Source organism: Capnocytophaga sp. oral taxon 332 str. F0381 (genome assembly GCF_000318275.2).
Classification (GTDB): Bacteria; Bacteroidota; Bacteroidia; order Flavobacteriales; family Flavobacteriaceae; genus Capnocytophaga; species Capnocytophaga bilenii.
In genome coordinates, this window is record NZ_KB291344.1 from 71173 (window position 1) to 113334 (window position 42162).

Consider the following 42162-nt stretch of genomic DNA (forward strand, 5'->3'; position numbering starts at 1 on the left):
AAAGGATTTATAAGAGAGACTAACAACCCTTATGAGTATAGGATGCATTTGTTTATAGCACCTTTGTCTTATTAATAAACACATCTAAAGATGAATTAAAGATGAATCAAGATAGAATAAGAGACCGCATATTAAGACGTGCTTCACGTATGTGGGGCTATAATGAGAGCGAAACAGAGAACACAAGCTCGCGCCAGCGGGGGTTAGGGAAATTAGCAAATTTGTGAATTAGTAAATGAGAGAATTAGGCGTTAGCGAGGGTGTAAGCTAACGCCTAAAGACTTTTTACTAAGGGTTAAAAATATAGCTTTTTAGTGCTTCTACGTATTGTTCAAAGGCTGAAAGCCCTTGTGGGGTGAGTTGTACTTGGGTGTTGGGATAGTTGTCTTTGAACGTTTTTTTGACACTCACATAGCCTGCGGCTTCTAATTTCTGAATTTGTACCGAAATATTGCCCGATGTGGCTTTGGTAACTTCTTTGATACGGGCAAAATCGGCTTTTTCTTCTGAAACTAATAGCGAAATGATAGCTAAACGCAATTGCGAATGCAAAATGGGATTTAAATCAGCAAACATTACTTCTCTTTTTATATTCGTTATGAAATTGAATACCGGGTACTAAGAACAATAGGGCTGCTAATACTACACATACCAAAGGCAAATAGATTTCATAACTAAATGGTACAAATATAGCTGCATAAATTAACAACAAAGCTACTAAGGATGTGGCTATCCAGAGTTTCATTTTCATTTGCAATGCCATTGCTAAAGCTACAAAAGCAAATGGCAAATAAATGACCAAAATCGCTATTTGAAATTTGCCAAAAGGACTGAAAGGTACTAGAAAAGCAAAAATTGCATTAATGCCTGCTACTGCCCATATCCAATCTAACCAATCGGCGTAATTTTTTTGTGTAGCAACTTTCTTTTCTTTGTACTTGATGATGAGGTTGAGCACAAAACCAAGTGGCATCACTACTCCCCATACCCAACCTGATTGTTTGGGATAATAGTTGGCAATAAGCATTGCAAACTGCACTGTACCTGCAAGCATAATGAGCACACTCCAAAAAATGAGGAAGAAACCATTTTCTTCGTACTTTTGTTTTCGTTGATTGATGACAGATTGAATGATTTTCAAGCTGTCGGCTACTTGTAATTCCATAGTTTTAAAATATTTAATGTTATAAATTCGCTGCAAAGATAAGGTAGTTTATATTATAAACCAAATTTTTAGGGAACTTTTTTTCGTAAAAATTTTAATAGGTTTGGTAATTATCAGATTTTTAGTATCTTTGCAGTGGTAATTGATATGTTCTTTACATTGCAAAAAGGGTATTTAATGAAACTTTAGCAAAGTTATTAATAACTAAAGACTGAGATATGGCAGACGATAAAAAGATTATTTTTTCGATGAATAAGGTAAGTAAAACCTATTCATCTACTAACAAACAAGTTCTTAAAGATATTTACCTGAGTTTCTTTTATGGGGCTAAGATTGGTATATTGGGGCTTAACGGCTCTGGGAAATCTTCATTGCTAAAAATTATAGCGGGGATTGATAAGAACTACCAAGGGGAAGTGGTTTTTGCTCCCAACTACACGGTTGGCTATTTGGAGCAGGAGCCGCAATTGGACGATAATAAGACTGTAATAGAGGTAGTGCGCGAAGGGGCTGCTGAAACGGTAAAACTATTGGAAGAGTTTAACCATATCAACGACCTTTTTGGCTTGGAAGAAAACTATTCTGACCCTGACAAGATGCAAAAGCTGATGGACAAGCAAGCTGAGCTACAGGACAAGATTGACGCTTTGAACGCTTGGGACTTAGACAATCAGCTGGAAGTGGCTATGGATGCCCTCCGCACCCCCGACCCTGATACACCTATCAAAGTGCTTTCGGGAGGGGAACGCCGCCGTGTAGCATTATGTCGCTTGCTCTTGCAACAGCCCGATGTACTGCTCTTGGACGAGCCTACGAACCACCTTGATGCCGAATCGGTATTGTGGTTGGAACAGCACCTACAGCAGTATGCCGGCACGGTGATAGCTGTAACCCACGACCGTTATTTCTTGGATAATGTAGCGGGCTGGATATTGGAGCTTGACCGTGGTGAGGGTATCCCTTGGAAGGGTAACTACTCTTCTTGGCTAGACCAAAAAGCTAAACGCCTTGCCCAAGAACAGAAAACTGAAAGCAAACGCCAAAAGGTATTGGAGCGCGAGCTGGAATGGGTGCGCCAAGGCGCCAAAGGGCGACAAGCGAAGCAAAAAGCACGTTTGCAAAACTACGACCGCTTGCTTAATGAAGACCAAAAGCAATTGGAAGAAAAACTTGAAATATACATTCCTAACGGGCCTCGCTTGGGTACTAATGTAATAGAGGCGCGCCACGTAGCCAAAGCCTTTGGCGATAAGCTATTGTATGACGACCTTAACTTTGTATTGCCACAGGCGGGCATTGTGGGAGTGATAGGTCCTAATGGGGCAGGTAAATCTACCATTTTCCGTATGATTATGGGAGAAGAGCAGCCTGATAGTGGTGAGTTTTTAGTAGGCGAGACGGTAAAAATAGCTTATGTAGACCAATCTCACAAGCAAATAGACCCTGAAAAATCTATTTGGGAGAACTTCTCGGGCGGACAAGACCTTATAATGATGGGGGGCAGGCAGGTGAACTCACGCGCTTACCTAAGTCGTTTTAACTTTGGCGGTAGTGAACAGAACAAAAAAGTGGCGACCCTCTCTGGAGGTGAACGCAACCGCTTGCACCTTGCAATGACCCTAAAAGAAGAAGGCAATGTATTGCTATTGGACGAGCCTACCAACGATTTGGACGTGAATACGCTCCGCGCCTTGGAAGAAGGTTTGGAAAACTTCGCTGGCTGTGCGGTAGTCATCTCGCACGACCGCTGGTTCTTAGACCGTATTTGTACTCACATTTTAGCTTTTGAGGGCGACTCGCAAGTGTATTTCTTTGAAGGTAGCTTCTCGGAATACGAAGAGAACAAGAAAAAACGCCTTGGCAAAGAGGTTACCCCTACAAGAATTAAATATAAGAAATTAGTGAGGTAGTGGGAAGGTAGTGAAATGGCAAAAAAGTATTATGTAGTGTGGGAAGGACACGAAACGGGTGTTTTTAGCTCGTGGGATAAGTGCAAAAAGGCGGTTCACGGTTATCATCAGGCTAAATTTAAGAGTTTTGAGAGCTTGGCGATGGCAGAAAAAGCTTTTGGCGAGAGTTTTGAGCTATACAAAGGCAAGAAAAGTGCCACCTCCCCTACTCTATCAGCTTTGGAATTACAACGTATTGGCAAACCGATACTGCCTTCGATAGCTGTGGATGCTGCTTGTAGTGGTAACCCTGGTGTAATGGAATACAGAGGGGTGGATACGGAAACTAAAGCTGAAATTTTCAGACTCAAACCTCTGAAAGATGGTACTAATAACATAGGTGAGTTTTTGGCTATTGTACACGCCTTAGCTTTTATGGAACAACGGAACTTGAACCTACCGATTTATTCGGATAGCCAAATAGCGATAAACTGGGTGCGGCAAAAAGTGTGTAAAACTAAAGTGCCACAAACCGCCCATAATGAAAAAATCTTTGAGCTGATAGCTCGTGCTGAAAACTGGTTGCACAGCCATAGCTATACGAACCTTATCTTGAAATGGGAAACCCAAGCGTGGGGAGAAAACCCCGCTGACTTTGGACGTAAAGACAAATAATAATGACGGATATTACCCTGAAAGTACAAGCTACCACAAGTACTGATATTATAAAACTTGAAGCTAACAAAGCGTTGGTGAAAGGGAGTTATGAGTTTAAAAACGTGGATGAGGCTAAAAATGCGCCTTTGGCAAAGGAGCTTTTTTACTTGCCTTTTGTAAAGACGGTTTATATATCGAGTAATTTTATTGCATTGAAACGCTTTCCGATAGTGGAATGGAAGGATGTGCAGGAAGAGGTAGCGCAACAGGTACTATTGTATTTACAATCGGGAAGAGAAATACTATTGGGTGAGGCGGGAAAACCAGCTAATGAGGGGGTAACTATCTATACCGAAACTACTCCTAACCCTGCGGTAATGAAATTTGTAGCTAATAAGCGTTTAGTACCTACTATTATAGAGTACAAATCGGCAGAGGAGGCGGAAAAAGCGCCTTTGGCGAAGCTACTTTTTGACAACTATAGCTTTGTAGAAGAGGTATTTTTTGACAATAATTATATTTCGGTTACTAAAAGCGAATCAGCTGATTGGGAAGAGGTTACGGGCAAGCTGCGGGAGTTTATCAGGCAGTATTTGAGTGAGGGAAGGACGCTTATAGACAGTGAAGAGGTGCGCAGGCACCAAGAGGCTGCACAAGCTAAATTACTATCAATGGTAACAACAGATAGCGTATCGCAACAAATAGTGGCTATACTTGATGAATATGTGCGCCCCGCAGTAGCAAGTGATGGAGGGAATATACAATTTATTTCGTATTGTGCCGAAACACATCACGTAGCGGTATTATTGCAAGGAGCGTGTAGTGGCTGTCCGTCATCGGTACAGACGCTCAAAAAGGGTATTGAGGTGATTTTGAAAGATAAATTGGGAAATCCATCTATAAATGTAGAAGCTATTTGATAAAATATTTTTTTATTAAAATATTTTTATTATCTTTGCAGCGTTTTTTTATGAAAAATGGCAATATCACTTATTCAGAAGTATAATGTAGCGGGACCTCGCTATACGAGTTATCCTACAGTTCCTTATTGGGATAACGAGACATTCTCGGTAGCGAAATGGTTGGATAGCTTGGCAAAGTCGTACGGGGAAAGCAATGAAAATGAAGGTATTAGCTTGTATATACACTTGCCTTTCTGTGAAAGTTTATGTACCTTTTGCGGTTGCCACAAACGCATTACCAAGCGGCACGAAATGGAAGCACCTTATATAGATGCGGTACTAAAAGAGTGGCAGTTATATACGGATTTTTTGGCAATACGCCCCATAATAAAAGAAATACACTTGGGCGGTGGAACTCCTACCTTTTTTAAGCCTAGTGAGCTTAAACGACTCATAGAAGGTATTTTGGAGCGTGCTGACAGAGCTACTCATTATGAATTTAGCTTTGAAGGACACCCTAATAATACTTCGGAAGCGCACTTGCAACAGCTTTACGACTTAGGCTTTAGGAGAGTGAGCTATGGTGTACAAGATTATTCGGAAAAGGTACAAAAAGCAATACACCGCTTGCAACCTTTTGAGAATGTAAAACGCGTAACGGAGCAAGCACGTGCAATAGGATACGAATCGGTGAGCCACGACTTGGTATTTGGATTGCCTTTTCAGACATTGGAGGATGTGCTTTTTACAATTGATAAAAGCAATAGTTTGCGTCCTGATCGTATTGCTTTTTACAGCTATGCGCACGTGCCTTGGATAAAGGGTAATGGGCAGCGCGGTTTTAAAGATGAAGATGTGCCTACGGGTGATATAAAGCGACAGCTATACGAGGTGGGCAAACAGCACTTGCTGAAAGTGGGTTATGAGGAAATAGGAATGGATCACTTTGCTTTGCCTACTGATAGTATGTATAAAGCCTTTGAACAGCACCTGTTACACCGCAATTTTATGGGCTATACGGCTTCTAAAACGCAGGTGATGATAGGATTGGGGATGTCGGCAATTAGTGATAGCTGGTATGGTTTTGCTCAAAACGAAAAGGAATTGGATGATTACTATGCGCGAATAGCTGCGAATGAGATACCTGTATGCAAAGGGCATATTTTGAACGAAGAGGATTTAATCATCAGACGGCATATACTGAACTTGATGTGCAACTTTAGCACTTCGTGGAAGGATACTAAACTTGCCTTTGAAGGGGTAGATGAAATAGTAGCGAACTTGAAAGAAATGGAAAATGACGGATTGCTGCATATAACACCACAGCAAATAAATGTTACGGATGCAGGGAAGCCATTTATTAGAAATATTTGTATGGCATTTGATATGCGATTACAGCGCAAAATGCCCGACACAAAAATATTCAGTATGACGGTGTAGTAATACTAAAAAAAATAGTGATTGAGTTTTTTAGTTAGTGATTGAAAAGGGACAGTTGAGAAATTCGTCCCTTTTCTTTTTGTGTATATCAGAAAAAAGTATTATTTTTGCGCCCTGATTAAAATAAGTAAACTAAAAATTAAAATCTATGGGATTTTTGAAAGAATTTAAAGAGTTTGCCGTAAAGGGCAACGTAGTTGATTTGGCAATAGGTGTTATCATTGGTGCGGCTTTTGGAGCTATTGTATCATCATTGGTAGCCGATGTAATTACGCCTTTGTTATTAACTCCTGCACTAAAAGCAGCACAGGTAGACAAATTGGACGCTCTTATTTGGAACGGGGTGGCTTATGGTAAGTTTCTTGCGGCTGTAATCAACTTTGTGTTTGTAGCTTTTGTATTGTTTATGCTTGTAAAAGGTATCAATAAGCTAAAGAAAAAACAAGAGGAAGCACCAGCAGCTCCTGCAGGTCCTACACAAGAAGAGCTATTGGCTGAAATCAGAGATTTATTGAAGAATAAATAAGAAAGACTCGTGTAACCGCTATGCTACACATTTCAAGTTTAACTAAACCACGCTTAACAGCGTGGTATTTTTTTTGTTAAAATGTAATGTTTTCTTTGAAATTAAGGATGCTTTTTTTACTTTTGCCCCAATAATAATTTTTAGCTTATGGAAAAAAATGTAGATTTGAAAAGTATCGTACTGAAATATGGTCTTTTCTTAGGGTTGGCGTCAATAGCGTTTCACGTATTGCAATACGTTACTGATTTGCTATACACTGATGAGTTTGCTGTATCAGCCTTGCTATTGGTTGTATGGGTTGTGATTTCGGCAGCAATTTTGGTAGCGGCACTTGAACAGTACAAAAAAGACAATGGAGGCTTACTTACAGTGGGCGATGGGGCTAAAGTAGGTGTTTTGGCTGGGCTTATAGCTGGGGTGCTATATGGAGGTTATATGCTGTTATATACCAACGTGTTAGACCCTAACTATTACGATAAAGTAGTGGATTTGGCAATGAAACAAATGAATGCTTTTGCGGGGAGTATGTCGGAAGAGCAATTTGAAACAGTTCGTGAGGCTTTGTATCTTAGAAAACCTTCTGATGTAGCTAATTTTATTTCAGCTTTCATAACTTCTATTGTTTGTGGTGTTATTTTAGGGGTTATTATAGGGGCTATTAAAAAGAGTAAACCGATTAGATAATTTCATTGATTATCAGCGTAATAAACTTTTTCAAACTTTGAAATTAACATCCCCCCTTAACACATACTCCACTGCGCCAGCTCGCGGACTTCCTTCAAAAGGGGGGATGTTGAAAAAAACTTTTTAGACAGCCTCTTTTTTATTTATTGGTGTGCCATTGCTTCTTTGATGTGGGGTACTTCGGCTCCTATATCGCCTGCTCCTACTGCTAATAGTAATTTAGGGCGTTTTTGCTGTAATAGAGGTATTAGATCCTCTTTTGTTGTTAAACATTTCTTTGGGGAAGTAATTTTATTTAATAACACCTCGGAGGTAATGCCCTCTATAGGCAGCTCGCGCGCTGGATAAATATCTAATAGGATAACTTCATCAAATTGTGATAAGCTTTTTGCAAAATCATCCATAAAATCGCGAGTGCGAGTGAAAAGATGTGGCTGGAAGATAATTGTTTTGGGGGTGTGGGGATACATTTCGGCTACGGCTTGGTATAAAGCGTTTATCTCGGAAGGATGATGTGCATAATCATCAATAAATACAAAGTCTTTTTCTTTTACAATATACGAAAAGCGCCTTTTCACTCCTTTAAAAGTAGCTAAATGAGGTAGCAACTTCTCGGCATCAAAACCTCCTTTTACTGCCATTGAAACAGCTACAAGCGCATTGAGCAGGTTGTGCCTGCCTGGTTTGGCAAAAGTATAATCGCGATAGATTTTGTCTTGATAATGAAAATCGAAGTGGTAAATGCCGTCTATAACACGGATATTTCTAAAAGTATAATCGGCATCGTCATCTAAGCCGTAAGTTTCGTACTCAAGCCCTTCAATTGTAAGTCCGTTGCGCAATATAAGGCTCCCTCCTTTCTTTATTTTTTTAGCAAATTCGCCAAAACCTTCTATTAAATGAGCCGCATCACCGTAAATATCCAGATGGTCTGCATCCATTGAGGTAATACAAGCAATATTGGGCGATAAGCGCAAGAATGAGCGGTCGAACTCATCGGCTTCTACTACAGTGTAATCACTTCCTTTGATAATGATATTACTATTGAAATTTTCGGCTATTCCTCCTAAAAAGGCACTTACTGAAGTTCCACTTTCTACTAATATATGGGCAAGAATACTACTTGTAGTGGTTTTGCCGTGTGTGCCTGCTACCGCAAAGCAAAAGCTATCATTGGTAACGTGTCCTAATACTTCGGAACGTTTCAGTACTTGGTAACCATTTTGCTGGAAGTAGCATAATTCGCTGTGGTTTTTAGGAATAGCGGGGGTATAGACTACCAATGTATTTTCGGGGTTCTTAAAGGCTATGGGGATAGCATTTACATCGTCTGTAAAATGTACTGCAATACCTTCTTGTATTAAGCTGTCTGTAATTTCGGTAGGGGTACGGTCGTAGCCTGCTACTATTTTTCCTTTCAGCTTAAAATATCGGGCTAATGCAGACATTCCTATACCACCTATACCTACAAAATAAATATTTTCTATCATTGTTATGATTAATTTATGGGATTGTTATTAGAATCGTATTTTTGAGTTTTATTGGTTTTACCATCGGTAATTGTGTAATACTCTAACTGACCATTTTTGTAATAATAATTGCTTATTTTTATTCCTTGTAGTCCTCTACTTTCGCAGTTTTTGAGTGTAATAACTCCTTTTTCGTATATTTCTTTGCAATTACCTTTATCGTTAATGTACCATTTTTCAATAATATTACCCTCGGGGTCGTATTTTACGGCACTTTTGCTTTCAATTAGCTCCATTTTGGGTTTGCCATTTTGATAATATTCTTTGGTTGTTTTTTTGATATGGTCTTCAATCTTACTTATGTTTCCGTTTTTGTGGTAAGTAGTTACCACTTGGTCTGAACCTTCTTTTAAATTTGTATGTATTTCTATTTTTTGGGCTATATTTCCCTCGTGGTTATACACCACTCCCTCTATGAGGTTTCCTTTGAAGATATTTTTTTTGCGCAAGCGTCCTTCGGGGGTAAAGAGGTGAATTTCGGCAAGGCGACCATTATTGAATATGTAGGTAGAGGCTATATTACGTTTTTTATTGAGGTATTTACCTTCGCCTATCAGCAATCCGCCGTTACCTACTTCAAATTCAAATTGATGTTCGTCATTATCAATGATGTATTTACCTTTTTGTAATGAAGCGCGCTTGCTTACGTAGGCTTGTTGCATCATTTCGTTGCTAATATTACCTACATTTCCTTTCTTCATTAGCAATTGCAACTGCTGATATTGCTCATAATTTACATATTCTTTTATTTCGACTATGCCGTGCTTGAATGCATCGCTTTTAGTATCAACATAATAAGAAGGCTTGAGAGTGGTTTGTGCTATTCCTCCCCACGATATTATTGTTGTTATTAAAAATATGAACTTTTTCATAGGCAATTGTTTTTAGGGTTATAAATTTCTAATGCTGGTATGCCAATATGGTATCTACGATTTCTTTGGTAGCATTGGGTTGTGCGAGCAGGCGTATATGGGCTGCTAAGCTGGCTTGTTGTTGCTCGCTGTTGATAAGGTTTGTAAATGTATCGGCAAATAGTGTGCCCAACTCGTTTTCTCGGAGTAAAATTGCGGCTTGTTTATTGGCTATGGCTTGTGCGTTTTTGGTTTGGTGATCTTCAGCCACATTGGGTGAGGGTATGAATATCACGGGTTTACCTACCACACATAGCTCACTAACGGAGCTTGCTCCTGCACGCGAAATAATCACATCGGCTAAGGCGTATGCCCATTCCATATGGTCTATAAAAGCGTGTACTTTCACTTGCTGACTATCGTATTTTTTATATTCATCATAATAAAGCTTGCCGCACTGCCAAAGCACTTGTACGCCTAATTCAGCAAATAGAGGCAGGTGTTCTTCTACAAGCTGGTTGATGCGTCTTGCTCCTAAACTTCCACCAAGTACTAAGATTGTTTTTTTATCGGGGTTTAGAGCGAAGGCTTCTAATGCTTGTGGCAAGTGTTGTTGTACGTGCAAAAGTCCTTCGCGTATAGGGTTGCCTGTTTTTACTATTTTTTCTTTAGGGAAAAACTTCTCCATATCATCATAGGCTACGCATATTTTTTTGGCTTGCTTGGCGAGCATTTTGTTGGTAATTCCTGCGTATGAATTTTGTTCTTGTATGAAAGTAGGAATGCCCATTTGTGCAGCTACTTTTACGACTGCTCCGCTGGCGAATCCTCCTGTGCCTATTACGGCATCTGGACGAAAACGTTTTATAATTTGGCGTGATTTGAGCATACTGCAAATGAACTTGAGGGGGAATAGGAGATTTTGGAAGGTGAGCTTACGCTGAATACCTGCAATCCAAAGACCTTCTATAGGATACCCTGCTTGGGGTACTTTTTGCATTTCCATTCGGTCTTTAGCACCTACGAATAATATTTCGGCTTCTGGGATTCGTTGTTTGAGTTCGTTGGCAATGGCAATGGCAGGGAATATATGTCCGCCAGTACCTCCTCCTGATATAATAAATTTTTTCATATTTAAATTGTTTTTTATAAGTGCGAGCTGCATTTTACTTAAAGTTTTGTAGACGGGGGAAGAATTTTGAATTTTGAATTCTGAATTTTGAATTGGGTTATTATTCTTTTGTTTTTAATTCTATGACGGTAATTTCTGGCCATACGCCTAATCGTCCAGGGAAGGCGTGGTATCCAAAACCTCTATTGACATTGAGGTATTGTCCGTTTTCTTGGTACATACCACCCCAGTGTTTGTAAATGTACTGAGAGGGACTCCAACGCCAGCCTGGTACTTCAATACCGCACTGCATACCGTGCGTATGTCCGCTAAGGGTAAGGGCGATATCTTTGTGCTGTGGCTGCACGATGTCTTCCCAATGAGTAGGGTCGTGGGTCATCAGTATTTTGAAATCATCGGCGGCGATGCCTTGCATTGCTTTGGTGAGGTCGCCGTATTTGGAGAACCTGCCGTGTCCCCAATTTTCAACCCCTATAAGGGCTATACGCTCGCCATTGCGGTGCAAATAGGTGTGGGTATTGAGGAGGAGTTTCCAACCCATTTCTTCTTCTAATTTATGTAATTGTTCTATGTTGGCTTGTTTGGCTTCGGGGGATTCCCAAGATGAATAGTCGCCGTAGTCGTGATTGCCCATAATGGCATAGATGCCGCTGGGTGCGTGTAACTGACTGAAAAGGGATTGCCAAGGCAAGAGTTCTTCGGAGAGGTTGTTCACCAAGTCGCCTGTGAAGAGTATTACATCGCTTTGTTGTGCATTGATGAGCTCTACCCCGTAGCGTATCTTGTCATAATTATCAAAACTACCACAATGAATATCGGATATTTGGGTGATGCGATAGCCATCAAAAGCTTTTGGAAGATTGGGAAAATAGAGTGTATATTTCAGTACTTTGTAGTTGTATTTCCCTTGAAAGATTGCATACAATAGGCTTGCAAAGGGTATGGCTGCTAATCCCCAGCCTAAGGCACTGACGAATTTGCGGCGTGAGGGCATATGGGAAGTATTGCCTCGTTTTTTTGTAAATAGCCACCTCAGCAGTCGGGTTATATCTTCGGCAAAGAGGACTATGCTGGTTACTAAATTGACAATAAACCAAATGAGAAAGGCTGCTACGGCATATTGCTGTGGAGCACTCCAGACGGTCTTGCCTTTGCCAAACCAATGATATGCCATTAGTACAATGATGGCTATGGTGATTGTTGCATAAGTATAGCGCAGCCAGCGGGGTGCTTTGAGCGTTTTGAGGCTCTTGCTGGCGTAGTAAGCTAATAGGAAGTAGAGAACGAAAATGCTTACTAAGAATGTGATGATTTGATAACGTGTCAAAATATAAAAAATAAATTAATCTGCTGCAAAAGTACGAATTATTTTTATTTTTTGTTACCTTTGCGGCAGATTATTAGTGAAAATGAATAAACAAGACTTACAACAGAAGTGGGATACTTTGCCTGAAAACAACCTGATGCGGCTGTGGCAAATGGAGATTGCGGAAGTGGGCGAAGACTACCTTGTGATGACGATGCCTGTAACGGATAAGGTTACGCAAATAGATGGGGTGCTACACGGGGGTGCTACCCTTGCTCTTGCCGAAACAGCAGGGAGTGTGGCTGCTTTCTTATTACACCGAAAACCCAATGAGCAAATACGGGGTATTGAGCTAAGTGCAAACCATTTGCGTTCTGGAAAAATAGGCGACACTCTTTTCGCTACTGCAAAATGCATCAATGCGGGGCGCACGCTACAATTGTGGGAAATCAATATTACAAACCAAGATAACAAACTTATCTCTTATTGTAAATTTACAACTATTAAAATATGACTCAATTCATAAAACTTTACAACGAAAATCCTAACGAAAAGGAGATTGCTAAAATCGTAGAAGTATTGCGCGATGGAGGGCTTATTATCTACCCTACAGATACGGTTTACGGATTAGGTTGCGACATTACAAATACTAAGGCTCTGGAAAAGATTGCTCGCATCAAAGGGGTGAAATTGGAAAAGGCTAATTTTTCATTCGTGTGCTCTAGCTTGAAGAATCTTTCGGATTATGTGAAGCAAATAGACAGTAGTACTTTTAAGCTGCTAAAGCGTGCGCTGCCTGGTCCTTATACTTTTATTATGCAGGGCAATAACAATTTGCCTAAGGATTTTAAGAAGAAAAAAACAGTGGGTATTCGCGTGCCTGATAATGCTATTGCGCAGCTGATTGTGGAGCGGCTGGGCAATCCTATCGTATCTACTTCTATTTACGATGAAGATGATGTTATAGAATACACTACCGACCCTGAACTTATCTATGAGAAGTGGCAAAATAAGGTGGATATTGTTATTGATGGGGGGTATGGTGATAATGTGGCTTCTACGGTTATAGACCTTTCGGGCGATGTGCCTGTGGTGGTGCGTGAGGGCAAAGGGGATATTTCGGTAGTTGGTTAGGAGCAAGATAAAAAAACTTTGGCAAACTTTGAAAGTTTGCCAAAGTGTGTGGTGTAATTGTAATAAAAATTTTATAAGGCTTAATCACTACACAATATAAATATAACGGGGGTGCCGTCATTTTCATAGCCTTGTAGCTCGAAACCATTAAAGAAGATGCGTTTGCCTAAATATTTATTGTGTAGTGTGTTGTGCATAAAGAATAGCAGTTCTAATGCTCCTATGGTAACGCCATCGCCGCTTTCGTGCTGTGCTACGATGTGTACATCGTAAAAGCCTTCGGCATCGGGAGTGCCTTCGGTAAGGGCGTTTTCATTGGTGAGGAACTCAAAACTGTTTAGTACGCCTACATCTTTTATCTGTGCCTGATAAAGTACCTTTACACGTGGTGAAAGGAATAGAGTGCCAAAGGGATTGAAATCTTCTAAATCATTTCCTACATCGTCATTATAACGCTTAAAAGCTTCGTAAAAATCCGCCATATTATAATAAGGCTCTTGGGTGAATGCCCACTGCACCTTGTCTAAACGAGTGGTATCTATCATAGGCTCATAGTTGGCACATAGATTGGCACGTGAAGGAGTGCCTATGATAAAATCGTTTAGCTGTTTGTCATTTTCTAATAATGACAATAGTTCTTCTTCATCATTATCCCAGCGGTATAACATTTCTTCGGTATAAATAGGCACAAAGGTATTGAACAATACAAACTTGTGCTTACTTATATTACAACAAAGTTCTTCGCCGTCATTATCTAAAGTAGGTACTGCCAAGAGGAAAGCAAATTTATCGGATTTTAGTGTTCCGTTTTCTACTAATACAGTATGTCCTCTGCTAATGAAGAGCCCTTGTTCTAAAGATATTTGTACTACTTTTTTTATCCATTCTATAGGTTTGCGGTGTTCTTCGGCTGTGCTTTCGCTGTTCCAAGTGGGAGGCAAGTGCATTACCATTTCACAGATTACGGTTTCATCGTCTCCTGCAAGTATGTTCATAGGGTAATCGCCCATATCTTTGGTTACGAGAGTGTAATAATTGTGTTGGGCAGTAGGAGCTACTACTAAAATGTCGCACCACACATCGGGGGCTAACTCTTCGTGTAGTACTTTGCTTACCTTGCCGAACTTTTTCTTTATGAAATGTTCTACCGTTATCTTTTCTTCTTTGGAATAAACGGGTATCTCTTCTAAATGATCGGCGGGGATGATAAGGTCATCGGTTTCTTCGTCATATTGGAAGAGTCCGTTTTTGATATTTCTTATAAAGTAATCAAACCAGTCTTGAAGATCATCGGCTAATATGGTAATGCTACATTTGGTGAGGTCTTTGGCTATCACTATTGCCATTATTTGTCCATAGGTGCCTTCTGAGTCATTATCAAGGTCGGTACAAATGTAGCTTAGTATTTCATCTTTATCTTCATCGCCGATGCGCACGCTGATGATAGGCAGCCATTTGGGGTTGTATAATTGGTTTTTCACAACGCCTTTGGGTACTGAGGGCATTGTTACTTGCTGCCAATTTTTGCCGTAGTGGGTAAGCACAAAGTTAAGCCACTCTTGTTGTAAGGGTTCTATTTCGTTTATAGCAACGAAGGTATGTCTGCCAAAGAAGAATGTAGTACCAGGTTCTTGTCCGTCAAAAGTACGGTGTAGCTGTTTAAAGTTTTCGGGGAAGGAGAATTGTAAGCGTTTTTCGAGGGTGTCTATTGATTTTTTGGTAGCTTTGGTACGTAGCTTTTTCAGCATTTGGGGTGCGTATTCTTGTAGGGTATTGATGAAGCGTTCTAATACGAACTCTATTCCGCCCTGTCCTCCTTCCATTACTTCGCTTAGAGAAAGGTTTTTCTCTTCGGCTATGGCAATAAAGTTGAGGAGTTCTTGGGTAGTACCACCCCATTGTGAAATATCTTTTTGCAAGTAATATTTTGCATTGGGCAAATCACCTAAGAAAAAGTAGGAATAGCCGATGCGGTAGTTCCAAGAGTCGGTATTGCCTAATTCGGGTTCTATATATTTAAATACTTCTATAGCGCGGCGCAAATAGTGTTTGTTTTCTTCGGTAGGGTTTAGCCAATAAAGGTTGTTATAGGCACGCCCGAGCTCGTTGAGCACTTCGGGGGTTTTATCTTCTACTGATAGGCTTTCTATAAAATCTACTACGGCTTGTATGTCGTCTTCATCACTCCATACTTCTATTTTTTTTAAAATTTGTTGTTCGGTCATAACACTATTTTTATCAAGCCACAAAGGTAAGTATTATTTTTTAATAATTTGTGTTTTTTTGTAAGAATAAAAAAAAGATGTATTTTTGCATCAGAATATAGTGCCCCGCCTGTTGTAACACAGTGCCCTGCACTTAAAAATAATATTAATAATGCTCAGGTTCTCCCTGAGCATTTTTTTATAAAATATAATCTTTTAGCATAATAAAGAGGCTGTCCAAAAAGTTTTGTTTTGTGAGGGCGATTTGCCAATCGCCCCTACAATGTGAATCAAAAGTGATTGATTATCAGGGAAATTAACTTTGTCAAACTTTGAAAGTTTGAGAAAGTGTGTGGCGCAATCATACTTTTAAAACTTTTCGGACAGCCTCTGTGGGGTACAAAAAAGAGGGTTGATAGGGTTACTATTTGCTTATGGCTTTTATTGTACTAAAATTTGCGCTCCATTGTTCGTTCTCTTGGTAGGCTTTCAAAGCACTTTCAGGTACGTACAATTCGCGTTTTTTCTTGATAGTTACATTGCCTGCAAAAGTATTTCCGTAAATAACAGGAGGAGTTGGGTTTAGCACTGTTATTTTCTTCAGTTCATTATTGTTCATAAACGCCATACGCCCAATGCGTTCTACTGTTGCAGGAAGCGTTAGCTCTTTCAGTCCGCAGCTGATGAAAGCTTGTTCTTCTATTTGTTGCACTTCTTTTAGTACGATTTTTTTGAGGTTGGCAGCAGCGCGAAAAGCTCGTTTTCCTATGCGTTTTACATTGGGCATTTCCACTGAGGTAATTTCTATGTTACTCATAAATACCTCATCGTCTATTGCCGTAGCTTTAGCAGGAATTTTTATAGCTCCTGAAGGTATTTCGGCACCTTCTTTTAGTGTTAAAATCACCTCACCCCCACTCTCTTGTAGTTCAAAAGGTGAAGCTTCTACAATAAGTCCTATCTCAAAGGTTTTACTCTGGCTATCGCTTACTACTATAGTAGCTGTTCCTTCTGCTATAGCTGTAATTTGTACCGAAACACTTGTAGTACCTGTTACTACAGCGGTAGCGATGTTGCTATTGGTAACTGTTACTGTATAGGCAGGATTTCCGCTTTCTATTACCACCCAGTCTTCTTCGCCTTCGGTTATGGTGAGGGTTGTTGTGCTCAGCTTAAGGTCATATACTTGTTTGGCAGGTGGTGGGGTAGGTTGCGGTTGCTCGGTTGGTTTGTCTTTTTGGCAAGAGAACAAGCTCAAGCCAACAAAGAGTATTACGTATAGCAAATTATCCTTTTTCATTGTTTATTACATTTCTTTGATTTCACTAAAGCTACTGCTGAAAGCCTCTACTGCTTCGTAAGCTCCTTTTTTACCACGAGGCACCCAAAGTACTGCATCTTCGGCAATACCATCAAAAGCATCACTTTCTACTGTAGGTGGTACATTCATATAGCAACGTACTTCTTTTAGCTTGTCACATTCGGCAAAAGCCATACTTTTAATTTTGGTAACCTTTCTCAAAAGTACTTTGGTAAGGTTACGGCTACTATGCAAAGCACCTTCGCCTATGATTTTCACATTGTTAAAATCTACTGAGCTAACACTGCTGTATTCTAAAGTGTTATCGGCTAAGACTGTACCACGTGCTGGCAGTACTATATCACCACTAATAGCTGAAGCTGAACCTTTTACTTCTATCACACGCTCATTTTTGTAGTCCTCTTCTTCGATATCCTCACCTTCTACTATATCAAAAAGGTCATCGGTGCTTGCGGCTTTTACAGTTACCATTATGAAGGCTTGTTTAGCCTGATCATCGCCTACGGTTACTTTGGTAGTACCTGCGGCTTTGCCTTCAATACGCACTTTATTGCCTCCTATTATTTGGGCAGTGGCTACGCTTGAGTTTATGACTGATACTGTATAAGGAGCGGTTCCTTTTACAATAGCTACTTCAGCAGTAGCGCCTACATTTACTTCTACATTAGCTTTGGCAAGCTCTAAATCGGCACCTTTTACAGTAACTGTAATTTCGGCAGTTTTGTTTTGGCTGTCTTTTACAGTTACTTTGGTAGTACCTGCGGCTTTTGCTTCAATACGCACTTTGTTATTTACTACTGAAGCGGTAACTTTGCTATTATCGGCTACCTGAACGGTATAGCCACCATTACCACTAAAAATTGCTACTTCGGCAGTAGTGCCTGCATTGATAGTAAGGGCGGTTCTTTCAAGCGATAAACCACGTGGTTTTACAGTAACTGTGATTTCGGCGGTTTTGTTTTGACTGTCTTTTACGGTTACTTTGGTAGTACCTGCGGCTTTACCTTCAATACGCACTTTATCGCCTACAATAGTAGCTGTTGCTTTGCTATTATCGGCTACTTGTAGCGTATAATTACCATTACCTGCTGTAATTGCTACTTCCACAGCGGCATCGGCATTTACTTCTACTGCATTTCTTTCAAGTGTTAAAGAGAAGGCATTTACTATAACCGAAAGTTCAGCGGTTTTGTCATCGGCATCTTTTACTGTAATTTTGGTAGTACCTACCCCTACTCCTGTAACCGTAACTGTAGTACCACTGACTGTTGCTGCAGCTACAGCAGTATCGGCAACACTGACGGTGTAAGAACTATTACCGCTGACGATAGCTACTGCTACTTTTTCGCCTTTGGTGAGTGCTACTGTAGCTACTGAAAGCGCAAGTGGCTGGCTCTCTACCGTTACACTAAAGGTTTGTACTTTTTCGCTCACGAGGTCTTTTACAGTAACTAGAACGTTACCTTTGCTGATAGCCTCGATAGTAAGCAAGTTGTTGGCTATTGTGGCTGTAGCTATGGCAGCATCGGTAGTAGCCACTTTATAGTCATTACCAAAGGAGATCGTTCGCGTAGCTGTATTGCCTTTTAGCAGGGTGATATGTTCGCCAGGTACTACTAGGTCGAGTACCTTTACGCTAATATCGGCAGTGCGGTTTTTGGCATCGCTTACGGTTACTGTAGCAAGTCCTTCGGCAAGGGCAGTAATGGTAAGTTCGTTATTTACTAAGGTGACTGTAGCCTTAGTAATATCGCTGGAAGTAGCTGTATAAGTACCATTACCTGTTTTGATAGCTACTTTTTCATATTCACCTACTTTGAGAGTAAGTGAGGTTTTAGCCAAAGTGAGATTGGCAGTTTCATCTTGCGTTTCTTCTTCTTTTTTGCAAGATGTGAATAGCAGGGTAATAATAGCAAGTCCTGCTGTTAACAATTTGAAGGTTTTCATAAAGACGTATAAAATTAATTTAAAATCGGTGCAAAGATAATCCTTATTTATAAATAGGCAAAATAAATAGTAGCTTTTTTTGTTTATTATTGTTGGGGGGCTATCCTTCGCTCATCCTTCGCTCATCCTTCGCTCAACCTTCGCTCAACCTTCGCTCAACCTTCGCTCAGAAGAATTTTGAATTTTGAATTTTGAATTGTGGGACAGGTAGGACTTGTAAGACGGGTGGGACTTGTGCGAGAGAAGAATTTTGAATTTTGAATTTGTGGGACTTGTAAGACGGGTGGGACTTGTGGGTGGAATTGGCGGACTTATGGAATGGGAAGTGAAATTTGCTAATTCAAAAATAAAGTTGTACTTTTGTAGCATCAAAACTTTTACTAAAAAAACTAAGGATTAAATAAATGATATATGAAATTTGTGCCAACTCATATGAGTCGGCGAAGAATGCTGAAGCTGCGGGTGCTACTCGCATAGAATTGTGTAGCGAATTGGGGGTGGGTGGTATTACCCCCAGCTACGGATTGATAAAAAAAGTAATGGACGAACTGAGCATTGGTAATTGTGTGCTGATACGTCCGCGTAGTGGTGATTTTACCTATAGCGAAGAGGAATTTGACGTGATGCTGCGGGATATTGTTCTTTGTCGTGAATTGGGCTGCCAAGGGGTGGTAACAGGGGTATTATTACACGACAATACCATAGATGTGGAGCGTACGGCTAAGCTGAAAGAAGCGGCAGGCACTATGGAATTTATCTATCACCGTGCTTTTGACTGTACTCCTGACCCTATAGTGGCAATAAAAACGCTTAAAAAATTGGGGGTAGACCGGATTCTGAGCTCTGGAGGTAAAAAATCGGCGATTGAGGGGCTTCCTTTGCTGAAAGAACTACAGCGCATAGGCAATGGGAAACCTATGATTATGCCCGGTGGGGGTATTAATGCTGAAAGTATTGTGCAAATAAAAGCGGCAGGCTTTAGCGAAGTACACTTTTCGGGTATGGTATTGGGGTCTACTGGGATTAAGCTACCTTTTTCGTTTATGACAGAACGCTTTCTGGACGAAGAAAAGCGTGGGGTTTCTGACAGGGAAATCATACGAAAAATAATGGGTAATGGTTGATTATTAGAAAATCGGGTAATGGGCTAAAATGGGATTTTACAGAAAAAACAGTGGAAAAACTTGTTATATCATAAAAAAGTTGTATCTTTGCGCCCGAATTAATAACGAGGTCGAGCACCTCACAAATTAAATTTTTTTATGCCAGTAAAAATTAGATTACAACGTCACGGTAAAAAAGGCAAGCCATTCTATTGGATTGTAGCTGCCAACTCACGCTCTAAACGCGATGGTAAATTCCTTGAAAAATTGGGTACTTACAACCCAATTAGCAATCCTGCACAAATAGAGCTAAATGTGGATGCTGCTGTACAATGGTTGAAAAACGGAGCACAGCCTACAGATACTGCACGCCGTATTTTATCGTACAAAGGGGTATTATTAAAACATCACTTATTGGGTGGTGTAGCTAAAGGAGCGCTTACTGAAGAACAAGCTGAAGCAAAATTCAATGCTTGGCTAGAAGCTAAAAACAACAAAGTATCTTCTAAAGAAGAACGTTTGGCTAAAGAGAAAGCAGCTGCGAAAGCTAAAGCCTTAGACGCTGAAAAAGAAACAAACGAAAAACGTAAAAACGATGCAGCTGCAAAAGCTGCTGAGGCTGCTGCTGCCGCTACAGCTGAACAAGCTGAAGGAGAAGCTGCTGCAGAAACCCAAGAAACTGAAGCTTAAGAATGACACTGAACGATTGTTTTTATATAGGAACAATAGTGTCTAAATTTAGCTTTAGAGGTGAAGTCTTAATCAAACTTGATTCTGATGACCCTGAAATGTATGAAGAAATGGAATCAGTGTTTATTGCTTTGGGCAATAACTTGGTTCCATTTTTTATTGAAAAAAGCACTTTGCATAAATCAGACCTATTGCGTGTAAAATTTGAGGAGGTAGATAGTGAAGCTGATGCTGAAGCCTTGCTGAAACACAAAATCTACTTGCCGCTGGAGGCACTGCCTACCCTAACGGGTAATCAATTTTATTACCACGAAGTGATTGGCTTTGAGGTAATGGATAACCAATATGGTTATGTGGGAAAAATTACAGCCATAAACGACAACACAGTGCAGCCCCTCTTTGAAGTGGAAGATGAGGCTGAACACCAAATATTAATACCTATAAACTTTCTTGATAAAATAGACCGTGAAGGGCGTAAAATTACCGTAAATACTCCTGAAGGGCTTATTGAACTATACAAGGAGGAGTAAACAAATACAACTATGGAACAGATTAAGAAATTTAGACTTGACTTTATAGATGTAATCCGCGCTTTTGCTATCTGTATGATGTTGCAAGGGCACTTTGTGAATGGGCTACTTGCCAATAGTTATCGCGACCTCAAGAATCCTATTTTTTGGTTTTGGTATTACTGCACAGGGATTACGGCTCCTGTGTTCTTTACCGTTTCGGGTTTTATATTCACTTTCTTGTTAGTAAAAGAAAGTGATGCTACGAAAGTGGGCTGGCGTAACCCACGTGTAAAGAAAGGGATTAGGCGTGGTTTTATGCTCATTGGGATTGCTTACCTTTTGCGTATGAGTTTTCAAAGTGTAGATGTGTTGCACTGTATAGGGCTTTCGCTACTGATGCTCATCACTACTTACCTTATTTCATACAACCGAAAATCGTGGGTAATGCCTACAATACTTATAACTACTACGCTGTTGGCTTTTACCTTTGAACCTTTTTATAAAGAGCTTAAATTTAGCTGGCTACCGCTGCCTATTGCTAATTACTTTACTCATAACAATGGTAGTCTCTTTACGATATTTCCTTGGTATGGTTACGTATCGTTTGGGGGCTTTATGGGGTACTTATTTCAGCAATATAAACACCATAAACACTTATACAGAAATGCTATACTGTTGTTTTTTTCGGTGGGGGCTTTTCTCTTATGGGCATCTCATTATATAGTAGAACAACTTTATTATATAGGGCATTCTTCATTTATTAAGCGATTGATGGAGGATTTTGTTTATTTGCGATTGGGGAATGTACTGCTCGTTTTTGGCTTCTTTACACTGATGCGCAACGTGATTACCTCTAAGTTTATACGCACCATAGGGCAAAACACACTTTCTATCTACGTAATACACTGCTTTTTGCTTTATGGTAGTATTACTTCCTATGGGCTTATACAACATTATGCAATGCAATTGAAACCTTACCAAGTAGTGATAGGTGCTCCAATTTTTATAATAGTGTGTGTGTTGATATCCTTGGTGTACAACCGAGTAAAACCTGTTATAAAAGCAGGTATTGGGTTTGTACTAAAAGAAATATGGTTGTTTTTGGTGGAATGCTACCATTTTATTGCTAAAAAAATGATGATTAAAGCTAATAGATAATGAAAAAACTATTTACAACACTTGTAATGATGACGGCTTATATAGCAAATGCTCAACCACAACCACTTACCCTTGAAAAACTATGGCAATTGCAGCGCGTGAGTGCCATAGCGCTCACCCCTGACCAACAATACGTATTGCTGAGCGTAAGTACACCCGATATAGCAGAAAACACTTTTAAGAAGGAGTACTACAAATTAGCCGTAAAGGGAGGGGTACCCATCCCAATAAGCGAAGCAGAAATAGAAAAACTGACTGCTAAATACAATGCCGACCGCAGCCTAAAGCTCACTCATAAAGAGGTGAAAATTAACAAAGTGCTGGGGAAGGACTTTTACGAAGACTTGTCTAAATCATCGGGGCAGTTGTATAATGGGCTTGACCACCGCCATTGGGATACGTGGAATGAAGGCAAATACAACCACGTATTTACAGAAGATGCTGAGGGCAAGCAAAAAGATTTAATGGAGGGGCTGCCGTTTTACTGTCCGCAAATGCCTTATGGAGGGGCTGAAGACTATATATGGAGTCCTGATGGGCAGAAAGTGCTATATGTAACCAAAGCTAAAGCAGGCACCGCGTATGTACTCAGCACTAATACTGATATATATGAGTATGACCTCAAGACAATGAAAACCCGAAACCTAACGGAGGGAATGATGGGCTATGACACTAACCCACAGTACAGCAAAGAGGGGGTACTGGCGTGGCTGAGTATGGCACACGATGGCGATGAATCTGACAAGAATGACCTTTACATACTAAAAGACGGCAAACGCATCAACCTCACTGCCCAATGGGATAACACGATATTTAGCTACCGCTGGAGCAATGACGGCAAACAGATTTACCTGATTGCTCCTACTCAAGGCACTGAACAGCTGTTTGTAGTAGATGTTTATGGCAAGGATACTACCCCCCAACAGCTTACTAAAGGGGTATATGACGTAAACCAGATAGTAGGGCAATCGGGGGATAAATTGATAGTGGTGCGTACTACTATGAATCACGCGGCTGAGGTATTTACTATCAACCTAAAAGAGAAGAAAAAGTTGCCTTACTACACTATGCAACAACTCTCGCACTTTAACGATGAGGCTTATAAAAGCATCGCTGATTGTCCTATAAAAGAGCGCATTATTAAAACTACTGACGGCAAGGATATGCACGCTTGGGTGATTTATCCTCCTGACTTTGACCCTAATAAGAAGTACCCTACCCTACTATACTGCCAAGGAGGTCCACAATCAATCGTAAGTCAGTTTTACAGTTTTAGGTGGAACTTCCAACTAATGGCTTCACAAGGCTATATAATCATCGCACCCAACAGACGGGGCTTACCAGGGTTTGGTGTAGAATGGAATGCCCAAATCAGTGGGGACTGGGGCGGACAAGCTATGCGCGATTATCTATCAGCAATAGACGATATTGCTAAAGAGCCCTACGTAGATAAAGAACGTTTAGGCGCTGTGGGTGCTAGCTATGGTGGGTATTCTATCTACTATTTGGCAGGTATTCATCAGAAACGATTTAAGAGCTTTATAGCGCATTGTGGGGTATTCAACTTGCAAAGTATGTATGGCACTACCGAAGAGCTTTTCTTTAACAACCACGAAATAGGTGGTGCTTATTGGGAAAAAGAGAATGCTGTGGCGCAAAAATCATATAAGGAGTTTAATCCAATAGAGAAAATAACAGAGTGGGATACACCTATACTCATCATTCACGGAGGAAAGGACTATCGTGTACCCGAAGAACAAGGTTTTCAAGCCTTTACGGCAGCGCAATTGCGAGGTATCAAGAGTGAGCTTTTATACTTCCCCGATGAGAACCATTGGGTATTGCAACCTCAAAACGGACTATTATGGCAGCGTACTTTCTTCAGATGGCTAAAAGAAACCCTTAAATAGTAAATATAGAACCATAAAAAAGCTGGTTGAACAATTGCTCAACCAGCTTTTTTATTTATTATTTATTTGTCATTAAAATACATCTCCTTCTTTGAGCTTTTCAGCATTTTCGGCAAGTTGGAGTTCATCGATAAGGCGTTGTACATCGCCGTTGATAACGTTTTGCAAGTCGTATAGGGTAAGCCCGATGCGGTGGTCGGTAACGCGCCCTTGCGGATAGTTGTAGGTACGTATCTTGGCAGAGCGGTCGCCAGTAGAGACCATTGACTTACGGCGGGCAGAATCGGCTTCCATTTTTTTAGCCAGCTCCATTTCATAAAGGCGAGAGCGCAAAACTTTTAGTGCTTTATCAAGGTTTTTGTGCTGTGATTTTTCATCTTGGCAACGCACCTCTATGCCTGTAGGGATGTGCTGTAACTGTATGGCAGAATAAGTAGTATTCACCGACTGCCCACCAGGTCCGGTAGAAGTAGTGCGGATAATTTTGACATCTGCCATATCCAGCTCTACATCAAACTCTTCAGCCTCGGGCAGCACAATAACAGTAGCCGCTGAAGTGTGTACACGTCCTTGAGTTTCGGTTTGTGGCACGCGTTGCACACGGTGTACCCCTGCTTCAAACTTTAAAGTGCCATATACATTATCACCCGTAATTTCAAAAATAATCTCTTTATAGCCCCCAGCAGTCCCCTCGTTGAAATCCATTACAGAGGTACTCCAGCCTTTGCTTTGGCAGTATTTGGTGTACATACGATAAAGGTCGCCAGCGAAGATAGAAGCTTCATCGCCACCTGTACCAGCTCGTATTTCCATCACAGCATTTTTAGCATCTTCAGGGTCTTTGGGTATCAACATATATTTGATTTCGTCCTCTAATTGAGGGAGACGCTGTTTGCTTTCTTCCAACTGTAATTTTGCCATTTCTACCATTTCGGGGTCGGAGCCATCGGCGATAATTTCTTCAGCTTCAGTGAGGTTTGCTGTCACGGTGATGTATTCATCGCGTTTATCCATCAGCTCTTTAAGCTCTTTATATTCTTTATTGAGCTGGATATAGCGTTTTTGGTCGGCGATGACATCAGGCTGAATAATGAGGTCGGAAATCTCGTCAAAACGTTGTTTAACGATGTTTAATTTATCGAGCATATCGTTTATTTTCTGTTATTTAGGGTGCAAAGATAGTAATTTAATGGCAAATGACAAATGAGAAGTGTTATTATTTCTCTATTTGCCACGCTATTTCCTTAAAAATATCGAGCTTTGTTTTCTCGTGTAGCTCGCGGAACTTTTGGGCATATTCTTTAGGGAAAGGCTTCCAAAAGTTATCATCTTCTACTATTGTGCAGTAATAATACTGGTTGCTTTTAGGCATTTTTGCCAACGACTCATATAACACTTCAAACTTATTAGGCATATTGCGCTTTATTATCAGGCGGTAAAGACGTTCTAGAGTATAAGCTGAACTTTTAGCCAATGCCTTAGTAATAAGATAGTTTACACGCTCGCTGTCTTCTTCTATACGATCTAACACCATAAGGGCATCGGTATTAAGACTATTATCACCTTTTGCACTTGCTAAGTAATTGCAAAGCAAGTCTGCCCAACGCGGGTCTAACTCTTCTTTAGCAAGAGGTTTTTTATCGTAATATCCACCATAGTAACCATAATAACGATAAGTAGTGCCTGAAGTAGTGCCTGCTAAGGCTTCTATCATATATTGGGCATTAATCGCTTTATTAAATTGTGGTGCAAAGACCTCGTATAGCTTCTCTCTGCTGAAACGCTCTTTGCTATCTAAAACACGATAGAGATAGTTTATAGCTAATGGCGATGTCCAAGTATTGCCGAAAACATCAGTAGCATATTGCTCATAGAAAGACAATACTTTATCTTTATCAAAAGTGTAGAGTATTTCATTCAAGCAAGGGGCTATGTTATAATTGCTTGCTGAACGCTTTTTAGCCATTGCATCAAATCGTTTATTGCTTAAAATCTCACCCAATAGTGCATACGTTTCAGGATAATCTTTGTGTTTGAGAATCTCCCACTCTATAGGCAATCGCTCAAAGGCTGCTGTTAGGGCTTTTTCGTCTGCTTCGTCCATTGAAAGCAGCGCTTCAAAGCGTTCGCGTACTTTCTGAAGGAATGGCTGATACTGCGTGGCTAATGGAACTGAGGCTATCGCTTCTGCCAACAGTTCCCCGTTTCCTTTCTGCTTGTTGTTGCTGTACAACTCGTATAGCTTATCGATGCAGCGCTGTGTGCCGATTTTTGCCAATGCTTTATAGGCTGCCCCACGTATCGTTTTATTTTTATCGCTTGTAAGACTGATGATAAAATCTTCAGTCTTTTCATCTTTTTTATCCGAAAGTATCGCTATAGCTTCGGCTTGTAGGTTGGGCAAACTTTCTGCAAATATCTTATCGATAAGTCCGTCCACCTCAGCATAACCGAGCTTATAGAGCAAGCGCAGACGACGTACGTTTTCTACCTTGTCCTCTAACTTAAAGTCGGCTGCTAAGAAAGGTAACATTGCCTTGCCACTAGCAGGAATTACTACCTCCATTATATAATCGGCTAACTCTGAATACTTGTCTGCCAAGGCAAAACTCAAATAGCCAAAGGTACGAGAGTCTTTGAAAATACCGCGCTCATAAGCATCTTTTACAGTCTCTAAACGCCCTGAGTTGCTTTGGGTAAGGGCTTGTAGTACAGGTTTTAGCTGCAAGTATGAGTACTGAGTATTCACGTCCGAAAGAGCTACATTCGGCACTTGGTTGGCTACAGCTGCTCCCTCTTCAGTAGTAGTGCCTTGCGTGTAAAGCACAGAATAAAGCAAAGTAGAAAGCGATAACAACTTTTCAGCCGATTGCTGGGCATCAAGCTGCAATAATTCTTCTACATCTTGGGCTAATTTATTGAAAACAGGGGCTTTCTCGCCTAATTTTTTGAGTATAGGAATATGCTTCTGCAAGCGAGGGTCGTTCTTAGCAAACTTACTTCCCGCTATAAATAAGCGATTTAATTCTTGTTGTAATTCGTATAAAGGTTTCATTCTTTTTCAATTTGTTAAGTTGCTAATACAATAAACGAACAATCTTATCGGGGGTAATGAGCGAAAGCGGTTGTGCTGATAGCAATCCGTTTTTAATATCGTTGTGCATCATCACTGTTAGGCAAAGCCCTTCGGCATTGGCAGGCAAGAAGGCTCTTAGGTTGGCAGTAGGCGATACCGCTCCTTCTTCAATATCTTTCAGGGTAAGGGCAAAACCATTAACATCTTCTACTACCAAGTTATCGCCTTTTAGGTAGGCTTTGTGCAGTGCCAATAGCACTACGGGCTGCTTATCCATCAGTGGGTTTTTAATCGTGTTTTTTACTGATTTGACAGTTTCGGCAAACTGCGTTGAAGCCCAGCTTTTGAGGGTAGCCAAATCGTCTTTTTGCAACAGACGCTCAACACTCCCCTCCGCCTCCCAACGGATACGTGGGTTTTGATCACCTGGGTAGATGTACAAATCTTTTAGCTGCAATACGCTAAATACACTGTTATCTTCCTTGATGTATTTAGCTGCTTTATAAGGGCGATAGTTGAGTGTTTTGTATATCTTACCTGTTTTGAGGTTCAGCCATACGCCCTCATCTACGTACTCTTTGCGAGCCTCATTATCGTAACTATTGAACGAGAGCTGTACAAGGTTTGCATTCTCCTCATACTGACCGTATTGCATTAGCTCTACCAACTTCCACACATAGCCTATTTGCTCTTCAATAGCCGATGACAATTCAGGCGTGCCTTCTGGGTCTTCTTTGCGCGCTTTGAGGTAGTCGGTTGCTTTTTTTAGTAAAGCCGAAAGGAAGTTCAGATTGTTTACTACCTCAGTATATTCTTCGTTTTCTACTTCTTCTATTGATAGCAGCAGGTTATTAAAGGCGGTTTGTATTCCCCCAATGTAGTAATTACCCAGCTCTTTTATCTGTGCTTTCAGAGTAGCGCGCAGTTTGGCATCTACTGATGAAAGCCCTGTATTTACGATGTCGCGCAGCAACTTTTGGGCAGTTTCTATACCGGTGAGCTGTGCATCTATTTTCTTAGTGAAAGCCGCCTTGTTCACCTTTTTAGGTTTTTCGGCTTTTTCTTTAATACTCTCCTTTTCTTGAGCTTTTTTCTCTTGTTTTTTTTCTATTTTATTGCGTTTAGAAAGGATATCCTCAGGCACCTCAGCTTCGGCAAATTGCGAAGCATCAGCCTCATAGCAGTAAAGCAACCCGATAGCGTGTTTGCACGGAAACTGCCTACTAGGGCAGTTGCAGCGAAACACAGGGTTGTGCTCATCAAGATAGTCGGCAGAACAATAGTAAGGGTTCTTACCACTACCTGCACACTCGCCCCATATTAGGTTCTTTTCGGCACTAATTTTCAGGTTAGCGAACTTACCTTTTTTGTGCAATTCTCGCCCTTTTTTTGCTGCTTCAGCATTCGGAGCAAGTTCTTCAATTTTTTGTTGCGAAATCTCCATTAATTATGAATTTTGAATTTATTTTAAGTACTCGGCGGTGAAGCTTCTCTTGTTTTTTGCTACTTCTTCAGGGGTGCCAAAAGCCACTACTTCGCCACCTGCTTTGCCGCCATCGTAGCCTATATCTATAATGTAATCTACCTTGCGTATCACATCTATATTATGCTCTATCACCAGCACGGTATTGCCTTTATCTACCAAACGATCGAGGACTTCTAAGAGTACTTTTACATCTTCAAAATGAAGCCCTGTGGTAGGCTCGTCTAATATATAAAAAGTGTTGCCCGTATCTATTTTAGAAAGCTCGGTAGCCAACTTCACCCGTTGGGCTTCCCCCCCTGAAAGGGTAGTAGATTGTTGCCCCAAAGTGATGTAGCCCAACCCTACCTCTTCAATAGTTTTGAGCTTGCGGTATATTTTAGGAATAGGTTCGAAGAACTGCACCGCCTCGCTAATAGTCATATCAAGCACATCGGCTATCGACTTGCCTTTGTAGCGCACCTCAAGGGTCTCGCGGTTGAAACGCTTGCCTTTACAAGTCTCGCAGGGCACATATACATCGGGCAGGAAGTTCATTTCTATTACTTTCATTCCTGAGCCTTCGCAAGTTTCGCATCTACCGCCTTTGACGTTGAAGCTGAAACGCCCAGGTTTATAACCGCGTATTTGCGCCTCGGGCACTTGGGTGAAAAGGGTGCGTATTTCGTTGAAAACCCCCGTATAAGTTGCGGGATTTGAACGCGGTGTGCGCCCAATAGGCGATTGGTCTATATCAATAACCTTGTCGATATGCTCTAAGCCCTCGATGCTTTTATAAGGCATTGGCTTTTTTACGCCGTTGAAAAAATGAGCGTTGAGGATAGGATACAATGTTTCATTGATAAGGGTAGATTTACCACTCCCCGACACCCCTGTTACGCCTATCATCACCCCCAAGGGGAATTTGACTGTTACGTTCTTCAGATTGTTGCCCGTGCAGCCTTTTAGAATAATCTCTTTGCCATTGCCTTTGCGCCTTTCGGCTGGCACTTCTATCTGCTTGCGCCTGCTCATATAGTCGGCTGTGAGGGTATTGGCTTTTAGCAATTCTTTAGGGGTACCTTTGAAGATGATTTCACCTCCGTTTACTCCTGCTTTAGGACCTATATCCACCACATAATCAGCCTCTTGTATCATCTCTTCATCGTGTTCTACCACAATTACCGAATTGCCTATATCACGCAGTGATTTGAGCGAGTTGATAAGCCGCTGATTGTCGCGTTGGTGCAAGCCTATGCTGGGCTCGTCTAAAATGTAGAGTACCCCCGTGAGCTGAGAGCCTATTTGGGTGGCTAAGCGTATGCGTTGTGCTTCACCCCCAGAAAGCGATTTTGAACTGCGGTTCAGCGATAGGTAGGTAAGCCCTACATCTATAAGAAATTGTAAGCGGGTAGTAATTTCTTTGATGATTTCGGAAGCTATTTTCTGTTGTTTGGTAGAAATATGTTGGGGTAATTCTTTAAACCACGCTAATAAGTCAGTAATGTCTAAGGCTGAAAGTTCAGCTATATTTTTATCGGCTATTCTGAAGTATAATGCTTCTTTGCGCAGGCGTGTGCCGTGACAATGCTCGCAAGGCACATTATCCATAAACTCTTCTGCCCAACGCTTGATAGCTGTCATATCGGTATTCTCGTGCTGACTCTTGATAAAGCTAATAATTCCCTCAAAATCAATTTCAAAATTGCGAGTAAGCCCCATTACCTCCGATTTTACAGCATATTTATCCTTGCCGCCGTGCAGAATAATATCCATAGCTTCTTTGGGTAGCTTATCAATAGGGTCGGAAAGTTTATGCCCGAATTTTTGAACGATGAGCTCTAACTGCTTAAAAATCCAAGTGCTTTTCTGTTCGCCTATGGCAACAATACCTCCGTTTTTGATAGATAGCGATGGGTCTGGGATAATTTTAGTAAGGTTGATTTCTTGCACTTCGCCCAAACCATTGCAGTGTGGACACATTCCTTTAGGCGAATTGAAAGAGAAAGTGTTAGGCTCAGGCATAGGGTAAGAGATACCCGAAGAAGGACACATCAGGTGCCGACTGAAGTACTGCGCTTTGGTTTTGTCTTGTTCTAATACCATTAGTACATCATCGCCGTAATTCATTGCTATTTTGATGGTTTCTTGCAGTCGTTTTTGGGTATCATCGGTATCGTCTATCTGCATACGGTCTACAACGATTTCTATGTCGTGTGTTTTGTAGCGGTCGAGCTTCATACCCTTTTCTATATCGCGTATTTCGCCATCGGTGCGCACCTTTACGAAGCCTTGTTTGGCTATCTGCTCAAAAAGTTCGCGGTAATGTCCTTTGCGTGATTGCACTACAGGGGCTAATATATTGATGCGTTTGCCATTGTATTCTTTAGTGATGAGCTCTTGTATTTGGGCATCGCTATAGCTCACCATTTTTTCGCCTGTGGTATAGCTAAAAGCATCAGAAGCCCGCGCAAAGAGCAAGCGCAAGAAGTCGTATATTTCGGTAATAGTACCTACGGTAGAGCGTGGTGATTTAGAAGTTGTTTTTTGTTCAATAGCAATCACTGGCGAGAGCCCGTCTATTTTATCTACATCGGGGCGCTCGAGCCCTCCGAGAAACTGACGAGCATAGGCAGAGAAAGTTTCTATATAGCGGCGTTGCCCTTCGGCATAAATAGTATCGAATGCTAATGACGACTTGCCACTACCCGAAAGTCCTGTGAAAACTACTAACTTTTCGCGAGGTATGCTAAGGTCTATGTTTTTGAGGTTATGCACCCGTGCCCCTTGTACTTCAAGGTTTTCTACAGGGGTTATATTAGTAGTGTTTTTTTTCATTTTCTTGTTTAATCTTTCTTATATTCATTCAGCAACTGCACTAATTGATATACTAAGGTTACAGGTTTTTGTTTATGATAAGGTAGATGTTTTTTAGTAACATATAGTTTTTCGGCTCGTTTTATTGCCTCTTGTTCTGATGCGTTACTATCTTTTTGTAATAAACCATAAAGATTTTTACAAAAATCTATCTTTTTACCTTTTTTTATATAGTTTATCTGAAATATTTTGCTGAGTTCTGCGTAATAATAATCTCTGTTATACTTATTTTCTATATTTTTATAATATAATAAGAGCCAAAGTTCAAAGCAATCATTAGAATAGGCCACTTTATAGTTCAGTTTTTTAGCTTTTTCTATTGAGTTATCAAAGTTTGCAAAGTCTTTATCTATATCGCGTACATCCATATCGTATACACACCACACTTCATCAAAAGTGTAATCATCATCTTTGATAATTTCTTCAGTAGCTCGCACCAAATTTAGCTTAGACTGCCCTTGCAGATTGACGCATTTTACCGAAAGGCTCACCACAGAGAACTTTCTAAAATACCATTCTTCTGTTTGCCCCTCGCACACTATCAGTATAGTTTTATTTGCTAACTTCAGAGGCTGATATTGGTAAGCGGCTTTCTGTTTTTCCCAAGGTTTTCCCTTGTCGGTTACTTTTACAGCTTTAGTCTTCTTTCCCATTATTTTCTGGTTAATTGGTTACTAATTCAGCAAAATCTTCTACTAAAGGTACAGCCCCATATTTGCCGTGTATATAATCTTTCTCAAAAGAAGTTTCTGCCTCTACCCCTTCTATTTCAGCCAAGGCATACAGATGACTCGCCCCTTGCTTATCTTTTTCTACAAACTCTATTTGGTCGCGCCTCAACAGAGTATTGCTCAGCAATGAAGTGTCGTGGGTAACAAAAATAAATTGGGTATGTTGGTTTTCTTCCGAATTAAAAAGCTGTACTATACGCTTGGTAAGCAGTGGGTGGAAACGCGCGTCAAATTCGTCTATCACTAAGGGGTGCCCCTCTTTTATAGCTTCATACAGATAAGGACTCAGCTCAAAGAGTTTGCGAGTACCTTCCGACTCATAATGCTCAAAAGAATAAATCATATCTCTATCAGCCTCTTCTTCGCCTATACTTTTAGCTACTACCAGATAATCTTTCTGAGAATTTTCAGCATTTTCAAAGTCGGTAATATCTAATAATTGTAAATTTTCAATAGAAGTATCTCCTTTTTTTAGCAAATTGAGTATAAAACGTTTCTTATCTTTATTTTTGAGTGCTTCTTTGGCATAACTCATCATTGTAGGTTCACTCAAGCCACTGATAATATTAATTTGGCTAAGGTTGCTAATTAGAAGTTTGGATGTTTTACCAAAGCCAAACGATGCCAACACTGTAAGAAATAAGCTGGTATCGGTAAGTAACTCTTGGGTATCTTCGCCTTGTTGGGTAAGGTTGATATAGATAGCCCCTTCAGCAAAGTGAGTAGTATCTAACGCTATAATTTGTTGTTCTTCTCTTATAAAATAACAAAGTTCGCTTTTAGCTTTCTCTGCATAGAGCCATTCGGCTGTTATTTTGCCTTCTACTACCTCAAAGCCATAGCGATATTTTACCTCATCTATCCAAAAAATCATCTGAAAAAAAGAAGGCGTACTTTTGTTAATAAAAAAGCTACTCACTTCCGAAATTATTTTGGCGTTCTTTACCGAATCGGATAGTATTTTCAAGAAAGTATTGAGGGCTTTTACTACATTGCTCTTACCGCTGGCATTGGCTCCGTAAATAGCTTTTGTTTTCAGAAATGAGTGTGCCTGATATTCAAAAGTGTGAGTAGGCTCTAATAACTTATCTTTTGCTGAAGCCAAATGGGCTTTAGACAAACTCAAAGTTTGAATATCTTTAAACGAACGAAAATTACCAAAACTAAAATCTTGTAGCACTACCATATCTCTAAAGCTGTTTTATCTTAAAACAATTGTTTTTGTTTTGAACTTAAAAAGTATTGAATTTCAATATATTCTCTATTATCTTCACTTTTAACTTGAAAATACACTAAGTACCTACCTTTAAGAATAGCTCTTACATATAGGTTTAAATCTTTGTTATAACGCCCTAAGAAAATGGGATTATTAGAAAGTTCAAACATTAATCTCTGAATTTCCAATAATATTTTATCTGAAAAAGAAAAGGTGTTCCGTTATGTATATCCCAAAATTCAAGATTTTCTTTAAGCCTTTCTTTTGCTTTATCAGTCCAAACTATTTCCATTTTCTTTCTCTTAGCTCTCTAATTTCCTTAAAAACATCTTCATTTTTTGTCACCATACCAAGATTGCCTTGTTCTTTTGATATTGCTATCATTTCAAGGTCTTCAGTAGAAAGAATATCAAAATAATTTTCTTCATCTTCAAATTTAATATCAGTAGCAGATATACCTTTTAGAAATCTCTCTAAATATGGAACGTCCGAATCTTGTATTGTTGCTTGTAATCTCACTACACTCATAATCCTTATATTTTTGGCAAAGATAACAATTAATTGACAATTAACAATTAAGAATTGATAATTTTACAGCTCGCTGACTTTCCTTCGGTGCGAGCCGCACAGGCTTCACATATTCACAGACTTTCCTTTGTCACATATTCCGCAGACTTTCCTTCGTCACATACTCAGCTGCGCCAGCTCGCTGACTTTCCTTCGCTCATCCTTCGCTCATCCTTCGCTTATCCTTCGCTCAAGGTTCGGTGAGGGTATGCTTTAGGTTTGGCATAGTATATAAATTTTGAGGTTTAACTTTAGGAAAGTTTTGAACTTTATTCTACGAGCTCACATTAATGGGGAAAACAACGGTCATAGAAGGCAAAAATCCCTATTACTGTTAAAACAATACCAAAAATAAAGCCAAGAACACGTGCTGTTTTACGACCTAAAAAATGACTGGCTCTTTGAATCAAACTTCCATAAGGATTTGGGTTATATAGCCAATCCCAATTTTTTACAGCTCCAATGATATAACAAATACCAAAAGCAGTAACTAAAAGAAAAATAATACCGAGTATAATAGGGTTATTTCCTATCAATTCTTTTAATAATGTTTTCATAGTGTTTAATATTAAATATTATTACGCTTCTATTTGTTGTAGCACTTTCAACGCTTGATACACGGTGTTAATACCGTCAAAGAGTATTAGCAAGCGCAGCCCATTGCGGGTTTCTTTTTCTTGTAATCGGCATTGCTTGGGATATCGCTGTACAAAAAGAAGCAATTTTTGGAAACGCGCACTCTGATAAAACGGACTATTCTGGTCGGCTATAAAATAACCTGTCATCTTTCCGTTCTTCATTACGAGTTTCTCTATCCCCATACGGGTCGCCAACCACTTCACGCGTACGCTGTTGAGCAGGTCGATAGCCTGAGGGGGCAGCTTGCCAAAACGATCGATAAGGTTGCGTTCGTACTTTTGTAATGCGTCTTCATCGGTGATATTACTTAGCTCGTTATATAGGTTCAATCGTTCGGCTACTCTATTGACATAGGTGTCGGGGAAGAGCAATTCAAAGTCTGTATCTATTTGTGTATCTACTAAATAGGTTTTATTTTCCTCTTCGGTATGATACAAGGCTGAAAATTCGTTTTCTTTGAGTTCTGTTATGGCTTCTTGCAATATTTTTTGGTAGGTATCGAACCCAATTTCGTTGATAAAACCACTTTGTTCACCGCCAAGCAAGTCGCCTGCCCCTCTAATTTCTAAGTCTTTCATTGCAATGTTAAGTCCGCTGCCCAAATCGGAGAACTGGGCTATTGCTTCTATACGCTTGCGGGCATCATCGCTCATTGCTATCAGTGGAGGTGTGATGAAGTAGCAAAACGCTTTTTTATTGCTACGCCCTACCCTACCACGCATTTGGTGCAGGTCGGACAAGCCGAAGTTATGAGCGTTATTGATAAAAATAGTGTTAGCATTCGGCACATCCAATCCACTCTCAATAATAGTGGTAGCCACCAGCACATCGTATGCCCCTTCCATAAAGGCAAGCATCGTTTCTTCCAGCTTTTTGCCCTCCATTTGTCCGTGTCCTATGGCTATGCGGGCATCGGGTAACAAACGCTGTATCATACCAGCAACTTCCCTGATGTTTTCAACCCTATTATGCATAAAAAACACCTGTCCACCGCGTTGTATTTCGTAGCGAATACCATCGCGTATCACCTCTTCGCTAAAAGGTATCACTTGCGAATCGATAGGATAGCGGTTAGGCGGTGGCGTATTGATAACCGAAAGGTCGCGAGCTGCCATAAGGCTAAACTGCAAGGTTCGCGGTATAGGGGTAGCTGTAAGGGTCAGCACATCAAGGTTTTCTTTTAGGGTTTTGAGCTTGTCCTTCACCCCTACCCCAAACTTCTGTTCCTCATCTACTATCAGCAGCCCCAAATCTTTATATTGTACCTTTTCGCCTACTATTTGGTGGGTACCGATAACGATGTCCAGCTGCCCTTTGGCGAGTTCTTCCAAAATGATTTTTTTCTCCTTAGCCGTGCGGAAACGATTCAGATAATCGATGCGCACCGGAAAATCTTTCATTCGCTGACTAAAGGTTTGGTAGTGCTGAAAAGCCAATACCGTAGTAGGCACTAATACTGCTACCTGCTTGCCGTTATCCACTGCCTTAAAGGCTGCCCTAATAGCCACTTCGGTTTTGCCAAAGCCCACATCGCCGCAAACCAACCTATCCATAGGTTTTGTACTTTCCATATCGGCTTTTACTTCGGCAGTAGCCTTGCTTTGGTCGGGGGTATCTTCGTAGAGGAATGAGGCTTCCAGCTCGTGCTGCATATAGCTGTCGTGCGCAAAGGCATAGCCTTGCGCCTCTTTGCGTTTGGCGTATAGCTGAATAAGGTTGAAGGCTATTTCTTTTACTCGTGCTTTGGTTTTCTGTTTGAGGGCTTTCCACGCTCCTGACCCCAACTTGTATATTTTGGGCGGCTTGCCGTCTTTGCCGTTGTATTTGGTTATCTTGTGCAAGGCGTGAATGCTGACAAATAGCACATCGCGATCGCCGTAAATCAGCTTGATAGCCTCTTGTTGCTTGCCTTCTACTTCTATTTTTTGCAAGCCAGCAAACTTACCTATTCCGTGGTCGATATGGGTAACATAGTCGCCTACCTCCAGCTGCATCAGCTCTTTGAGGGTTATTGCTTGCTTTTTGGCATAGCCGTTTTTCAGCTGAAATTTATAGTAGCGCTCAAATATCTGGTGGTCGGTAAAAACGTTTATTTTCAGTTCGTTATCTACAAAACCTGCGTGTAACGAGAGCTGTAGCGTTTGGTAGGCTACCTTCTGCTCCATCTCTTCAAATATATCGTGAAAACGCTTTGCTTGCTGCTCGGTGCCGCACAATATATAGTTCTGATAGCCCTCGGCGTGCTTGTCGTTTAGGTAAGCAATGAGCAGCTCAAACTGTTTGTTGAAAGAAGGTTGGGGCAAAGTAGAAAAAGGAAGTATCACCTCTTGATGCTGTGCTTTAGTGGGTGAAAAAGCGGTATGTACGTTCACTTGCAGGAAGCGTTCCAGCTGTTTTTGCAATTCTCCTGATTGGCAATAAAGTTCCTCTGGGGAAGTACGTTTTACCCCTTGCTCCATTTTGTTGTATATATCGGTAGCTTTAGCAAAAAGTTTGTCTATTTTTGGGGGCATCAAGCCTATATCTTTGGCTATAAAAAGCGTTTTTTCGCTGATGTACTCCAAAAAAGATTGGCGCACCTCTTCACTTTCTTTGTTATCTACATTAGGAATTACGGTAATTTGTTCTAATCGGAGTTTTGACAGCTGAGTTTCTACATCAAAAATGCGAATACTTTCAACTTCATTGCCAAAAAACTCAATGCGATAAGGCTCATTATTAGAAAATGAAAAGATGTCTACAATTCCCCCTCGTACCGAAAACTCACCAGGTTCGGTAACAAAATCGGTGCGGTGAAAATTATATGAAAAGAGTACTTCATTGAGGAAATCAATGGTTAGGTTGTCGCCTTTACTGATTTTGAGTGTGTTTTTTTCTAGTTGCTTGCGAGTAATCACCTTCTCGAACAAGGCTTCGGGGTAGGATACTACTACCAACGGCTTATTGCTATGACTCAATTGATTTAACACTTCTGCCCGCAGTAGCACATTGGCATTGTCGGTATCCTCTATTTGGTACGGACGGCGATAGCTATCGGGAAAGAAGAGTACCCGTTCTTCGCCTATAAGAGCTTCTAAATCATTCAAGTAATAAGCACTTTCTTCTTTATCGGGCAATAGCAAAAACAGATGTTGCTTTTTCTGAAAAAAAAGATTGGCTACCACTACTGATAGCGCTGCACCTACCAGCCCATCAATTTGGCAGTTGCGATGTTGTTTTAGCTCCTCGATGAGGTGCTGATAAGCTTTACTTTGCGAAAATAACTGTAATAATTCCACCGTTTTAATAACCATTTATCAAGAAATGTGGCAAAAGTAATAAATAATTTCCAAGTTGTAGCACGACAGGCAATAAAAAAAGAGGCTTTTTTAGAGCCTCTTTTGTTAAATTAGTAACTTATGATAATAAACTCACTACGCCTGTTCTGTTGGTGTTGTTCTTCAGTACAAGGCACATCGTTAGTACAATCATTTACCAACTGAGTTTCGCCATAACCTTTACCTGTAATGCGGTTCTTTTTAATACCTTTAGATACTATCCAACGTACAGTTGATTTAGCTCGGCGTTCTGACAAGGCTAAGTTGTATTTATCAGAACCTCTACTATCGGTATGCAAGCGTACATCTACTTTCATTGTAGGGTGTTCTTTCATTATAGCTACAATCTTAGCAAGCTGTTCTGCTGCGTCCTTACGTATGTTAGATTTGTTGTAATCAAAATAGATATTATCAATTTGTAACATTTTAGCAAGGTCTTTACCCACTTCCATTTTTTCTTCTTTTTTCTCTTCTACCACTACAGGTATAGGAGTCATACGCAAATCGGTAAATACCTCCTTAGTGCTATTGAGTGCCAAAGGCTGTTCGGTGGGGTTATATTGTTCTTTTTCAGATTTCAAAAGCAAACGCAAATCGCCACAATCGGCAGTATATTTAAGAGTAAAACGACCTTCCTCATCGGCTACTGCTTCTTCCATCAGTTTTTTATCAGCTCCGAAAAGGCTCACTTTGGCTTGGGGTATAACTTTACCTGTGGCATTATCTTTCACTATACCTTTAAGGCTATATTGGCAGGTAAAACGCAAAGGTGTATGCTCATAAAAACTATAAATATCATCACTACCACGCCCTTCGGGACGATTAGAGGTAAGGTAACCAATGTGTGTTTGGCTATTGATAACGTAGCAAAAATCATCTTCAGCACTATTAGCAGGTCTACCAATATTGGTAGGTTTAGAGATAGGGTCGCCATTTTCGTTGAGTTTTACGGCAAAGATATCAAGTCCGCCTAAACCAGGGAAACCGTCTGATGAATAGTACAATATATTGTCGTCCGACACAAAAGGGAAAGATTCACGCCCTGGTGTATTGATTTTTTCGCCTAAATTTTCAGGTTTGCCATAGCCACCAGAAGGAAGTATAAGCGCTCTATAAATATCGGAAGCTCCTATAGAGCCTTTCATATCGGAAGTAAAGTAGATATACTTACCATCGGGTGAAAGAGCGGGGTGCGCTACGCTATGAATATTGCTATTGAAAGGCATTTCTTGCACATTGCCCCATTTGCCATTTTTATCTTTAGTAGCACGGAATATTTTTAGCAACACTGTTTGGTCGCCATTGGTTTTTACCTCGTTGTTGATAAAGTTATTACGGGTAAAGTAAATTGTATTACCATCTTTGGTAAAAGCAGCTGTCGACTCGTTGAACTTGGTATTGATACCATTGAGTTTGGATTTTTTAAAAGCCTGCAAGCTATCGGTATTGGCTTCGTAGAGCGAATAGAAGTTATCGCCTGTCCATTCAGAGCGTTTGCGCAAGAAACCTCCGCTGGCAGTGGCATAAACAATGTTATCACCATAGAAAGCTGTACCATACTCCGATTTACGAGTGTTAATCTTGAGCAGGTTGAGTTCCAACCTATCGGAATTGCGTTTTACCTCGTTTTGATAATCTCTATTTTTCATAAACAAGATTGCACGCGAATCGTTTTTATCGGCAATAGCTACGAATCTATCCATCACTTTGTCAGACTCTTCATACTCACCTTTACTTTTAAGAGTTTGTGCATAGCGGTAATAGTATTCGGGCTTGACGTTAAAAGGTTTCCCTTTGGCATCTTTGCCTGTAAATAGTTTGGCATACCACTTATTTGCCTGTTGATAATCGGCATTATAATAATAACAATTACCCAAGTTTTCTAATAACTCTTGAGGTTCTACGCCTTTGCGTGCAATACTTTCGTAAGCAGCAATAGCCTCCATATAGTCCAAATTTTTGTAATATTTGGCTGCTTTACGCAAAGCGTCTTTTTCATCTTGAGCAAGAGAAATTTGTAGTGTAGTGATAGCAAAAATTGCTAAAAGAAGTTTTTTCATCAGAATATTTGTCAGTTGTTTTATGTTTTTATATTTATATGATTATGTAAAAACAAATACTTTGCCAGCGTCTTTTATCCTAAAAAAGACGCTGACAAAGTTTTGGATGCTTTTGGATTAGTAATGTTTTTATTACTATGGAATTACATAGCAGTAATTATAAACTCACTACGACGGTTTTGTTGGTGTTCTTCTTCGGTACAAGGTACGCCATCTTTACAACGATTTACCAAGCGACTTTCACCATAACCTTTTGCTTTTAAGCGATTTTTAGCAATACCTTGAGATATTATCCAGTTCATAGTAGATTTTGCACGACGGTCAGACAACTTCATATTTGCGCTGGCAGAACCTCTACTATCGGTATGTGAACGAATATCAATCTTCATACGAGGATATTCCTTCATAGCCTCAACAATTTTGATAAGTTCTACTTCGGCATCAGGGCGGATATCAGCTTTACCTAAGTCGAATTTAATTTCTTTGATTTCAAACACCTTCGCTAAGTCCATACCTTTTTTAAGCACTTCTTTTGGTTTGAGCAATATTTCGTAAAGCTCATCATCGCCGTCTTCTTTTAAGGTAAGGTTTACTTCGGCAGTTTGAAATTTTTCTTTTTCGCCGCGCAAGTAGTAACGAGGGTCGTCATTACAGCTTTGTTTTTCAAAAGTGTAAGTACCTTCTGCATTGGTTTTTTGTTTGTCCAACTGAGTCATTACTTTATCAGACAAGGTAACGGTAGCATTAGGAATTACTTCTTTGGTTTTAGCATTTTTAATAACTACTTTTATAGGGCGTTCGCAGCTAAATTCTAAAGGCACATCTTCGTGGAAAGTGTAGATATCATCACGACCTTTACCACCAGGGCGGTTAGAGCTTAAGAATCCTAAACGAGTGCTTGCATCTATAACGAAGCAGAAGTCGTCATCGGCACTATTACCAGGTTGCCCGATGTTCATAGGTTTAGTTTTGGTGCCATCATCTTTAAATTTAACAGCAAAAATATCTAAACCACCTAAACCAGGTATACCGTCAGAAGAGTAGTACAATACGTTGTCATCAGATACAAATGGGAATGACTCACGCCCTGCGGTATTGATAATATTACCTAAGTTTTCGGGTTTTCCAAATTGCCCGTTAGCTAATATTTCAACTCTATAGATATCGGAGTTACCGAATGAGCCAGCCATATCGGAAGCGAAGTACAAGTATTTACCATCAGGTGAAAGTGCGGGGTGAGCTACGTTGTACTGGTCGCTATTGAAAGGCAACTCTTCTGCTTTGCTCCATTTACCACTTTTATCTTTGGTAGAACGAAGTATTTTTAGCAGGATAGTATTTTCCATATCGGTACCCAACTTTTTGTTTACGTAGTTATTACGTGTAAAGTAAATGGTATTGCCATCTTTAGTAAAAGCGGCTGTTGATTCGTTGAAAGGGGTATTCAAAGTAGATGAAAAAGCTTTTCTTTCACCTAATTTTTGGTCGTAATGGTCGGCTTCGTAAAGGTCGTAAAAACCTTCCCCTGTCCATTGAGATATATTACCGCGAGAGTTTTTAGCACTTGCAGCTCCTGAGAATACGATTTTATTAGTACCATAAAAAGCGGTACCATACTCTGAGCTTTCGGTATTGATGCTTGCGTTGTTCAACTGAAAACGACCAGAATTTTTCTTAATAACTTTCTGATAGTCTTTATGTTGCTCAAACATTGCTGCGCGAGTATCATTAGCATTAGTAAGCTCTATGAACTTAGCCATCATTTTGTTGGACTCATCATATGAGCCTACAGATTTTAGCACTTGTGCATAACGATAGTAATACTCTGGTTTTATTTGGTAATTACCTTCAAAAAGTTGCTTGTACCAAGGCAATGCATTTTTATATTCGGCATTGTAGTAGTAAGAGTTTCCGAGACTCTCAAGCATTTCTTGATTAACAAATCCTCTCTTGGCAATGCGTTCGTAAATTTTAATTGCATCGATATAAGAAAAGTTGTTGTACATTTCATTTGCCTTTTCCAGCTCTTTCTCGGGCTGAGCAAAAAGAAGTGTAGTGCCTAATAAGGCTGCACTAAAAGTTAATATTCTCATTCGTTAGATATTTTAAATATATAGTTGTAATTCTGTTTTATTAGAAGAAACGTGGTGAAACGAT

The 42162-nt window shown here is 40.2% G+C and carries 34 protein-coding genes; 14 read left to right on the top strand and 20 right to left on the bottom strand.

Annotated elements, in window-relative coordinates; genetic code table 11:
* Window positions 1-101 precede the first annotated feature (101 nt).
* The gene (locus HMPREF9075_RS14040; RefSeq protein WP_009416766.1) at window positions 102-227 is read left to right on the top strand and encodes a hypothetical protein; all 126 of its coding nucleotides are present in this window, start codon (window positions 102-104) and stop codon (window positions 225-227) included.
* Window positions 228-288: 61 nt separating this feature from the next.
* On the opposite strand, the gene HMPREF9075_RS11475 is transcribed toward HMPREF9075_RS14040, so the two are convergent.
* Entirely contained in the window at window positions 289-576 is a 288-nt protein-coding gene (locus HMPREF9075_RS11475; RefSeq protein WP_009416767.1) for a transcriptional regulator, read from the bottom strand.
* On the bottom strand, window positions 566-1165 hold the full coding sequence (locus HMPREF9075_RS11480; RefSeq protein ID WP_009416768.1) for a hypothetical protein: 600 nt from the start codon (window positions 1163-1165) through the stop codon (window positions 566-568). Before HMPREF9075_RS11480 ends, HMPREF9075_RS11475 begins: the two co-directional genes overlap by 11 nt.
* A gap of 218 nt (window positions 1166-1383) precedes the next feature.
* On the opposite strand from HMPREF9075_RS11480, the gene ettA reads away from it, so the two are divergent.
* The 6 genes from ettA (at window position 1384) to HMPREF9075_RS11510 (ending at window position 7263) form a co-directional block, all read left to right on the top strand.
* Window positions 1384-3075 carry an energy-dependent translational throttle protein EttA gene (ettA, locus tag HMPREF9075_RS11485; protein WP_009416769.1) on the top strand — a complete coding sequence of 564 codons (1692 nt, stop codon included), beginning with the start codon at window positions 1384-1386 and terminating at the stop codon, window positions 3073-3075.
* A 15-nt stretch (window positions 3076-3090) separates the two neighbouring features.
* Window positions 3091-3729, top strand: a complete 639-nt coding sequence (locus HMPREF9075_RS11490; protein WP_009416770.1) for a viroplasmin family protein — start codon at window positions 3091-3093, stop codon at window positions 3727-3729.
* A gap of 2 nt (window positions 3730-3731) precedes the next feature.
* The gene (locus HMPREF9075_RS11495; protein ID WP_009416771.1) at window positions 3732-4631 is read left to right on the top strand and encodes a NifU family protein; all 900 of its coding nucleotides are present in this window, start codon (window positions 3732-3734) and stop codon (window positions 4629-4631) included.
* A gap of 57 nt (window positions 4632-4688) precedes the next feature.
* The gene (gene hemN, locus HMPREF9075_RS11500; RefSeq protein ID WP_009416772.1) at window positions 4689-6053 is read left to right on the top strand and encodes an oxygen-independent coproporphyrinogen III oxidase; all 1365 of its coding nucleotides are present in this window, start codon (window positions 4689-4691) and stop codon (window positions 6051-6053) included.
* A 148-nt stretch (window positions 6054-6201) separates the two neighbouring features.
* Complete coding sequence (mscL, locus tag HMPREF9075_RS11505) at window positions 6202-6579, top strand: large conductance mechanosensitive channel protein MscL (protein WP_009416773.1); 378 nt, start codon at window positions 6202-6204, stop codon at window positions 6577-6579.
* Window positions 6580-6726: 147 nt separating this feature from the next.
* Window positions 6727-7263 (top strand): DUF4199 domain-containing protein, encoded by a 537-nt coding sequence (locus HMPREF9075_RS11510; RefSeq protein ID WP_009416774.1) that lies wholly within the window; start codon window positions 6727-6729, stop codon window positions 7261-7263.
* A gap of 143 nt (window positions 7264-7406) precedes the next feature.
* Here the strand turns inward: HMPREF9075_RS11510 and murC are convergent, their stop codons facing one another.
* The 4 genes from murC to HMPREF9075_RS11530 all read right to left on the bottom strand — a co-directional run bounded on the left by murC (window position 7407) and on the right by HMPREF9075_RS11530 (window position 11949).
* Window positions 7407-8753: a UDP-N-acetylmuramate--L-alanine ligase gene (murC, locus tag HMPREF9075_RS11515; RefSeq protein WP_009416775.1), complete on the bottom strand. Its 1347-nt coding sequence runs from the start codon at window positions 8751-8753 to the stop codon at window positions 7407-7409.
* A gap of 8 nt (window positions 8754-8761) precedes the next feature.
* Window positions 8762-9664, bottom strand: coding sequence for a hypothetical protein (locus HMPREF9075_RS11520; RefSeq protein ID WP_009416776.1), 903 nt, complete (start codon window positions 9662-9664; stop codon window positions 8762-8764).
* A 28-nt stretch (window positions 9665-9692) separates the two neighbouring features.
* Window positions 9693-10775, bottom strand: coding sequence for an undecaprenyldiphospho-muramoylpentapeptide beta-N-acetylglucosaminyltransferase (murG, locus tag HMPREF9075_RS11525; protein ID WP_034557675.1), 1083 nt, complete (start codon window positions 10773-10775; stop codon window positions 9693-9695).
* A 100-nt stretch (window positions 10776-10875) separates the two neighbouring features.
* Complete coding sequence (locus HMPREF9075_RS11530; RefSeq protein ID WP_009416778.1) at window positions 10876-11949, bottom strand: metallophosphoesterase; 1074 nt, start codon at window positions 11947-11949, stop codon at window positions 10876-10878.
* Between the two features lie 235 nt (window positions 11950-12184).
* Between HMPREF9075_RS11530 and HMPREF9075_RS11535 the strand changes: the two genes are divergently transcribed.
* Complete coding sequence (locus HMPREF9075_RS11535) at window positions 12185-12595, top strand: PaaI family thioesterase (RefSeq protein ID WP_009416779.1); 411 nt, start codon at window positions 12185-12187, stop codon at window positions 12593-12595.
* Window positions 12592-13215: an L-threonylcarbamoyladenylate synthase gene (locus tag HMPREF9075_RS11540; RefSeq protein ID WP_009416780.1), complete on the top strand. Its 624-nt coding sequence runs from the start codon at window positions 12592-12594 to the stop codon at window positions 13213-13215. The genes HMPREF9075_RS11535 and HMPREF9075_RS11540 overlap by 4 nt, the downstream gene beginning before the upstream one ends.
* Before the next feature lie 80 nt (window positions 13216-13295).
* On the opposite strand, the gene HMPREF9075_RS11545 is transcribed toward HMPREF9075_RS11540, so the two are convergent.
* The 3 genes from HMPREF9075_RS11545 to HMPREF9075_RS11555 form a co-directional block, all read right to left on the bottom strand.
* Window positions 13296-15440, bottom strand: a complete 2145-nt coding sequence (locus HMPREF9075_RS11545) for a suppressor of fused domain protein (RefSeq protein ID WP_009416781.1) — start codon at window positions 15438-15440, stop codon at window positions 13296-13298.
* A 403-nt stretch (window positions 15441-15843) separates the two neighbouring features.
* Window positions 15844-16719 carry a leucine-rich repeat domain-containing protein gene (locus tag HMPREF9075_RS11550; protein WP_009416782.1) on the bottom strand — a complete coding sequence of 292 codons (876 nt, stop codon included), beginning with the start codon at window positions 16717-16719 and terminating at the stop codon, window positions 15844-15846.
* 6 nt (window positions 16720-16725) lie between these two features.
* Entirely contained in the window at window positions 16726-18687 is a 1962-nt protein-coding gene (locus HMPREF9075_RS11555) for a pilus assembly protein N-terminal domain-containing protein (RefSeq protein WP_009416783.1), read from the bottom strand.
* Window positions 18688-19091: 404 nt separating this feature from the next.
* Between HMPREF9075_RS11555 and HMPREF9075_RS11560 the strand changes: the two genes are divergently transcribed.
* The 5 genes from HMPREF9075_RS11560 (at window position 19092) to HMPREF9075_RS11580 (ending at window position 24060) form a co-directional block, all read left to right on the top strand.
* On the top strand, window positions 19092-19811 hold the full coding sequence (locus HMPREF9075_RS11560; protein WP_009416785.1) for a copper homeostasis protein CutC: 720 nt from the start codon (window positions 19092-19094) through the stop codon (window positions 19809-19811).
* Window positions 19812-19949: 138 nt separating this feature from the next.
* Window positions 19950-20480, top strand: coding sequence for a 30S ribosomal protein S16 (locus HMPREF9075_RS11565; RefSeq protein ID WP_009416786.1), 531 nt, complete (start codon window positions 19950-19952; stop codon window positions 20478-20480).
* Between the two features lie 2 nt (window positions 20481-20482).
* Complete coding sequence (gene rimM, locus HMPREF9075_RS11570) at window positions 20483-21010, top strand: ribosome maturation factor RimM (RefSeq protein ID WP_009416787.1); 528 nt, start codon at window positions 20483-20485, stop codon at window positions 21008-21010.
* Window positions 21011-21022: 12 nt separating this feature from the next.
* Window positions 21023-22150 carry a heparan-alpha-glucosaminide N-acetyltransferase domain-containing protein gene (locus HMPREF9075_RS11575; protein WP_009416788.1) on the top strand — a complete coding sequence of 376 codons (1128 nt, stop codon included), beginning with the start codon at window positions 21023-21025 and terminating at the stop codon, window positions 22148-22150.
* Complete coding sequence (locus tag HMPREF9075_RS11580; protein WP_009416789.1) at window positions 22150-24060, top strand: S9 family peptidase; 1911 nt, start codon at window positions 22150-22152, stop codon at window positions 24058-24060. The genes HMPREF9075_RS11575 and HMPREF9075_RS11580 overlap by 1 nt, the downstream gene beginning before the upstream one ends.
* A 72-nt stretch (window positions 24061-24132) precedes the next feature.
* Here HMPREF9075_RS11580 and prfA read toward each other — a convergent pair whose 3' ends face one another.
* The 11 genes from prfA to HMPREF9075_RS11640 form a co-directional block, all read right to left on the bottom strand.
* Window positions 24133-25206 (bottom strand): peptide chain release factor 1, encoded by a 1074-nt coding sequence (gene prfA / locus HMPREF9075_RS11585; RefSeq protein ID WP_009416790.1) that lies wholly within the window; start codon window positions 25204-25206, stop codon window positions 24133-24135.
* 70 nt (window positions 25207-25276) lie between these two features.
* Complete coding sequence (locus tag HMPREF9075_RS11590) at window positions 25277-27115, bottom strand: HEAT repeat domain-containing protein (RefSeq protein ID WP_009416791.1); 1839 nt, start codon at window positions 27113-27115, stop codon at window positions 25277-25279.
* Between the two features lie 22 nt (window positions 27116-27137).
* Window positions 27138-28580, bottom strand: coding sequence for an SWIM zinc finger family protein (locus HMPREF9075_RS11595; protein WP_009416792.1), 1443 nt, complete (start codon window positions 28578-28580; stop codon window positions 27138-27140).
* Between the two features lie 18 nt (window positions 28581-28598).
* The gene (gene uvrA / locus HMPREF9075_RS11600) at window positions 28599-31436 is read right to left on the bottom strand and encodes an excinuclease ABC subunit UvrA (protein WP_009416793.1); all 2838 of its coding nucleotides are present in this window, start codon (window positions 31434-31436) and stop codon (window positions 28599-28601) included.
* A gap of 8 nt (window positions 31437-31444) precedes the next feature.
* On the bottom strand, window positions 31445-32128 hold the full coding sequence (locus HMPREF9075_RS11605) for an RloB family protein (RefSeq protein ID WP_009416794.1): 684 nt from the start codon (window positions 32126-32128) through the stop codon (window positions 31445-31447).
* A gap of 10 nt (window positions 32129-32138) precedes the next feature.
* Window positions 32139-33392 carry an ATP/GTP-binding protein gene (locus tag HMPREF9075_RS11610; protein ID WP_009416795.1) on the bottom strand — a complete coding sequence of 418 codons (1254 nt, stop codon included), beginning with the start codon at window positions 33390-33392 and terminating at the stop codon, window positions 32139-32141.
* Between the two features lie 312 nt (window positions 33393-33704).
* A complete protein-coding gene (locus tag HMPREF9075_RS11620) occupies window positions 33705-33950 on the bottom strand; it encodes a hypothetical protein (RefSeq protein ID WP_009416798.1) in 246 nt (81 codons plus the stop codon).
* A 326-nt stretch (window positions 33951-34276) separates the two neighbouring features.
* Complete coding sequence (locus tag HMPREF9075_RS11625) at window positions 34277-34546, bottom strand: Imm17 family immunity protein (RefSeq protein WP_009416799.1); 270 nt, start codon at window positions 34544-34546, stop codon at window positions 34277-34279.
* Window positions 34547-34567: 21 nt separating this feature from the next.
* On the bottom strand, window positions 34568-37921 hold the full coding sequence (gene mfd / locus HMPREF9075_RS11630; RefSeq protein ID WP_009416800.1) for a transcription-repair coupling factor: 3354 nt from the start codon (window positions 37919-37921) through the stop codon (window positions 34568-34570).
* Window positions 37922-38016: 95 nt separating this feature from the next.
* Complete coding sequence (locus tag HMPREF9075_RS11635; protein WP_009416801.1) at window positions 38017-40005, bottom strand: OmpA family protein; 1989 nt, start codon at window positions 40003-40005, stop codon at window positions 38017-38019.
* A gap of 143 nt (window positions 40006-40148) precedes the next feature.
* Complete coding sequence (locus tag HMPREF9075_RS11640) at window positions 40149-42098, bottom strand: OmpA family protein (protein ID WP_009416802.1); 1950 nt, start codon at window positions 42096-42098, stop codon at window positions 40149-40151.
* Window positions 42099-42162 lie beyond the last annotated feature (64 nt).

Excerpts from the sequence above, each read along its gene's own strand:
- HMPREF9075_RS14040 (WP_009416766.1), top strand. The coding sequence starts at position 102 with ATGAATCAAGATAGAATAAGAGACCGCATATTAAGACGTGCTTCACGT.
- HMPREF9075_RS11475 (WP_009416767.1), bottom strand. The coding sequence starts at position 576 with ATGTTTGCTGATTTAAATCCCATTTTGCATTCGCAATTGCGTTTAGCT.
- HMPREF9075_RS11480 (WP_009416768.1), bottom strand. The coding sequence starts at position 1,165 with ATGGAATTACAAGTAGCCGACAGCTTGAAAATCATTCAATCTGTCATC.
- ettA (WP_009416769.1), top strand. The coding sequence starts at position 1,384 with ATGGCAGACGATAAAAAGATTATTTTTTCGATGAATAAGGTAAGTAAA.
- HMPREF9075_RS11490 (WP_009416770.1), top strand. The coding sequence starts at position 3,091 with ATGGCAAAAAAGTATTATGTAGTGTGGGAAGGACACGAAACGGGTGTT.
- HMPREF9075_RS11495 (WP_009416771.1), top strand. The coding sequence starts at position 3,732 with ATGACGGATATTACCCTGAAAGTACAAGCTACCACAAGTACTGATATT.
- hemN (WP_009416772.1), top strand. The coding sequence starts at position 4,689 with ATGGCAATATCACTTATTCAGAAGTATAATGTAGCGGGACCTCGCTAT.
- mscL (WP_009416773.1), top strand. The coding sequence starts at position 6,202 with ATGGGATTTTTGAAAGAATTTAAAGAGTTTGCCGTAAAGGGCAACGTA.
- HMPREF9075_RS11510 (WP_009416774.1), top strand. The coding sequence starts at position 6,727 with ATGGAAAAAAATGTAGATTTGAAAAGTATCGTACTGAAATATGGTCTT.
- murC (WP_009416775.1), bottom strand. The coding sequence starts at position 8,753 with ATGATAGAAAATATTTATTTTGTAGGTATAGGTGGTATAGGAATGTCT.
- HMPREF9075_RS11520 (WP_009416776.1), bottom strand. The coding sequence starts at position 9,664 with ATGAAAAAGTTCATATTTTTAATAACAACAATAATATCGTGGGGAGGA.
- murG (WP_034557675.1), bottom strand. The coding sequence starts at position 10,775 with ATGAAAAAATTTATTATATCAGGAGGAGGTACTGGCGGACATATATTC.
- HMPREF9075_RS11530 (WP_009416778.1), bottom strand. The coding sequence starts at position 11,949 with ATGGCATATCATTGGTTTGGCAAAGGCAAGACCGTCTGGAGTGCTCCA.
- HMPREF9075_RS11535 (WP_009416779.1), top strand. The coding sequence starts at position 12,185 with ATGAATAAACAAGACTTACAACAGAAGTGGGATACTTTGCCTGAAAAC.
- HMPREF9075_RS11540 (WP_009416780.1), top strand. The coding sequence starts at position 12,592 with ATGACTCAATTCATAAAACTTTACAACGAAAATCCTAACGAAAAGGAG.
- HMPREF9075_RS11545 (WP_009416781.1), bottom strand. The coding sequence starts at position 15,440 with ATGACCGAACAACAAATTTTAAAAAAAATAGAAGTATGGAGTGATGAA.
- HMPREF9075_RS11550 (WP_009416782.1), bottom strand. The coding sequence starts at position 16,719 with ATGAAAAAGGATAATTTGCTATACGTAATACTCTTTGTTGGCTTGAGC.
- HMPREF9075_RS11555 (WP_009416783.1), bottom strand. The coding sequence starts at position 18,687 with ATGAAAACCTTCAAATTGTTAACAGCAGGACTTGCTATTATTACCCTG.
- HMPREF9075_RS11560 (WP_009416785.1), top strand. The coding sequence starts at position 19,092 with ATGATATATGAAATTTGTGCCAACTCATATGAGTCGGCGAAGAATGCT.
- HMPREF9075_RS11565 (WP_009416786.1), top strand. The coding sequence starts at position 19,950 with ATGCCAGTAAAAATTAGATTACAACGTCACGGTAAAAAAGGCAAGCCA.
- rimM (WP_009416787.1), top strand. The coding sequence starts at position 20,483 with ATGACACTGAACGATTGTTTTTATATAGGAACAATAGTGTCTAAATTT.
- HMPREF9075_RS11575 (WP_009416788.1), top strand. The coding sequence starts at position 21,023 with ATGGAACAGATTAAGAAATTTAGACTTGACTTTATAGATGTAATCCGC.
- HMPREF9075_RS11580 (WP_009416789.1), top strand. The coding sequence starts at position 22,150 with ATGAAAAAACTATTTACAACACTTGTAATGATGACGGCTTATATAGCA.
- prfA (WP_009416790.1), bottom strand. The coding sequence starts at position 25,206 with ATGCTCGATAAATTAAACATCGTTAAACAACGTTTTGACGAGATTTCC.
- HMPREF9075_RS11590 (WP_009416791.1), bottom strand. The coding sequence starts at position 27,115 with ATGAAACCTTTATACGAATTACAACAAGAATTAAATCGCTTATTTATA.
- HMPREF9075_RS11595 (WP_009416792.1), bottom strand. The coding sequence starts at position 28,580 with ATGGAGATTTCGCAACAAAAAATTGAAGAACTTGCTCCGAATGCTGAA.
- uvrA (WP_009416793.1), bottom strand. The coding sequence starts at position 31,436 with ATGAAAAAAAACACTACTAATATAACCCCTGTAGAAAACCTTGAAGTA.
- HMPREF9075_RS11605 (WP_009416794.1), bottom strand. The coding sequence starts at position 32,128 with ATGGGAAAGAAGACTAAAGCTGTAAAAGTAACCGACAAGGGAAAACCT.
- HMPREF9075_RS11610 (WP_009416795.1), bottom strand. The coding sequence starts at position 33,392 with ATGGTAGTGCTACAAGATTTTAGTTTTGGTAATTTTCGTTCGTTTAAA.
- HMPREF9075_RS11620 (WP_009416798.1), bottom strand. The coding sequence starts at position 33,950 with ATGAGTGTAGTGAGATTACAAGCAACAATACAAGATTCGGACGTTCCA.
- HMPREF9075_RS11625 (WP_009416799.1), bottom strand. The coding sequence starts at position 34,546 with ATGAAAACATTATTAAAAGAATTGATAGGAAATAACCCTATTATACTC.
- mfd (WP_009416800.1), bottom strand. The coding sequence starts at position 37,921 with ATGGTTATTAAAACGGTGGAATTATTACAGTTATTTTCGCAAAGTAAA.
- HMPREF9075_RS11635 (WP_009416801.1), bottom strand. The coding sequence starts at position 40,005 with ATGAAAAAACTTCTTTTAGCAATTTTTGCTATCACTACACTACAAATT.
- HMPREF9075_RS11640 (WP_009416802.1), bottom strand. The coding sequence starts at position 42,098 with ATGAGAATATTAACTTTTAGTGCAGCCTTATTAGGCACTACACTTCTT.